Origin of the sequence: Galbibacter kalidii (assembly GCF_026241135.1) — a bacterium.
Taxonomy (GTDB): domain Bacteria; phylum Bacteroidota; class Bacteroidia; order Flavobacteriales; family Flavobacteriaceae; genus Galbibacter.
In genome coordinates this window covers 1-57,671 of sequence record NZ_JAPFGA010000005.1, presented here as the reverse complement: position 1 = coordinate 57,671, position 57,671 = coordinate 1, and the positions used below count along the sequence as shown (strand labels likewise).

At 38.8% G+C, this 57,671-nt stretch carries 52 protein-coding genes and 2 tRNA genes; 23 read left to right on the top strand and 31 right to left on the bottom strand.

Annotation, left to right across the window (positions count from 1 at the left end):
• The first annotated feature begins 138 nt into the window (after window positions 1-138).
• Window positions 139-267 (top strand): 30S ribosomal protein THX, encoded by a 129-nt coding sequence (locus OOZ15_RS20265; protein WP_265955329.1) that lies wholly within the window; start codon window positions 139-141, stop codon window positions 265-267.
• Between the two features lie 178 nt (window positions 268-445).
• Here the strand turns inward: OOZ15_RS20265 and yaaA are convergent, their stop codons facing one another.
• Both yaaA and OOZ15_RS07005 read right to left on the bottom strand, forming a co-directional pair.
• On the bottom strand, window positions 446-1,207 hold the full coding sequence (yaaA, locus tag OOZ15_RS07010; RefSeq protein ID WP_265955328.1) for a peroxide stress protein YaaA: 762 nt from the start codon (window positions 1,205-1,207) through the stop codon (window positions 446-448).
• Window positions 1,204-1,857: a VOC family protein gene (locus tag OOZ15_RS07005; RefSeq protein WP_265955327.1), complete on the bottom strand. Its 654-nt coding sequence runs from the start codon at window positions 1,855-1,857 to the stop codon at window positions 1,204-1,206. Before OOZ15_RS07005 ends, yaaA begins: the two co-directional genes overlap by 4 nt.
• A gap of 312 nt (window positions 1,858-2,169) precedes the next feature.
• On the opposite strand from OOZ15_RS07005, the gene OOZ15_RS07000 reads away from it, so the two are divergent.
• The gene (locus tag OOZ15_RS07000) at window positions 2,170-2,517 is read left to right on the top strand and encodes a hypothetical protein (protein WP_265955326.1); all 348 of its coding nucleotides are present in this window, start codon (window positions 2,170-2,172) and stop codon (window positions 2,515-2,517) included.
• A 7-nt stretch (window positions 2,518-2,524) separates the two neighbouring features.
• Here OOZ15_RS07000 and OOZ15_RS06995 read toward each other — a convergent pair whose 3' ends face one another.
• Together OOZ15_RS06995 and OOZ15_RS06990 are read right to left on the bottom strand one after the other, a co-directional pair.
• Window positions 2,525-3,562 (bottom strand): RluA family pseudouridine synthase, encoded by a 1,038-nt coding sequence (locus OOZ15_RS06995; protein ID WP_265955324.1) that lies wholly within the window; start codon window positions 3,560-3,562, stop codon window positions 2,525-2,527.
• Window positions 3,563-3,577: 15 nt separating this feature from the next.
• Window positions 3,578-4,180 (bottom strand): PASTA domain-containing protein, encoded by a 603-nt coding sequence (locus OOZ15_RS06990; RefSeq protein WP_265955323.1) that lies wholly within the window; start codon window positions 4,178-4,180, stop codon window positions 3,578-3,580.
• A 220-nt stretch (window positions 4,181-4,400) separates the two neighbouring features.
• Between OOZ15_RS06990 and OOZ15_RS06985 the strand changes: the two genes are divergently transcribed.
• The 5 genes from OOZ15_RS06985 (at window position 4,401) to OOZ15_RS06965 (ending at window position 10,684) form a co-directional block, all read left to right on the top strand.
• Window positions 4,401-5,375, top strand: coding sequence for a D-alanine--D-alanine ligase (locus OOZ15_RS06985; RefSeq protein ID WP_265955320.1), 975 nt, complete (start codon window positions 4,401-4,403; stop codon window positions 5,373-5,375).
• A 229-nt stretch (window positions 5,376-5,604) separates the two neighbouring features.
• Complete coding sequence (gene coaD / locus OOZ15_RS06980) at window positions 5,605-6,069, top strand: pantetheine-phosphate adenylyltransferase (protein WP_265955318.1); 465 nt, start codon at window positions 5,605-5,607, stop codon at window positions 6,067-6,069.
• A gap of 38 nt (window positions 6,070-6,107) precedes the next feature.
• A complete protein-coding gene (locus OOZ15_RS06975) occupies window positions 6,108-8,357 on the top strand; it encodes a PAS domain S-box protein (protein WP_265955316.1) in 2,250 nt (749 codons plus the stop codon).
• Window positions 8,344-8,739 (top strand): response regulator, encoded by a 396-nt coding sequence (locus OOZ15_RS06970; RefSeq protein WP_265955315.1) that lies wholly within the window; start codon window positions 8,344-8,346, stop codon window positions 8,737-8,739. The genes OOZ15_RS06975 and OOZ15_RS06970 overlap by 14 nt, the downstream gene beginning before the upstream one ends.
• 205 nt (window positions 8,740-8,944) lie before the next feature.
• A complete protein-coding gene (locus tag OOZ15_RS06965) occupies window positions 8,945-10,684 on the top strand; it encodes a M14 family metallopeptidase (protein ID WP_265955313.1) in 1,740 nt (579 codons plus the stop codon).
• On the opposite strand, the gene OOZ15_RS06960 is transcribed toward OOZ15_RS06965, so the two are convergent.
• Complete coding sequence (locus OOZ15_RS06960) at window positions 10,659-11,261, bottom strand: NUDIX hydrolase (RefSeq protein WP_265955312.1); 603 nt, start codon at window positions 11,259-11,261, stop codon at window positions 10,659-10,661. The two genes, OOZ15_RS06965 and OOZ15_RS06960, sit on opposite strands and share 26 nt — an antisense overlap.
• Before the next feature lie 7 nt (window positions 11,262-11,268).
• Between OOZ15_RS06960 and pyrE the strand changes: the two genes are divergently transcribed.
• Together pyrE and OOZ15_RS06950 are read left to right on the top strand one after the other, a co-directional pair.
• The gene (pyrE, locus tag OOZ15_RS06955) at window positions 11,269-11,907 is read left to right on the top strand and encodes an orotate phosphoribosyltransferase (protein ID WP_265955310.1); all 639 of its coding nucleotides are present in this window, start codon (window positions 11,269-11,271) and stop codon (window positions 11,905-11,907) included.
• Between the two features lie 8 nt (window positions 11,908-11,915).
• Window positions 11,916-12,311 carry an SRPBCC family protein gene (locus tag OOZ15_RS06950; protein ID WP_265955308.1) on the top strand — a complete coding sequence of 132 codons (396 nt, stop codon included), beginning with the start codon at window positions 11,916-11,918 and terminating at the stop codon, window positions 12,309-12,311.
• Window positions 12,312-12,647: 336 nt separating this feature from the next.
• Here the strand turns inward: OOZ15_RS06950 and OOZ15_RS06945 are convergent, their stop codons facing one another.
• From OOZ15_RS06945 to porV, 8 genes are all read right to left on the bottom strand, one after another.
• Entirely contained in the window at window positions 12,648-14,174 is a 1,527-nt protein-coding gene (locus tag OOZ15_RS06945) for a DUF389 domain-containing protein (RefSeq protein WP_265955307.1), read from the bottom strand.
• Between the two features lie 94 nt (window positions 14,175-14,268).
• Window positions 14,269-14,868 (bottom strand): SprT-like domain-containing protein, encoded by a 600-nt coding sequence (locus OOZ15_RS06940; RefSeq protein ID WP_265955306.1) that lies wholly within the window; start codon window positions 14,866-14,868, stop codon window positions 14,269-14,271.
• Between the two features lie 13 nt (window positions 14,869-14,881).
• Entirely contained in the window at window positions 14,882-15,565 is a 684-nt protein-coding gene (locus tag OOZ15_RS06935; protein ID WP_265955305.1) for an SDR family NAD(P)-dependent oxidoreductase, read from the bottom strand.
• An 8-nt stretch (window positions 15,566-15,573) separates the two neighbouring features.
• Window positions 15,574-16,578: a M28 family metallopeptidase gene (locus OOZ15_RS06930; RefSeq protein ID WP_265955303.1), complete on the bottom strand. Its 1,005-nt coding sequence runs from the start codon at window positions 16,576-16,578 to the stop codon at window positions 15,574-15,576.
• A gap of 224 nt (window positions 16,579-16,802) precedes the next feature.
• The gene (locus OOZ15_RS06925; RefSeq protein ID WP_265955301.1) at window positions 16,803-18,419 is read right to left on the bottom strand and encodes a dihydrolipoyl dehydrogenase family protein; all 1,617 of its coding nucleotides are present in this window, start codon (window positions 18,417-18,419) and stop codon (window positions 16,803-16,805) included.
• Between the two features lie 5 nt (window positions 18,420-18,424).
• A complete protein-coding gene (gene pdhA, locus OOZ15_RS06920) occupies window positions 18,425-19,423 on the bottom strand; it encodes a pyruvate dehydrogenase (acetyl-transferring) E1 component subunit alpha (RefSeq protein WP_265955299.1) in 999 nt (332 codons plus the stop codon).
• Between the two features lie 161 nt (window positions 19,424-19,584).
• The gene (locus tag OOZ15_RS06915) at window positions 19,585-20,076 is read right to left on the bottom strand and encodes a cytidine deaminase (protein ID WP_265955297.1); all 492 of its coding nucleotides are present in this window, start codon (window positions 20,074-20,076) and stop codon (window positions 19,585-19,587) included.
• A 174-nt stretch (window positions 20,077-20,250) separates the two neighbouring features.
• Window positions 20,251-21,405 carry a type IX secretion system outer membrane channel protein PorV gene (gene porV, locus OOZ15_RS06910; protein ID WP_265955295.1) on the bottom strand — a complete coding sequence of 385 codons (1,155 nt, stop codon included), beginning with the start codon at window positions 21,403-21,405 and terminating at the stop codon, window positions 20,251-20,253.
• A gap of 378 nt (window positions 21,406-21,783) precedes the next feature.
• Between porV and gldJ the strand changes: the two genes are divergently transcribed.
• The gene (gene gldJ / locus OOZ15_RS06905) at window positions 21,784-23,427 is read left to right on the top strand and encodes a gliding motility lipoprotein GldJ (RefSeq protein ID WP_265955293.1); all 1,644 of its coding nucleotides are present in this window, start codon (window positions 21,784-21,786) and stop codon (window positions 23,425-23,427) included.
• A 66-nt stretch (window positions 23,428-23,493) separates the two neighbouring features.
• Window positions 23,494-24,771 carry a UDP-N-acetylmuramoyl-tripeptide--D-alanyl-D-alanine ligase gene (locus tag OOZ15_RS06900; protein ID WP_265955291.1) on the top strand — a complete coding sequence of 426 codons (1,278 nt, stop codon included), beginning with the start codon at window positions 23,494-23,496 and terminating at the stop codon, window positions 24,769-24,771.
• A 36-nt stretch (window positions 24,772-24,807) separates the two neighbouring features.
• Here the strand turns inward: OOZ15_RS06900 and OOZ15_RS06895 are convergent, their stop codons facing one another.
• The 9 genes from OOZ15_RS06895 to OOZ15_RS06855 all read right to left on the bottom strand — a co-directional run bounded on the left by OOZ15_RS06895 (window position 24,808) and on the right by OOZ15_RS06855 (window position 33,548).
• Entirely contained in the window at window positions 24,808-25,890 is a 1,083-nt protein-coding gene (locus OOZ15_RS06895; protein ID WP_265955290.1) for an OmpA family protein, read from the bottom strand.
• Window positions 25,891-26,202: 312 nt separating this feature from the next.
• Window positions 26,203-26,280 (bottom strand) — tRNA-Val (locus tag OOZ15_RS06890).
• 71 nt (window positions 26,281-26,351) lie between these two features.
• Window positions 26,352-27,560, bottom strand: a complete 1,209-nt coding sequence (locus tag OOZ15_RS06885; RefSeq protein WP_265955288.1) for a bifunctional folylpolyglutamate synthase/dihydrofolate synthase — start codon at window positions 27,558-27,560, stop codon at window positions 26,352-26,354.
• 3 nt (window positions 27,561-27,563) lie between these two features.
• Window positions 27,564-28,454 (bottom strand): energy transducer TonB, encoded by an 891-nt coding sequence (locus OOZ15_RS06880; protein ID WP_265955286.1) that lies wholly within the window; start codon window positions 28,452-28,454, stop codon window positions 27,564-27,566.
• 1 nt (window position 28,455) lies between these two features.
• On the bottom strand, window positions 28,456-28,842 hold the full coding sequence (locus OOZ15_RS06875) for an ExbD/TolR family protein (protein WP_265955285.1): 387 nt from the start codon (window positions 28,840-28,842) through the stop codon (window positions 28,456-28,458).
• Window positions 28,843-29,047: 205 nt separating this feature from the next.
• Entirely contained in the window at window positions 29,048-29,737 is a 690-nt protein-coding gene (locus tag OOZ15_RS06870; RefSeq protein WP_265955284.1) for a MotA/TolQ/ExbB proton channel family protein, read from the bottom strand.
• A gap of 49 nt (window positions 29,738-29,786) precedes the next feature.
• On the bottom strand, window positions 29,787-31,154 hold the full coding sequence (nhaD, locus tag OOZ15_RS06865) for a sodium:proton antiporter NhaD (protein WP_265955282.1): 1,368 nt from the start codon (window positions 31,152-31,154) through the stop codon (window positions 29,787-29,789).
• Between the two features lie 43 nt (window positions 31,155-31,197).
• Window positions 31,198-32,424, bottom strand: coding sequence for a Glu/Leu/Phe/Val dehydrogenase dimerization domain-containing protein (locus OOZ15_RS06860; protein ID WP_265955280.1), 1,227 nt, complete (start codon window positions 32,422-32,424; stop codon window positions 31,198-31,200).
• Window positions 32,425-32,489: 65 nt separating this feature from the next.
• On the bottom strand, window positions 32,490-33,548 hold the full coding sequence (locus tag OOZ15_RS06855; RefSeq protein ID WP_265955279.1) for an anhydro-N-acetylmuramic acid kinase: 1,059 nt from the start codon (window positions 33,546-33,548) through the stop codon (window positions 32,490-32,492).
• 87 nt (window positions 33,549-33,635) lie between these two features.
• Between OOZ15_RS06855 and OOZ15_RS06850 the strand changes: the two genes are divergently transcribed.
• The 9 genes from OOZ15_RS06850 to OOZ15_RS06810 all read left to right on the top strand — a co-directional run bounded on the left by OOZ15_RS06850 (window position 33,636) and on the right by OOZ15_RS06810 (window position 45,807).
• Complete coding sequence (locus OOZ15_RS06850) at window positions 33,636-34,778, top strand: acyl-CoA dehydrogenase (RefSeq protein ID WP_265955278.1); 1,143 nt, start codon at window positions 33,636-33,638, stop codon at window positions 34,776-34,778.
• Window positions 34,779-35,126: 348 nt separating this feature from the next.
• On the top strand, window positions 35,127-39,638 hold the full coding sequence (gltB, locus tag OOZ15_RS06845) for a glutamate synthase large subunit (RefSeq protein ID WP_265955276.1): 4,512 nt from the start codon (window positions 35,127-35,129) through the stop codon (window positions 39,636-39,638).
• 1 nt (window position 39,639) lies between these two features.
• Entirely contained in the window at window positions 39,640-41,097 is a 1,458-nt protein-coding gene (locus OOZ15_RS06840) for a glutamate synthase subunit beta (RefSeq protein ID WP_265955275.1), read from the top strand.
• Window positions 41,098-41,259: 162 nt separating this feature from the next.
• Window positions 41,260-42,525: a DUF819 family protein gene (locus OOZ15_RS06835; RefSeq protein WP_265955273.1), complete on the top strand. Its 1,266-nt coding sequence runs from the start codon at window positions 41,260-41,262 to the stop codon at window positions 42,523-42,525.
• 90 nt (window positions 42,526-42,615) lie between these two features.
• Window positions 42,616-43,344 carry a DUF4369 domain-containing protein gene (locus OOZ15_RS06830; RefSeq protein ID WP_265955271.1) on the top strand — a complete coding sequence of 243 codons (729 nt, stop codon included), beginning with the start codon at window positions 42,616-42,618 and terminating at the stop codon, window positions 43,342-43,344.
• 189 nt (window positions 43,345-43,533) lie between these two features.
• Complete coding sequence (locus OOZ15_RS06825; RefSeq protein ID WP_265955269.1) at window positions 43,534-43,890, top strand: nuclear transport factor 2 family protein; 357 nt, start codon at window positions 43,534-43,536, stop codon at window positions 43,888-43,890.
• Window positions 43,891-43,892: 2 nt separating this feature from the next.
• A complete protein-coding gene (locus tag OOZ15_RS06820) occupies window positions 43,893-44,465 on the top strand; it encodes a uracil-DNA glycosylase family protein (RefSeq protein ID WP_265955268.1) in 573 nt (190 codons plus the stop codon).
• Between the two features lie 93 nt (window positions 44,466-44,558).
• On the top strand, window positions 44,559-45,347 hold the full coding sequence (locus OOZ15_RS06815) for an AraC family transcriptional regulator (RefSeq protein ID WP_265955267.1): 789 nt from the start codon (window positions 44,559-44,561) through the stop codon (window positions 45,345-45,347).
• Between the two features lie 106 nt (window positions 45,348-45,453).
• Window positions 45,454-45,807 (top strand): dimethylsulfonioproprionate lyase family protein, encoded by a 354-nt coding sequence (locus tag OOZ15_RS06810; protein WP_265955265.1) that lies wholly within the window; start codon window positions 45,454-45,456, stop codon window positions 45,805-45,807.
• 252 nt (window positions 45,808-46,059) lie between these two features.
• Here the strand turns inward: OOZ15_RS06810 and OOZ15_RS06805 are convergent.
• From OOZ15_RS06805 to idi, 5 genes are all read right to left on the bottom strand, one after another.
• Window positions 46,060-46,133: transfer RNA gene (locus OOZ15_RS06805), tRNA-Thr, on the bottom strand.
• 202 nt (window positions 46,134-46,335) lie between these two features.
• Window positions 46,336-46,617 carry a hypothetical protein gene (locus OOZ15_RS06800; protein WP_265955263.1) on the bottom strand — a complete coding sequence of 94 codons (282 nt, stop codon included), beginning with the start codon at window positions 46,615-46,617 and terminating at the stop codon, window positions 46,336-46,338.
• 88 nt (window positions 46,618-46,705) lie between these two features.
• The gene (locus OOZ15_RS06795; protein WP_265955261.1) at window positions 46,706-47,674 is read right to left on the bottom strand and encodes a type I phosphomannose isomerase catalytic subunit; all 969 of its coding nucleotides are present in this window, start codon (window positions 47,672-47,674) and stop codon (window positions 46,706-46,708) included.
• A 40-nt stretch (window positions 47,675-47,714) separates the two neighbouring features.
• The gene (locus OOZ15_RS06790; RefSeq protein ID WP_265955259.1) at window positions 47,715-48,122 is read right to left on the bottom strand and encodes a 6-pyruvoyl trahydropterin synthase family protein; all 408 of its coding nucleotides are present in this window, start codon (window positions 48,120-48,122) and stop codon (window positions 47,715-47,717) included.
• Window positions 48,119-48,646: an isopentenyl-diphosphate Delta-isomerase gene (idi, locus tag OOZ15_RS06785; protein WP_265955257.1), complete on the bottom strand. Its 528-nt coding sequence runs from the start codon at window positions 48,644-48,646 to the stop codon at window positions 48,119-48,121. The genes OOZ15_RS06790 and idi overlap by 4 nt, the downstream gene beginning before the upstream one ends.
• Before the next feature lie 145 nt (window positions 48,647-48,791).
• Between idi and OOZ15_RS06780 the strand changes: the two genes are divergently transcribed.
• Entirely contained in the window at window positions 48,792-50,381 is a 1,590-nt protein-coding gene (locus tag OOZ15_RS06780; RefSeq protein ID WP_265955255.1) for a peptide chain release factor 3, read from the top strand.
• 266 nt (window positions 50,382-50,647) lie between these two features.
• Here OOZ15_RS06780 and OOZ15_RS06775 read toward each other — a convergent pair whose 3' ends face one another.
• Window positions 50,648-51,058, bottom strand: a complete 411-nt coding sequence (locus OOZ15_RS06775) for a DUF4293 domain-containing protein (RefSeq protein WP_265955253.1) — start codon at window positions 51,056-51,058, stop codon at window positions 50,648-50,650.
• A gap of 263 nt (window positions 51,059-51,321) precedes the next feature.
• Between OOZ15_RS06775 and rho the strand changes: the two genes are divergently transcribed.
• Window positions 51,322-52,983 carry a transcription termination factor Rho gene (rho, locus tag OOZ15_RS06770; RefSeq protein WP_265955251.1) on the top strand — a complete coding sequence of 554 codons (1,662 nt, stop codon included), beginning with the start codon at window positions 51,322-51,324 and terminating at the stop codon, window positions 52,981-52,983.
• A gap of 154 nt (window positions 52,984-53,137) precedes the next feature.
• Window positions 53,138-54,073: a mechanosensitive ion channel family protein gene (locus OOZ15_RS06765; RefSeq protein WP_265955248.1), complete on the top strand. Its 936-nt coding sequence runs from the start codon at window positions 53,138-53,140 to the stop codon at window positions 54,071-54,073.
• A gap of 7 nt (window positions 54,074-54,080) precedes the next feature.
• Here the strand turns inward: OOZ15_RS06765 and OOZ15_RS06760 are convergent, their stop codons facing one another.
• The 3 genes from OOZ15_RS06760 to OOZ15_RS06750 all read right to left on the bottom strand — a co-directional run bounded on the left by OOZ15_RS06760 (window position 54,081) and on the right by OOZ15_RS06750 (window position 57,399).
• Window positions 54,081-54,971 carry a bifunctional 5,10-methylenetetrahydrofolate dehydrogenase/5,10-methenyltetrahydrofolate cyclohydrolase gene (locus OOZ15_RS06760; protein WP_265955247.1) on the bottom strand — a complete coding sequence of 297 codons (891 nt, stop codon included), beginning with the start codon at window positions 54,969-54,971 and terminating at the stop codon, window positions 54,081-54,083.
• Between the two features lie 96 nt (window positions 54,972-55,067).
• Complete coding sequence (gene ffh, locus OOZ15_RS06755; protein ID WP_265955245.1) at window positions 55,068-56,396, bottom strand: signal recognition particle protein; 1,329 nt, start codon at window positions 56,394-56,396, stop codon at window positions 55,068-55,070.
• 232 nt (window positions 56,397-56,628) lie between these two features.
• Window positions 56,629-57,399, bottom strand: coding sequence for a zinc metalloprotease (locus OOZ15_RS06750; RefSeq protein ID WP_265955243.1), 771 nt, complete (start codon window positions 57,397-57,399; stop codon window positions 56,629-56,631).
• Window positions 57,400-57,671: the final 272 nt, after the last annotated feature.

Sequence of the window (57,671 nt, the reverse complement as noted above, 5' to 3'; positions counted from 1 at the left end):
CAAGGCAATTGCCTCAACAAAAGGAGATGAATACATCAAAAGTTTTTAAGAGGTAGTGATTATTTGCTTAAATTATTTAATGTGGTTAAAATCAATTATTTAACTTAAATATATTCATGTAAAAAAATGAAATAGATTATGGGAAAAGGAGACAGAAAAACAAAACGGGGTAAAATCTATCGCGGTACATATGGAGCGAGAAGACCTCGAAAAATTAAAAAACGAAAACACGTTGAGGAAAAAGTAAGCGTTGATACCAAAAAATAAGTTATGATCCTTATGTCAGGTTGAGCGCAGTCGAAACCTATTATTTTCTAGTGATTATTTAGTTCTCGACAAGCTTCGCTTGGTATCTTCAAATCAAAATATATTTTGAATCTCGATAATGCTCGAACTGACAGTAAAGAATCTTTTTAGAAACCTTATTTTTTGTACTATACAAACACTACCGCACAAAAACGAGTTCGTTTTCCTTAACGCTATGCTCTTCACTAAACGCATATCCGTCGTAATTGAAGCCTTTGATATCTTCTACTGTGGTAGCATTGGTGTCGATAATGTAACGCACCATAGAACCTCTTGCCTTTTTAGCGAAAAAGCTGATCACTTTTAGTTTGTCGTTTTTCCAATCTTTAAAAACAGGGGTGATTACAGGTGTTTTCAATTTTTTCCCGTCTACGGCTCCAAAATACTCGTTACTGGCAAGGTTTAAGAACAATTCGCCTTCTTCCAGTTCATCATTCAATTTTGCGGTTACTTTCTTTTTCCAGAAATCATACAGGTTTTTTTTGTGGCCTATCCTTAGTTTGGTTCCCATTTCCAATCGATACGGCTGAATAAGGTCCAAAGGCTTCAACATTCCGTAAAGTCCGCTCAAAATTCGCAATTTCTCCTGAAGAGCCTCCAATTTTTCACTCGGAATGGTATAAGCGTCCAAGCCGTTATAGACATCTCCATTAAAAGCATATACTGCCGGTCTTGCATTTTCAGGCGTAAAAGGCGTCTTGAACTGCTGATTGCGCTCCCAATTCAGTTCGGCCAACTTGTTTGAAATACCCATCAAAGTTGAAAGCTTTTTTGGGGTTTTCTTTTGAAGGGCAGCATTCAACTTTTCAGCCTCGTTTAGAAATTCGGGCTCTGTATATTTTGTTGTAGGTAACTTACTTTCAAAATCCAACGATTTGGCGGGTGATATTACTATTTTCATAAGCTCTTAATTATTTTTCCGCTTTTATATTCAAAATTAAAGTCCCCAACGACTTTAAGGTCTGAGATAAAAATCTCATCGTCTGTTGGAAACCACTTTTTTTCATTTTTATTCACCAATATAAACAATCCTTCTTCATTTCCAGCAGCACAGAACTCTCTAAAAGACCCGTCATACACAGGTAATTTTTTCTGATTGTTTAAAGTGGAATAAATTGTTCCTATATCAGTTGAGGCAATACCCACTTCACTGATATTCATTAAACTTTTGGCTGAAAACTTCTTTCCTTTTTCATGTTTTAAGTCTCTTCTGGAAATAAATTCAACTATATTCTTGTCGGCATCGTAAAAATAGATGGCACGTGCATTCCAACTAGAAAAATCGATAATCTCATCCGTTTCAAAAGGCAACACTTTTACCCGTTTCTTTAACCATTTTAATGCTTCTTTTTCTTGATATGGCGGAATATTGAACGCAAAATGATAAACACCTGCTGGTTTTTCCGGAATAAACGACAACACACTGCTTCCTACCCGAAATGAAATTTTACTGTTTTCATACGCAATGATGTCTAAACCCAATACATCCACATAAAAATCTTTCTGAGATTCTAAAGAATTCGTATTTAGTATGAGCTCTGTTACCTTCATTTTTACCTATCAATTTATTGTAAAACTATTGCCCTAACATATTTTTGGGATTTTCTCCTCAATACACCAATCAAAAGTACGATATAGCCGGCAATCCATCAACTTTTTAGAAAAGGTGATATTGATAATCCTATTAAGAAAATCGATACCTAAAATCACCTTATATTATCCTGAATTACAAATAATTTAAATTACTGATTATCAACTATTTAATTTTTATTTTTAACATTTGGCACGCCGTTTGATATAATCAGTGTAATCAACCCAATTAAAATTAAACACTGTATAAGTATTAACTTTAAAATACATGTTATGTTTGGTTTTAAGAAAGTAGAATTAACGAAAGACGAGAAGCACATACAGGATATTGTTTCCAAGTATGCTGAAAATGATGCTGTCAAGAAAATGATTTCACCTATTTCTGATGAATATTATTTGATTGATAACGATAAAGAAATATCGCTGTGCATCGAGGATGGAAAAGTAACCCTTTCCAACCATAAATTCTTGTACGAAAAACATTTTAGGTTATCCTTTACGGAAAACCTAAAAAAACAGATGCGTCAAAGTATGGAAAACGAGATGCAAGAGCTGAAGAAATCATTATTCAAAAATGAAACAGATCTATTAAGTATGATTTTAGAAGTATCAAACGGATGATAAAAAACTACTCTTTTGTTTCCATATGTCTGGCATAGTTGCGCCATTTTTCAATGCACTGCTGCATGTCTTCAGGCATTTGGGAATCAAAACTCATAAGCTCTCCCGTAAGTGGATGCTCAAACCCCAGGGTTTTGGCATGTAAAGCTTGACGTGGAAGTACTTTAAAGCAATTTTCTACAAATTGTTTGTATTTAGAAAATGTGGTTCCTTTAAGGATTTTATTGCCGCCATACCGTTCATCATTGAACAAGGTATGGCCGGCATTTTTCATATGTACACGTATTTGGTGTGTGCGTCCGGTTTCCAATTTACAGGAAACCAAGGTTACATAACCAAAACGTTCGACTACTTTATAGTGTGTAACGGCTTCCTTTCCATGGTCTCCTTCAGGAAAAACGGTCATTTGTAGGCGGTTTTTGGGATGCCTGCCGATATGACCTTCAATCATTCCCTCATCATCAGCCACATCACCCCAAACCAAGGCTAAATATTCACGTTCACTGGTTTTATCAAAAAATTGTTTGGAAAGATGGCTAAGTGCATGTTCTGTTTTGGCTACGACCAAGAGTCCGCTGGTATCTTTATCAATACGATGTACCAATCCGGGGCGTTCATCACTGTTCATCGGAAGGTTCTCAAAATGATAAATCAATGCGTTGATCAAAGTTCCCGAATAGTTTCCATGTCCGGGATGCACCACCATACCGGCCGATTTATTGACCACCAAAAGCTGATCATCTTCAAAAACAATATCCAAAGGTATATTTTCGGGGGTTAGCAGATATTCATGTGGCGGGTGCTCAAACAATACCTTGACCTCATCATTCGCCTTTACTTTGTGACTGGACTTAACAACAGTCCCGTTGATATAAATATTTCCGTTTTTGGCGGCTTGTTGAATTTTATTCCGGGTAGCGTTTTCGATAAAATTCATCAGGAATTTATCCACCCGAAGGGGTTCCTGTCCCTTTCCCGCTTTAAAACTGTAGTGTTCATAAAGCTCATCTTCCTGATTGAATTCTTCGTGATTCCCTTCTACCATTCTTTCTTCTGTATATTATTCCACGACCACCGATGCACGATTACCGTTTCCACAAACAAGTTCTACCTCAGTCGTTTTAGGCAATTGATGACCCGGTAATATATTTTTACCTTCATACCTCACATAATAAACCATATCTTTTCCGATCTCGTTGATGTAAGACACCTTTCCTACACTCAATCCAACAGCCTTAAGCATGGATTCGGCATTTCTTTTGGTGACCTGTATCACATTGGGTACACTTACTTTTCTGTATCCCGACGGATTGATGGTAAGATATATCTTTCTTCCTTTTTTTACTTCTTTATTTGCCAATGGGTTTTGTTCTATCACAGAAAACCTAGGATAATCAGGGTTGTAGTTGGTAGAATCGAGTACGACATAATTCAAATCTGCCTTATCAATGATCTCTTCCACTTCCCGAAGCGATTTTTTGGAAAGATCGGGAACCAACACAAATTCTCCGTGGTTGGTCGTTACTTTCAACAATTTAAGAACCAAGATCGTCAGAACGATGGTAACAAGAACCGCTAAGCCTATATGCTTTAAAAAAGTCTTACTCGTTATAAATTTTATAAAACTATATTTACTTGAAATTGATTTAATGAAATTCTTCATGGACAATAATTATTCAGCAAATATATAAAAACTCGACACCTATTTTGTTTTCTGTATATATTTAGCTTTAAGTTTCTTTTACTTTTAATACTTTTGGTTAATGAACTTATTCAAACTTTCTCCAATTGGTTGCAAAAATGATCTTTTCACCCCATATTTTTCGCTTCAATGAATAAAGTTTGAATAAGTTCAACGTTAAAAACGGTTTTATAATATACAAATGAAGAAAAACATTGGCGTTGTTATGGGAGGATATTCATCTGAATATCAAATTTCCCTGAAAAGTGGAGATGTGGTTTGCAAACACCTGAATCCTGAAAAGTATAACATCTTCAGGCTCCACATATTAAAAGACAAATGGATTTACGTTTCCGAAGAAGGAAAAGAAACATTGATCAATAAAGGGGATTTCACGCTTTCTATTGATGAGGAAACTATTCATTTTGATTGTATTTTCAACGCTATTCACGGCACTCCGGGGGAGGATGGTTTCTTGCAAGGGTATTTGGAATTACTGAACATTCCGCACACCTCCTGCCCTATGTACCAGGCTGCATTGACCTTCAATAAACGTGATTGTTTGGCTGCACTGAAACCTTTTGGTATCAAATGTGCTACTTCCTATTATCTTAACAAAGGACAAAATATCGACACCAGTGATATCATTGCCAAGGTGGGACTTCCTTGTTTTGTAAAAGCCAACAAGGCGGGATCGAGCTTTGGGGTTTCCAAAGTGAATACAAAAGAAGACCTTCTTCCAGCTATTGAGGATTCTTTTAAGGAAGATGATGAACTGATCATCGAATCATTTTTGGATGGCACCGAGGTTTCCGTAGGGGTTATCACCTATAAAGGAGATATTAATGTTTTACCGATCACCGAAATTGTTACTGAAAACGACTTTTTTGATTATGAAGCCAAATATTTGGGGAAATCACAAGAAATAACTCCTGCCCGTATCAATGGGGAAATGGCGCAAAAAGTGAGTTCAGTAGCAAAAAAAGTGTATGAAATATTAAAAATGAAAGGCTTTAGTCGAAGTGAGTATATTTTTGTGGATAACGAACCTTACCTTTTGGAAGTAAACACTGTTCCCGGACTTACAACTGAAAGTATTTTACCACAACAAGCCACAAAAGCAGGCATTTCCCTGAACGAATTGTTTGAAAACGCAATTGAGGAAGCCTTGAGATAAAACCTTGGTTTTAATTATTTTTAACATCCTAATTCAATTTTGCTATATTTACAGCACTAATGTTAATTTTATGTAAATCACCTCGGGGAAGCTTGTCTGCCGACAAAGGTAGGCTCGTGAGACACCCGCCTGAATGATACAGTCGAGCTGGTTGGGCGGAAAATCTTAAAAGCATTTCGGCGCAAGATCGGAATATTCAAAATCCCACTTAGTGAGTAAAATATAGCGTATGCGTAGAGCCATTTTTCCAGGATCATTTGACCCCATTACACTGGGGCACTACGACATTATTGTCCGTGGCGTTACTCTATTCGATGAACTTGTGATCGCTATTGGCATCAATGCCGAAAAAAAATACATGTTCTCTCTCGAAGAGCGCAAGCGCTTTATTGAAGAAGCTTTTAAACACGAACCGAAAGTCAAGGTAATGATTTATGAAGGCTTGACTGTGGAATTTTGTAAAAAGATCGATGCGCAGTTCATTTTACGAGGTTTGCGCAATCCGGGCGACTTCGAGTTTGAAAAGGCCATCGCACATACCAACAGAAAACTTTCTGAAATAGAGACCGTGTTTTTGCTTACATCCTCGGGCAAAAGCTACATATCTTCCTCCATTGTCAGGGATGTTATCCGAAACAATGGGGATTATACAGGACTCGTGCCGGAAACCGTCCGTTTTAAAGAAAAAACCTAAATTAATACCTTAAACCAAATCCCTAAACTATTAATATTTTGACCTCTACTACTACAAGCCTACAATTCATTGAGCATTGCCCTGTTCCTGTGGCATTGTTTGACAACAATTTATGTTTGCTCATTGCTTCAAACAATTGGTTTAACCACTTTAAGCAAGACAAAGAGAACAGTAACGGAAAATTGTATGCCCAACTGCTTCCCAAGCATGCCACTTCACTCAAAAACATCATTGAAAAAAATCTCGGAACCCTTGAAATCAAAAAGGGACAGGATTATTTCTACAATGATAATGAGGAAATACAATGGCTGAAATATGAAACCCAACCCTGGATAGATGAAAACGGAATTGTAAATGGGATCCTTCTCTATCTCGAAGATATCACAAAACTAAAAGAATATGAAAAAATCCCTGTTTTTTTGGAAGAGACCAACAGGGTTACGCAAACAGGCACATGGTTTTTTGATATTGATAACGAAACTTTGGAATGGTCTGCCGACACCAAAAAGATCTATGAAGTCCCGAATGATTTTGTTCCAGACCCAACATCGGCGCTAAAACTTCTTAAAGAGGAAATGCATGTCAAAAAGTTGGTCAAGAACATCAATAACGCCGTTAGCAAAGGAAATCCTATAGATCAGGAGGTTCAGATCATTACTCCCAATAACAAAGAAAAGTGGATACGAATTACCGGCAAAACCGTAAAAGAAGGTGACCGCTCTGTCATTTATGGCATTTGCCAAGACATCAACGATAAAAAGACAACAGAATCGCGCCTTACCATCAGTGAGAGGGATAGAAAAAACTCAAAAAGGGCTCTTGACAAAAACAAACAGCTATTTACAAGCATCTTTAATTCCACTTTTCAATTTACCGGTTTTTTGAACATCAAAGGAAAGGTAATCGACATCAACGAACCTGCTTTGAATATAGGTGGTTTAAAGGTAGAAGACGTTATCAATAAATATTTTTGGGACACCTTTTGGTGGCAGGATTCGGAAAAAGAACAGAAAAAACTAAAAAACAACTTCAAAAAAGCCGTTAAAGGAGAGTTTATCAGGTATGAGGCCAAAATTTTGGATAAGAACAAAGAAACTATCTATATCGATTTCTCCTTAAAACCTGTCCTGGACAACAAAAACAGGGTCAATTTCCTTATTGCTGAAGGAAGGGTTATCCAAGAGATGGTTGAAGCCAGGAAAAAACTGAAGGAAAGTGAGAAACTCCACCGAACGCTTCTCGAACTCTCCCCCACAGGTTTGGTGCTCAACGATGCCATGTCAGGAGAATTTCTGGATATGAACGAATCGTTTAAAGCCGCCATTGGTTATTCAGATAGGGAACTTCTCAAAATGAATCACCTCGACACCGTTCCGCCGGAAGACAAGAAAAAAGAACTTAGGGCTTTAAAAGAGGTTCTTGACAACGGTCGATACGGACCCTATGAAGGACGATATGTAAGCAAAAACAACGAATTGGTTCCCGCTTTGATTACAAGAGTGCTTATCACCAATTCTGCCGGAAGAAAATTGATTTGGTCTGTAATACAAGATATCAGCCACATCAAGGAAAAAGAAGAAGAGCTTATGGAGGTAATCAATGTGGCCAGCGAGCAAAACAACCGATTATTGAATTTCGCTCATATTGTTTCCCACAACCTACGGTCACATGCTTCCAATTTTTCCATGCTTATCGAGCTTTTGGGTATAGAAGACGATATTTTCAAAAAGGTAGAGATCATAGAGATGCTCAATTCTGCTTCAAAAAAAATGCTGGAAACCATTGCCAACCTGAACGAGATCATTGCCATCAACACCAATTTGAACATCAAAACCCAAGTGGCCAATTTGAATGATGAGATTAATGAAGCTTTCACTAATATCAGTGAACTCATGAAAAACAATTTTGTGGAAGTGGAAAACAATATTCCGGATGACCTCAACATAAAAGTGGTAAAAGCTTATCTGGAAAGCATTTTGCTAAATATTTTTACCAATGCCATAAAATATAAAGCCCCCAACCGCTACCCTAAGATCAAGATCGATTATGAAAAAATAAAAGGGTATCTTGTATTAACCATTGAAGACAATGGCTTGGGTGTAGACCTTAAAAAACACGGACACAAACTATTCGGTATGTATAAAACCTTCCACGGAAACAGAGATGCGCGCGGAATAGGGCTTTTCATAACCAAAAACCAAATCGAGGCTATGAAAGGCAAAATTGAAGCCGAAAGTGAGCCCGGTAAAGGAACCAAATTTAAAATTTACTTTAATGAAAACTATTAACGCCATTTGTCTTATTGACGATGACCCGATTACCATTTTCAGTATCAAAAAGCTGATCGAGGTCACTCAGATCACAAAGAAAACTATGACCTTCAACAACGGTCAGGAAGCTTTGGAATATTATAAAAATGATGAGGAAAGTTTTTTTCCTGAATTGATCCTCTTGGATCTCAATATGCCCATCATTGACGGATGGGAGTTTATCGATGCTTTTAGTGAGCTTTCCGTAAGCAAAAAAACCACAATCTACATTCTCACTTCTTCGATCAACCCGGCTGATATTGATAAAGCAAAAGAGTATGACAAGAAATATCCGTTTTCTATAAAACACCTTATCAAACCGGTCACAAAAGAAAAACTCAATTCGCTATCGCTATCATAGGCCACTCCCTCCTTCTATAGATAACTTCAACTATCATATTGTGGATTTTTGATTAAGTTTCCTTTGTAAAAAACTAAAAATTTGGAATAAAATAAAATACAAATTTTAGTATCACCTCGGGAAAATCCATATTTTTTTCCATTGTGTTTGTGTGATTTACAACGAAAAAAATTATGTATTTTTGAACCTTAAAAATCATTCTGTAATGAAAAACTCTTTGCTCTTCCTAGTCTTATTTGTATTTCAACTAAGCCTCTACGCACAACAAAAAGACTTCACTACCGAATTTGAAAAATCCAAAGGAAAAGCAACCGCTACTTACGATCAAACCATTGCATATTATAAAAAACTCGAAGCCGAATATCCATCAATCAAGGTGGTTGAAAAAGGAATAACAGACAGCGGTAAGAACCTTCATCTCATACTGCTAAGTCCTGATCGGAAATTCGACATTGAAAAACTCCGCGACACCAAAAGAATCCTTTTTATCAACAACGGTATACATCCTGGAGAACCCGATGGTATTGATGCCACTATGATGTTGTACAGGGACATTGTTCAAGGAAAAATAGACACTCCTAAACATACTGTTTTAGCTACCATTCCCATTTACAACATCGGGGGTTCGCTTAACAGGAACAGTACTTCCAGAACCAATCAGAATGGTCCTTTGGAGTACGGTTTCAGGGGAAATGCAAAAAATTACGACCTGAACAGGGATTTTATTAAGAATGATACCAAAAACGCCCGCGCTTTTGCAGAAATTTACCACTTTTTAAAACCCGATGTTTTTATCGATAACCATGTGAGTAATGGTGCCGATTATCAATATGTGCTCACACATTTGTTCACCCAACACAACAAATTGGGTGGCGAAGCTGGTACATACCTGCACAATCGGTTAGTGCCTGATCTCATCACCTCATTGAACAAAAAAGATCTTGACATCACTCCCTATGTCAATGTATTTAATGCAGTTCCAGAAAAAGGGTTTTCACAGTTTTTTGACTCGCCCCGTTATTCCACTGGATACACTACTCTGTGGAACAGCTTGGGAATGATGGTAGAGACCCACATGCTCAAACCCTATGACAAACGTGTTCATGGCACTTATGAATTGATGAAAAGTATGATTGATATCATCGAAAAAGAGCATAGAAAGATCAAGGAAGTTAGAGAAGCTACCAACTCGACTTTTTTAAACGCCAAAACATATCCCATACAATGGGAAGTAGACAAAAGTAAATCCACTACCCTAGATTTTAAAGGCTATGAAGGTGAACAAATCACTAGTGAGGTAACAGGCTTATCCCGCCTTAAATACGACAGAAACAAACCTTTTACTAAAAAGGTGACCTACAGCAATTATTTTAAGCCAACAAAAAGGGTGAAAATCCCGGAGGCATACCTAATCCCAAAAGCCTGGAACAAGATTATTAAGTTGTTAAAACTGAATAAGGTAGCACTTTCATCCCCTGAGCGTGATCAAAAATATACTGTTGAAGTCTACCATATTGCAAATTTTGAAACAAGAGGAAATCCGTATGAGGGACATTACCTCCACAAAAACACTGAGATTACCACAAGTACAGAAGAAATAACCGTAAATCCTGATGATTTTTATTTAGTGAAAACACGACAGTCATCCATTCGTTATATATTGGAAACCCTGGAACCGGAAGCAGTGGATTCGTTCTTCAATTGGAATTTCTTCGACACCATACTACAACAAAAAGAAGGTTTCTCTCCCTATGTTTGGGAAGACAAAGCTTTGGAATTCCTAAATGAAAATCCATCGTTAAAAACTGAATTTGAAAATAAAAAGGATCAAGATTCTACTTTTGCCAAAAATTGGTATGCCCAACTGGATTGGATTCATAAAAGATCACCCAATTATGAAAAAGCACATCTCAGATATCCTATTTATCGAATACTGGAACTGTAAGGAGCGATTTGATATTCTCATAAGAGTTTTCCATGAGTTTTGGAAGCTCTTCCTCGTCTTTCCATTCTGCTTTTTCTATGTTTTCCTTATACTCCGGGACTAATTCCCCTTTGTATTTACTATTCATGGAAAACCAATAGGTTTCTTTAAGTTTATACGTCCCATTCCTTTTAAAAATGTGATAGGTTTTTTTCAGAAATGAGTCTATCTTGATTTTTTTCGCTCCGGTTTCTTCTTCCACTTCCCGGATGGCGGCATCTTCTATTTTTTCACCTTTATCCACTTTCCCTTTAGGCAAATCCCATTTTCCATTCCTGAAAATAAACAATAGCTGCCCTTTTTTGTTTCTCACCAATCCGCCCGCTGCGATAACCAAAGGAATCTTCTTCAGGAATTTTTTCATCAACACCTTTTCATCCTTATAATAAATATGTGCCTTTTTTATTTTTCCTTTATTCAGTTGATCAATAACATCATCAATATCAACCGTTTCCATAAGAAACAACTTAAAATCAGTTTCTTTTGATATCTGGTTAGTTAAAATAATGCGATGTTGATTTACAAAAACTTCATACATTTGCACCATGGTTTTAGATAAAGATACCGCTAAAAAAACAGCAGAACTCTTATTGCAAATTAATGCAATAAAGTTGAATCCAAAAAATCCTTTTACATGGGCATCCGGATGGAAGTCACCCATTTACTGTGATAACAGAATTGTTCTTTCCTTTCCACCTATCAGAAATTACATTCGTGAGCATATGGCCAAGCAATTAGAACAAACCTACGGAAAACCGGATGTTATCGCCGGTGTAGCAACAGGTGCCATTGGCATTGGTATGCTGGTAGCCGAGGTCATGAGCCTTCCTTTTGTTTACGTAAGACCTGAACCAAAAAAACACGGTCGGGGCAATCAAATTGAAGGTTTTTTGGACAGCGGACAAAGTGTTGTTGTTGTAGAAGACCTCATCAGCACTGGGAAAAGCAGTTTGAATGCTGTAAAAGCCTTAAAAGAAGAAGGGGCTACCGTAAAAGGTATGATCGCCATTTTCACTTATGGTTTTGACGTTGCGGAAAACAATTTTAAAGACAATAATGTTACCCTTCATACGCTAAGCAGTTATGAATACTTGCTGGAACAAGCTGTGGAGACCAATTATATTAGTGAAAAAGAATTAGAAACGCTCCAAGATTGGAGAAAAGATCCGGGAAACTGGAAATAAATTATAACATGAAGTTAGAAACACAAAAAAAAACTATAAATAAATCGGCTGAAGAATTGTTCGATTTCTTGGGAGATGTCAAGAATTTTGAAAAATTGATGCCCGAAAACACTAGTAGGTTTGAGGTTTTAGAAGAAGACAAATTTGTTTTTGCCTTAAAAGGAATGCCTGAAATCGAATTAAAAGTAAAAGAAAAGTACCCTCACGACAAACTTGTTTTGGGAGCCGCAAACGATAAATTACCCTTTACGCTAACAGCCAATATAGATAGTCTGGAAAGCGACAAAAGTGAAGTCAATTTGGTTTTTGAAGGCGAATTCAACGCCATGATGGGGATGATGATCAAAGGTCCGATCACCAATTTTATCAATACGCTGACTGAAAATATGGGCAAGGTCGTTTAAGGTTTAAAGGTTTAAGGTTTAAGGTTTAAGGTTTAAGGTTTAAGGTTTAAGGTTTAAGGTTTAAGGTTTAAGGTTTAAGGTTTAAGGTAATTTCAATAAAAAATAAAATAACAAAAGCCAGTCTGAAAATTAATTTGGACTGGCTTTTTTATTTATGTTAACGGGAAAGGCTGTCTGAAAAGTTGTGAATCCAGATGTCATGCTGAGCTTGTCGAAGCATAATTTATTGAAGTTCAATAGGTCTTCGACAGGCCTGCCTGACGGTAGGCAGGCTCAGACTGACAAATCATATTCACTAAGGGCTTTTTAGAAGCCTCTTAATTTTTTACCCCTGAGCTATTCGGTAAATTCCTTCACTTCAATCTTTTCATTATCTACTCGTACTTTAAGCCATTGGGTGAGTTTTTTTAACTCTTCTTGCTTCTTTGCATTGGCCATTTCTTTTTTCCACTTCACAATAAAAACAGGGACCGTATCGGTTGTTTTAAAATCGGTTTTTATCTCGTTCCCAAAGCCTAACTCTGTTACATCTTCATAATTGATCTTTACCTCTTTACTTATTTCCTCAAAAGGAACAGCATTATAGGCAAACTTCCTCAATCGGATGATTTCATCTTCCAACACCCTAATTTTCTGATCTTTTGTTGCTATTTCCTGTTTTTTGGCTTCATAAAGTTCGCTTACATATTGAAACTTCTCTTCAGAATCATTTCCCCCACCTTTGATCACAAGATTGGCTTCCTTCAACCGTGAATAGCTTTGCATTTGTGCTCTCCACGTTTGAACTACATTATCCGGAATCAATTCATCGCCCATAAAAACCAATTCGATAGATGGATTTTCCCCTTTATTATAATCAATAGATGAAAATTCATCCAACAGAAATCCCCCCTCTGCAAATTGATATATCTTTACATTTTCTTTGATAAATTTAGCAGCCTGATCTTTAAAGGTTGATTCTTTCCAGACATTATAAAAAGTATATCCGGCCGGGATCATAATCAGTATCGCTATAACGGAAGCAGCTTGGGCAATTCTTTTCCGCTTCTTGGAATTGGCATATTTTACCATTGGAAAACGAAGGAACTTTAACACCAAGAAAGTGGCCAAAGCAATAAAAATGGTGTTGATGGTAAACAAATACATCGCTCCAAAAGTATACTCCATATTCCAAATAGCCAAACCGAAACCAACGGTACACAAAGGCGGCATCAAAGCTGTAGCAATCGCTACTCCAAAAATAACAGTAGCTACGGTTCCTTTTTTGGCCCGTGCAATCACCAAGGCCAGACCACCGAAAAAGGCAATCAACACATCACGGATATCGGGTGCTGTTCTCGCCAATAACTCTGAAGATTCTTCTCTAATCGGAAAGAACTTAAAGAATAAAAAAGCCGTGAGAATACTTAAAAAAACCATGATCCCGAAGTTCTTCAAGGATCTGCGCAAAGTATCAATGTCATTAATGGCCAGCGACATTCCTATCCCGAGAATAGGTCCCATAAGCGGCGAAATTAACATGGCTCCAATAACAACCGCAGTTGAATTGGCATTCAATCCGACCGATGCAATAAAGATGGAACAAATCAATATCCACGAAGTGTGTCCCCTAAAGGGAATATCATTGATAATACTTTCTTTAGTCGTTTCTTGATCGGTATTACTCCGTATATCCAAGAGACCGGTAAAAAACACCCTGAAGCTCCTCATAAAACCGGAAAAATCCTTTTTGGCTTTTTCCTCTTTTTTCTTTTCTTCTTTTATTTCCTCCCTTATTTCTTCTTTTTTTATTTTTTCTTCTTGCTCCTTCTTTGCTGAAACATCGCCGTCCTGCCCCAAATTATTGTTTTTATTTTCTTCCATAGATATTATTTTTAAAACAACCACATCATATTGTCAGGAGAAGTTCTTTCTACATCGTGTTCTTTTCCTTGGGGTTGGGTTAAGAATTTTATAATCAATCTCTAAGTAATTCTACCTCGGCATTGGGTTGAAAAAGATATGTTTTTCCCGACTTCACTTCAACACACTCATATCTTTTCACACGTTTATTCCCTTTTTTGAACACCCTTCCGTTATAAATACGGAAAAGACTTCCATAAGGTAATTCAAAGATATAATTTTTATCATTCTGTGGATCAAATTCCTTTAAAGCCACCGAAAGATGTGCATCGGTATCACTACTCGCCCTCGGATTCCGGAAATGATTGGCCAAAACAGGTAATAAAGAAGAAGGAAAAATTTCTGGCCTGATAAAAGGAAGCATCATTTTCTGAAAGGTCTTTTTCCATTCTACCCCATGCGGTTTTATGGATCGACCATATTTTGTAAAAGCAACCAAATGTGCTATTTCATGTACCAAAGTGATCAAAAAACGGTATTTATTCAGATTGGCATTTACAGTGATCTGATGACTTCCATCGGGCATTGTCCTGTAATCGCCATGCCTTGTCACTCGCTCATTGACAATCTTTAGGTGCACGTGGTTGACTCTTATCAACTCAAAACAAGGTTCCACCGCTCTTTCCGGCAAGTATTTCCTTAAAACCTCCTGCATGGATTAATTTTTTTTACGGAGTGCTATTGCTTACCTGCAGTAACTTTCCGTTGTAAAATCGGTTTCCGTTCAATGAGAAATCAAAAATATAAGCAGCCATTTCTTTTGCTGTGTTCGGCGCTTTATATCCCGGGAAAGCTTCTTCCAGCATTTCGGTTTGTACGGCCCCTAATGCCAACACATTAAAAGAGGGCCCAGTTTCCTTATATTCCTCTGCCAACAATTCGGTTAAGGTAATCACAGCTCCTTTTGACGAACTGTATGCCGACAAACCGGCAAATTTCATACTTCCCTGTACGCCGCCCATACTGCTGATGTTGAGTACATGTCCGTCTTTTTTCATAAACGGCAACACCAGTTGTGTCAAGGCTGCTAAGCCAAATACATTTACTTTGTAAACCGCTTCAAAAGCATCCATAGGAGTTTTACTGAAGGGCTCATTATGCAATTGTCCGGCATTATTGATCAAAACATCAACGGTTTTCCATTCTTTTTCAATAAAAGTATTTACCTCATTAAGACAGTCCTGGTTGTTGATATCAAAATCGAAAGCGGTGACATTTTTGAGGTCAAGCGTATAAACGGGCTTACTATTTCGCGATAACGCCAAGACTTTATGGCCTGCTTCAGCAAACAGTTGCACCAATTCATAGCCTATCCCCCTGCTTGTTCCGGTGATGATGATGTTTTTCCCCATTAAACCAATTACTTTGCGTTCATTTTAATCTCTTTCTCCGGAGTGTTAGTCATTTTTTCGAGCACGGGAATCATTTCGTTAATAACCTTTGCCATATGGACAAAATCCAACTCCGAGCTTTCATCATCTACGTGGTGATAATACGGATAGTTTTCAAAATCAAAGGTACAAACCGTTTGCGATGGCACTTTGAACTCGTTGTAGAAAGGATAATTATCCGATCTTTTAAACAATTGATATTCAACTGCTTTAGGCAGAAATCCAACCACATCCTTTCCGGCATAGGCATTCATCTTCTCTGCCATATTACTTTCTTTAAAACCGGTGATATACGTCAAGGTTTCACGTTGCATCGGCACTCCGATCATTTCAAAATTGACCATCGTATAAAGGTTAAAATCCTCTTTTTTCAGTTTTGCCGCCAAATGTTTCGATCCTAAAAGTCCTTTTTCTTCCGCAGAGAACAATACGAACAGCAAACTTCTTTTATTGGTTTTGTTTTTTCCAAAATATTTAGCCATTTCAATCACAGCTGTGGTTCCTGAAGCATTGTCATTTGCCCCATTGGCAATCTCGTCTCCATCTTCAGGCTTTCCATTCCCAATATGGTCATAATGGGCTCCGACAACAATGTATTCGTTTTTCAATCCGGGATCATTCCCTTCCACCATTCCCACGATATTAAAAGCCGGTTGGTCGAAAGTAGAAAGTGTATCCCTATAAGTTTTGAAATACGGTTTGAGTCCGTTTTTCTTGAAAATTTCTTCAATATAGGTGGCAGCAGCATTAATACCTTCACTCCCGGCTTCCCTTCCGCTAAGTTCATCAGAAGACAAAAAAGTAATGATCTCACCTACTTTAGCGGCTCGGGTTACCTCTTTTACTTTTGACGATACGGTGGATTGAATTTCTGATGCAGTTGAAGTGCTTTCTGAAATTGTTCCTGCATCCGGGACAGAAGCGGATTTACACCCTATGACCAGCGCAGATAATACAAATAGATATTTTTTCATTGATAAATCAAGGTTAATTTTGGAAATCATTTTTAATGACACAATATTAGCTATCTTTTGAAAAATTCAAAAAACACCCCTAAAGTCCCCTCAAGGGGACAATATCTAGCTTTCTAAGATGACTATGGGGGTTTAAATTCACTTTATAAATAATTAGCTAATATTTAAATATAACAAAAATCCCGCATAAAGCGCGGGATTCTTTTTATAATCGTTAGTCTTATTTACGCCAACATAGTTACAGGGTTTTCCAAGTAAGCCTGTAAGGTTTGCAGGAACTGAGCTCCTGTAGCACCATCCACTGTTCTGTGGTCGCAAGCTAAAGTAACTTTCATCGTGTGTCCTACTACAATCTCTCCGTTTTTAACCACTGGTTTTTCAACGATGCTTCCTACGGAAAGAATAGCGGAATTGGGCTGATTTATAATCGAGGTAAATTCCTGAATACCGAACATTCCCAAGTTGGAAACCGTAAACGTACTGCCTTCCATTTCCTGAGGAGTGATCTTTTTATCCCTCGCTTTTCCAGCCAATTCACGAACTTTCCCTCCTATTTGTGTCAAACTCATTTGATCTGTGAATTTCAATACAGGTACTAAAAGACCTTCGTCAACAGCTACAGCTACTCCAATGTGAATATGGTGGTTGTACACCGTTACATCATCTTTCCAACTGGTGTTTACTTGCGGATGCTTTTTCAATGCCATTGCACATGCTTTCACAACCATATCGTTAAACGATACTTTGATATCCGGCAATTCATTGATCTGTACGCGGGATGCCATGGCATTGCTCATATCTGCCTCTATGGTCAAATAGTAATGTGGTGCCGAGAATTTAGATTCACCAAGTCTCTTGGCAATGGTTTTACGCATTTGAGAATTCTTCTTCTCTTCTACGCTTTCTTCCCCTGCAGGGACAAAAGGCATCACATTTGAAGCGGCGGCGGCGGCTTTATCTGTAGCCGGAGTCGCTGCACTTTCAGCAACAGGTATATAATTTTCAATATCTTTTTTAACGATTCGTCCGTTCTCTCCAGAACCTTGAACCTTAGTCAGGTCAATGCCTTTCTCCGCCGCCATTTTTTTCGCCAATGGAGAAACAAAAATCCTTCCGTTTGAAGTAGACGTTACCACTTCTTTTTTCTCTTCTTTAACTGCCTCTTTCTTTTCGGGGGCAGCAGGAGTACTTTCTTCTTTAGCGGCAGTACCTCCAGATTTTGCAGCAGCCAATACGGCGTCAACATCTGTTCCATCAGGTCCAATGATAGCCAAAACATCATCAACCGGAGCTGATTGTCCTTCTTCAATACCGATATACAGCAATTTTCCGGAGTAGAACGATTCAAACTCCATCGTCGCTTTATCGGTTTCGATTTCGGCTAAAATATCGCCTTCTTCAACATCGTCTCCTACTTTCTTGAGCCAAGAAGCTACGGTTCCTTCTTCCATGGTGTCGCTCAATCGCGGCATACTAACCACTTCCACTCCTGCAGGGATTTCTGTAGCAGCTTCAGTTTTCACTTCCTCAGTAGGTTTTTCTTCAGTAGTTTCTTCTTTAGCTTCGGCTGTATTTCCGTTTAGCAAACCGGAAATATCTTCTCCTTTTTCTCCAATAATTGCCAAAAGGGAATCTACTGGTGCACCATCGCCTTCTTCAATACCAATATGAAGCAACACCCCTTCGTGAAAGGATTCAAACTCCATTGTAGCTTTATCGGTTTCGATTTCGGCTAAGATATCGCCTTCTTCTACTTTATCTCCTACTTTTTTAAGCCACTTAGCAACTACACCTTCTTCCATGGTGTCGCTCAATCGCGGCATGTTAATGATTTCTGCCATTATTTTTAAAGTTTATGCGGTAAAAATGGATAATCTTCCTGGTCGTAAACAACGTCGTACATAACATTCTTCTCCGGATATGGTGATTCTTCAGCAAATTTCTCACATTCTTTCACCCTCTCCCTAACTTCTTTGCCTATTTTATCAAGGTCTGCCTCTTTTGCATATTTCTTTTTCAAAATAATATCCCTAACCTGAGTGATCGGATCTATTTTCTTGTACTCTTCTACTTCTTCTTTGGTTCTGTAGTGTTGTGCATCAGACATTGAGTGACCTCTGTATCGATATGTTTTCATTTCAAGGAAAGTAGGTCCGCCTCCAGAACGTGCTCTTTCTACTGCTTCATGAATGGCTTCTGCTACTTCTACCGGGTTCATTCCGTCCACCGGTCCACATGGCATATCATAACCAAGTCCCAGTTTCCAGATTTCTTGCTCCTTGGATGTTCTCGCTACTGAGGTTCCCATTGCATATCCGTTATTTTCACAGATAAATACAACCGGAAGGTTCCACAACATCGCCAAGTTAAACGATTCATGAAGTGATCCCTGGCGCACAGCACCATCACCCATATAACACAAAGTTACACCGTCTCTCTTGAAATATTTATCGGCAAACGCAAGTCCGGCCCCCAATGGAATCTGTCCGCCAACAATCCCGTGACCTCCATAAAAGTTGTATTCTTTGGAGAAGATATGCATCGAACCACCCAAACCTTGAGATGTTCCTGTTGCTTTTCCGTATAACTCTGCCATCACTCTTTTAGGGTCAACCCCCAATCCGATAGGTTGAACGTGGTTACGGTAAGCAGTAATCAATTTATCTTTTTTGGGATCGATAGCATGCAAGGTACCTGCCAACACAGCTTCCTGACCATTATAAAGGTGAAGAAATCCTCTCACCTTTTGTTGAATATAAACAGCCGCTAGCTTATCTTCAAACTTTCTCCAAAACAGCATGTCTTCATACCATTTCAAGTAAACTTGTTTTGTAACTTTCTTCATGTGTAATTTTCTTTTGAAAAAACATTCAGCATTTAACACCTTATGAATATTAAATGCAATAAACCTTCATCATTATAAAAAGGCTTTTTTTAACGCAATACAAAAGTAGCGTTTTCGTTAAAAGTGCAAAAATGAAAAACTGCTTTTATACAAGATTTTTGTTAAATATTGTTCAGGGATGCTTTTCCAAAAATCAAAGGAAGAAGATCTTTTAGTGAATCGGCTTTTACTACTTTTCCTGTTTCTCCCATAAAATAAAGGGCTATGGGGCGTTTTTGTCGTTCTTCATATTCGGCTATCGACTGCCGGCAAGCTCCACATGGCGGTGTTGGTGTTAACACGCTATATGTATCTGAGGCTGCCGAAATAGCCATTGTTTTCACGGCAACATCGGGAAATTGGGTTCCCGCTTGAAAAATCGCCACCCGTTCTGCACATAAACCTGATGGAAATGCTGCATTTTCCTGATTACTTCCTACAATCACTTCTTCGTTTTCCAATTCAAGTGCCGCTCCTACCCTGAATTTGGAATAAGGAGCATAGGCATTTTTCCTTACGCTAATCGCTTTGAGCATCAATTCCCTTGCATCATCGGATAATTCGTCTAAAGAATCAAAAACGGTAAGGCTTGCTTTTATTTCTAGTTTCTTCATATTATTACATACAAGATTTCGTCCATTACCTCTTCGGCTTAACCTGAGAAGCTTGCGACTCCCCGAAAATACAACAATTAAAAAATCTTAAGAAATTTTTTAATTTACCTCACCCAGAATTGCCAAACTAGCATACGTAGAATTTTAATATTAAGCGATCCCCTTTTCGGGTTTTTAATAATCGCTATACTCGTCTCCCAAATTGAAGGTAAGCGAAAAACGCAAGGTATTTTCCAGCGGATTCCGAACCCTGGAAGTAGAAAACAAATAAGAAAAGTCTATTGAAGTGGCTTTAAATCTGAACCCTGCTCCCAATGTAAAAAACTTTCGGGCTCCTTTTTCATCACTTTCATGAAAATAACCTGTTCGTAAAGCAAAAGCATCATTATACATATATTCTGCTCCCAAAGCCCAGGTAATCTCTTTCAATTCTTCGCTAAAACCATCGGGCGCATCGCCAAAAGATGAAAACATCCCTTTAAAGAAACTCTGCGTATAATAATCGTCTTCAGTGTTTATCTCTCCGTCTCCATTGGAGTCACTCGGCGTAGGCACCAACAATTTATTAAACTCTGCATCCAGGGACAGCTTATTTTGTATATCAAACAAAAAATCAAAGCCCCCACCCAATTTTAGATTCGTTGGCAGATAACTTTCCCTTCCTTCTGCATCATACTTTATTTTGGGACCAACATTGGAAATATTAAATCCCCCTTTCCAGCGTCCGTTGAAATTTTCATAAGCAATTTCGTTCGACTGAAAATATCCGGCCACATCCACAGCAAAAGAACTCGCCGCCGAAGCATCAATATTTTCGTCCCTGATTTTCAGGTCAGACCTTAAATATCTTACAACAACAGCCATGGAATAGTTTTGACTGAGCCTTAATGAATAAGAAACGTCCAAAGCCAATTCGTTAGGTCTTTCAATAATAGGTTGTAGGCCTTGCAGGGCTTCATTTTCGGTAATAAATTCAATATCCCCCAAGCTGAAATACCTAAAACTGGCTGCCCAGGCACTTCGTTCACTGACCCTATTGTAGTATGTGGCATTCAACAAGGCTATATCGTTTACCAACTTACTTAAATATGGTGTATAACTGATTCCTACCCCTATTTGTCGAGTAGCAAAAGTGTATTTTGCAGGATTCCATTGTTGTGAATAAACATCGGGGGTAGTTGTTGCTCCAAGTTCACCCATTCCTCCGGCTTTAGCATCAGACGCAATAGCAAGAAAAGGCACTGCGGTTGTTATCATCCGAGAGTCTTCCTGAGCCCTTAACAGATTTGAGAGAAACAGTATACCAAGGAGCAAATAGTTTATCTTCATGAGATTTGGTTATTTTAAACAAATATAATCGATTCTTGCAGTTCAACAAATCCACCAACAATCGTTAGTTTCCTATTAACGGATTCTTTGCAATATTCTTATACAATAGCCCTTGATTTCTTGTTAATCGGCAGAAAGTATCGATGAAATCATCTTTTTATATGATGAAATAACAATAATAAGAGAAAAGAAAATTGCCTATCCGTTAATCTAAGTAGAAATCCACAAAAACAGGTATAATAAAGTCAGGTTTTGTTCGTTATACAACAGCATAAGGGACTTTGGCAACATAATCCACACAATTTTCATGAAAAAAATTGAATTAAATCACTTAATTGCTATATTGCACACTTATTTAAGACAACTCAAATCTTAATTATGAAAAAGTATCTATTAAACGTATACGTGTTATGTTTGGTAGGGTTTGTGAGTTTTACAAGCTGTAAAAATTCTAAAAACACTTCCAGGGCTACCGGTTGGCAAATCAACTCAAAAGAAGGTGGCTTTCAATACAACACAGATTTTAAAGAACAGGAAACCGCTCCCGGATTGGTCTTTCTCGAAGGTGGAACATTCACCAGAGGAAAGGTTCAAGACGATGTAATGCACGACTGGAACAACACACCTACAAAACAACACGTTCAGTCTTTTTACATGGATGAGACTGAGGTAACCAACAAGATGTACATGGAATATCTTGATTACCTGAAAAGCGTTTATCCTCCGGATAATCCTGCCTACGCAAACATCTACAAAGGTGCATTGCCGGACACATTAGTGTGGAGAAACAGACTTGGTTATAACGAAGTGATGACCAACAATTACCTAAGACACCCTGCCTATGCGGAATATCCCGTAGTTGGAGTGAATTGGGTTCAAGCTGTTCAGTTTTCTGAATGGAGAACCGATCGTGTAAACGAATTGATGCTGGAACGCGAAGGTTATCTTGCCAAAAACAGTAAATATGCTGCTATAGACGGTCAAGTTGATGGCGGTTTTAGTTCAGAAACCTATTTGAACAGTCCTTCAAGTTCATATGGCGGACAAATAGATTCCCATCTAGGAAAAAAGGCCGGTAAGGATTCTACTACCAGCACTTATGCTGAAAGATCTACTGGGGTTATCATGCCGCAGTATAGACTTCCTACCGAAACGGAATGGGAATATGCTGCTCAGGCCATTATAGAAACCAGAGAATACAACAACTACAGAGGTAGAAAGAAATATCCTTGGCAAGGGGAATACACCCGCTCAGGAAAAAGAAGAAATCGTGGTGATCAGTTAGCCAATTTCAAACAAGGAAAAGGAGATTATGGTGGAATTGCCGGTTGGTCTGACGACGGTGCCGATATTACTGCTGAAGTAAAATCATACCCGCCAAACGACTGGGGATTATATGATATGGCTGGTAACGTTGCTGAATGGGTTGCTGACGTGTATCGCCCAATCGTAGACGATGAAGCAAACGATTTTAACTACTACCGTGGAAATGTGTACATGAAAACTTCCATCGGTGAAGACGGAAAAGTAAAAATCGTAGGAAAAGACTTTATCCGTTATGACACCTTGCCCAACGGTAGAATTGTTGCCCGTGACCTCCCCGGAGAGATCGCCATGGTTCCTGTTGATAAGAATGATACTTATTTGAGAACCAATTTCAGCAAGAGTGACAATAGAAACTACAGAGATGGAGATCCTGGTTCTACAAGATATTATGACTTGTTTAATCCGGAAGACAATGAAAATGCTGAAAAGATGTATAACTCTCCTGAACACAAAACCGAAAGAGATTCATTAGGGAACCTTATCAAAAAATTTGATGAATCCAATACCAGAACAACGCTCATCAGTGACGAGGTTCGCGTGTACAAAGGTGGTTCATGGAGAGACAGAGCATACTGGATCGATCCTGCACAGAGAAGGTATCTACCACAGTATATGGCGACCGACTATATCGGTTTCCGTTGTGCCATGTCAAGGGTAGGTTCTAAAGCAAAAGAGAAAAAGACACCGAGACATTAAAAAATATTCCACATTTTTTCATAAGAGGCCCTGAATATTTCAGGGCTTTTTTTATACTTTTAATCCATGAAAATTGAAGAGCTACACCGCATATTCCTAAACACAAACGGAGTTGTTACCGATACCCGGAAAATTGAAAAGAACACCATTTTTTTCGCTTTAAAGGGAGCAAATTTTAACGGAAATCAATTTGCTAAAGATGCCCTTGACAAAGGAGCTGATTATGCTGTTATAGACGAAAAGGAATTTCAAATTTCAGAAAAAACCATCTTGGTTGAAGATGTCTTGAAAAGCTTGCAGCAACTCGCTAACCACCACAGAAGTTTTTTGAAACTCCCTATCATATCGCTAACCGGAAGTAACGGGAAAACAACTACCAAAGAACTCATCAATGCTGTGTTGTCTAAGAAATTCAACACTGTTGCCACCAAAGGCAACTTAAACAATCACATTGGTGTACCGCTCACCCTACTCTCCATGGATAAATCGACCGAAATAGGAATTGTGGAAATGGGTGCCAATCACTTGAAAGAAATTGAATCCCTCTGCAAAATCACCCATCCTGATTTCGGCTATATCACCAATTTCGGAAAAGCACACCTTGAAGGTTTTGGAAATATTGAAGGTGTTATTCAAGGTAAAAGTGAACTCTATGATCACCTTATCTCCAATAACAAAACGATTTTTTATAATTCCGATGACCCTATTCAAACCGAAAAACTAAAAAACTACGAGAAAAAGTTCGGCTTTAGCACAACAAACAATGGCGATGTCGAAATTCACCTTGACAAAACAGCCCCATTTGTTTGTATAACCGCACAGGGAGCTTCTATAAACTCCAGGCTTATTGGCAGCTATAATTTCACAAACATTGCTGCAGCGGTTGCTATCGGACTTTATTTTAATATTCCGATGACAAAGATCAAAGAAGCGATAAGAGACTACACCCCTACAAACAATCGCTCCCAAATTCTGAACACTGAAAAGCACAAAATCGTCATGGATGCTTACAATGCCAATCCAAGTAGCATGAAAGTAGCTCTGGAGAATTTTAAAGCCATGAACGGCGATAACAAAGTGATTATTCTAGGTGATATGTTTGAATTGGGTAGCGAATCTGAAAAAGAACATCAAAACATAGCCGAACTCGCTATAGCAATGAATTTTGAAAAGGTGCTTTTGATAGGCGAAAATTTTTACCGCACAAAGACAAGTGCATCAAAATTCAACAGTTTTGAAGAGCTTAAAAATTACCTTGTTAAAAATCCGCTACCAAATGATAGCGCCATTTTGATAAAAGGATCCAGGGGTATGGCTTTGGAAAGGGTTTTGGATTGTTTGTAAAATTCAAAACCCCTAAAATGATTTTGTTGTTGACACTTAATCTTCAAGCAGCTCAAAAGAAGCCCTTCTGTTCAACCGATGTTCTTCTTCCGTGCATTTCACACCATCTGAGCAATGGTTGACCAAATTAGATTCACCATAACCCTTAGCATAAAACCGCTCACTGGACAATCCTTTTAAGTTTAAATAATCGGCTACTGCGGCAGCTCTACGTTCTGTTAGCCCAATATTGTATGTAGCCGGCCCTCTAGAATCGGCATGTGCCCCAAAGGAAACCACAACATCAGGATACATATCCATAAATGCAACAAGCACATCTAGCCTCTCTTTGCTTTCCGATGTTAAATGAGACGAATCGAATGCAAAATACACTTGTTTAACAGCTTCAAATTCATTTAAAATCTTTTGTCGTAACAATTCAGCTTCAGTAGGCCCTGCATCTATGATTTTTTCTTTTTCTATTTCAACAACACTTGTGGTATCTGCTACAGGTTCAGGCACTGATTCTACCTCTACAATATTTTCATTGGTCAAAAGTTCTTCTCCTTTGGAGTTCGTCAATTTAAACACAACACCAATTGAATACTGTGCATGATTGGTCGCTACCTCTCTATCTTTTACAGAAAACTTTCCGACAGCGTTCAAATTTATGCCTACTCTATCGCTCAACCATATATTAGAACCACCTCCAGCATTTAATGTAGGCCTTCCTATATCTCCAACCCATGTATAACCACCACCCGCAGCCAAATAAGGATCAAACCATCCCATATGTCCGAAAACCCTATTCAAGCTATAACTTATCTGAGTATCAATGCCTACATAATCTCTATCTCCCAAAAGCTCGGTTCCATCTACCATTCTCCCGCTTTTGTAATGATTATAAGTCCCTATAAGTTGAAAGCCTAAACCGTTATTAAGAAAATAACCAACCGAGGCCCTTGAAGGAAAAGGCACCATATGCCAATTATCATCCACATCAGCATATTGCCTGCTTTTAATTCCCATGTCGTCTACCACATTAAACCCAATGCCTAATAACCAAAAATTATCCCCTTCCTGTGCGTGTACTTCAGCTACAAAAAAGAATAAAATTGAGAGTAGTTTTAAAAGTTTCATATAATTATAGTAGTTGATTAGTTGGTAGAAGGTACCCCAAATAACCTCTTCGACAAAAAAACTACTATAAAGCCACCTAAAAAGTCGGCAGATAACAATCAATAGAGAGAAGTACTACACTCTGATAATCAATACTTTACCATTTTATAAATATAAACCTTACAACAAAACGACTAATTATCGTACAATTTTTATAATCCGAAATCGCATTTGGTTCACTTTAGGACTCTCATTCCCAAATCTTTAATATTCGTAAAGTTTGTATATAAAACAAAAAACCATTCAAGAAATTGAATGGTTTTTCTAAAAAGCTGGTGGGCGATGAGGGATTCGAACCCCCGACCTACTGGGTGTAAACCAGCCGCTCTGAACCAACTGAGCTAATCGCCCTTTTTATTTCCTTATTGCGGATGCAAATATAGAACAGTTTTTCAATCCCACAAAAGAAAAAATGAAAAAAATTAAACTATTTCTGCTACCACAAAATTGCTACCTCCAACAAATATAAAATCATCCTCTGATGCCCTATTTTTAGCAGCGTCCAAAGCTTCTGAAACTGAACCGTATACCTCACCTTTCAATGAAAAATATGCTGCTTTTTGCTGTAGAACTTTGGCATCCATAGCTCTTAAAATATCCGGGGAACAAAAATAAAAAATCGCATCTTTCGGAAACAAAGGGAGAATCTCATCCAACTTTTTGCCTTTTACAAAGCCTAACACAATATGTAGCTTGCCGAATGCCTGTTTTAAAATTTGATTGATCACAATGGAAAGCCCTTCCTTATTATGGGCAGTATCACAAATTACAGTGGGCTTTTCTGCCATTTTTTGCCACCTCCCCATAAGTCCGGTGTTCTTTACGGTATGTAGAAGTCCGTTTTTTATGTGTCCTTCTGAAATTTGAAAGCTTTTAAGCTGTTTTAACACAGTTACAACTGCCTTAATGTTCTTTTCCTGATAATCGCCCAGCAAATCACTTTTATAACTACAACTAGTCTCAGCAGCCAAAAAAAGAGGCGAATTGACTTCCTTGGCAACAGATTGAAATACCGGAAATGTCGATTCATCATATTCACTGATCACCACCGGCACATCAGGCTTGATAATTCCCGCTTTTTCCCAAGCAATCTTCTCCAGCGTATCGCCCAACATATCGGTATGATCATAACCGATATTGGTAATCAAAGACACTTCAGGAGTAATGATGTTTGTCGAATCAAATCGTCCTCCCAATCCAACTTCAACAACAGCGATATCTACTTTTTCATCAGCAAAATAGCGAAACGCCATACCGACGGTCATTTCAAAAAAAGACAGCTGATTATCCTCCAAAAAGGTTTTATTTTTAGCTATAAAATCAACTACAAAATCTTCAGTAACATCTTCCCCGTTAATTTTTATGCGTTCCCTAAAATCTTTAAGGTGCGGTGAGGTATACAAACCCACCTTATATCCCGCTTCTTGTAGAACAGAAGCCAACATATGACTTGTGGAACCTTTTCCGTTGGTTCCTGCCACGTGAATGGATCTAAAGCCCAATTCCGGGTTTCCAAGGTGTTTTGCAAAAGCAATGGTATTGGTAAGTTTAGGATTAAAAGCTGATTGCCCCTGTTTTTGATACATAGACAAGCGGCCAAACATCCAGTTTAGCGTTTGATCGTATGTCATTTGCTATCCTCTGAGTTTAAAATTAACGACTACAAATCCTATTTGACGTGAAGGAGCATTAGAATCTGCATTCCATTTGTAGGACCTCGCAGTTTTATCTGCTGCTTCTTTTAAACATTGTGCCGTATTGGTCGTTCCTTTAACTCCGGATGTTGTACTTACAACTTTCCCCGACCTGTCTACTTCGATCTTGACAACGACCGTTCCGGACTCGTTACAATCCTGCACAAACTTATCCCCTGACATCAAACTACGGCCGTTAAGTCCGTAACCTGTTCCTCCCGATCCGCTTCCGGCACCGCCATAATAACTGCTTGCATAAGGGTCGCCGTCAGGTTGTCCTTTATCCCCTGCTCTGTCATCATCACCTTCGCCTCCACTGGCTTCACCGTCGGAATTATTAAGTCCGCCCATTAGTGCGTCCAAGCTCTCTTTTTTGGCTTCCTGTTCTTTTCTGATGCGTTCTTCTTCCACTTTTCGCTCTCTCTCAAGGCGTTCGGCTTCAGCCTGTGCTTTACGCTTCGCTTCCTCCTCGGCTTTTTTCTTAGCCTCAGCTTCTTTTTTCTTTTTTATAACGATAGACTCCTCGTTATTTTGGGTTACCACTTCCTCGGACTTTTCAACAGACTCTTCAGGTGTTGTAGGCGTTGGTTTTGCTGTTTCAGAAGTTTTTTTCGGCTCAGGCTTTTCTACAGGAGTGCTTTTAATTTTTTCCTTTGGCTGTACATTTCCGCTACCGAAATTGGTAGTGCCAAAGTTTACAGATATACCACTCTCTATGGGTGGATCTAAATAAGACAACCCAATATAAAACATTAACAAGATGAGTGCACTGAGCAACACCGTTGTTATTGTAAACGATTTTTTCTTATGTCGGGTATCTAAAAAAGACATTTTATTTAGGTCTTACAGCCAGTATTACTTTATAATTGTTCTGATTGGCAATATCCATAATGTTTACTGCATTATCGATAGGTACGCTCTTTTCGGCTCTTAAGATAATTGTTGGTGTTTCAACATCCTTTAGCCTTCGTCTGAGCTCGGTTTCAACAAATTCCGGCTTTACTTTCTGATCATCTACATAAATATCGAGATTGTTATTGATACTTACAGAAACGTTCTGAACATTTGTTGATTTTCCTTTAGCTTTAGGCAAAAGCAGGTCTAATGCGTTTGGCGTATTTGAGGTAAGCATAAAGAACACCAAGAGCAAAAAAACAATATCAGTCATGGAACTCATACTGAATTCCGGCGACACTTTGTTTCTTCCTTTTAGTTTCATGAGTCTGTTTTATTTATTTTTCAAAGGTCACATGGAACACCCACATTCATCTCCATTTTGTATTAAAAAGAAACTTTACCATGGGTATTTCATAAATATATTTTTATATCACAAAAACATCCATAATCATCTTTATAATATAATGAATTTAAGCTGATTATAAATGTTTCATATTCTTAAATTTAATCTAATAACGAAGAAGAACCTATACAGGCTCATTCAACAAGTCTAGGAATTGAACCGCATTGGCTTCCATATTGTGGACTACCTTATCTGTACGAACTACAACATGATTATAACCAATATATGCTATAATCCCTACTATAAGTCCACCAACGGTAGTTGTCATCGCCGTATAAATACCTCCGGCCAATTGCCCCATTTCGGCTTGTCCGCCACTGGTCGCCATTTGATGGAAAGCAATGATCATACCGATCACAGTTCCCAAGAAACCTATCATTGGGGCAGCTCCCGCTACGGTTGCCAAAATACTCACATTCTTTTCCAATTTATAGACCTCTAAAGTACCGGCATTCTCTATCGCTTTATTGATATCGTCCAAAGGTTTTCCTATACGTGAAATTCCTTTTTCCGTGAGTCGTGCTACCGGTGAATCTGTTTGTGCACATAATATTTTGGCCGCTTCCAACTTGCCGTTGGAAACATGGTCCCGAATCTGGTTCATAAAGTTTTTATCGATCTTCGACGCAGCTTTAATCGCAAAAATCCGTTCAAAATAGATATACAGCGCTACAAACAACAAGACAAAAAGTATCGCTATTATGACTACACTTCCAGTTCCTCCGTTTGCAATCAAGTCTATAACCGATAATGTCTTTTCTTCAGAAAGTGCTTCTTCTGCCACTTCCTGGGTCGCTTCTTGAAATAATACCATATGTTATATTTATATAGGTTAGGTTAATAACGGTGATTTAGTCGTAAAATTATCCGTTCAGAATTAAATTTCTTATCAATATAAAAACTCCGGCACCGGCTATAAAACCGACAAATGCCAACCAAGCTATTTTTTTAAGATACCAGAAAAAATCAATTTTTTCCATTCCCATTGCTACAACTCCGGCAGCAGAACCAATAATAAGCATACTACCGCCCGTTCCGGCAGAATAGGCAATAAAATGCCAAACAGGATCGTCCATTCCTACAGAGAACATTCCCATACTGGCTGCCACCAACGGCACATTATCTATAATAGCTGAACCGACACCTAGTATGAGTATTACCAAATCCGAAACTTTTTCACCTACCCCTTCTGTCCCCAACATTGGCATACTTTCATCTAATGTTTCAGCAAAATGGAATAGCATTCCTAAGGATTCCAAAGCTGCTACAGCCATCAAAATACCTAAGAAGAACAAGATACTCGGCAATTCTATCCGTGAAAGGGATTGGTGTACCGGACTATGGTGTCCTTGAGCATCGGCTTCACTGTGCTCAATAGCTGCCGAAATGGTAAACTTCCTGTTACTATATATCTCAGCCAAAGTGGCCACAACAGCCAAAGAAAGCATCATTCCAACATAGGGAGGCAAGTGTGTTATCGTCTTAAAAATCGGAACAAAAACAATCATCCCCAATCCGAGGTACAACATGATCGTTCCGTATTTGGATTTTTTAGATCCGTTAGTGAATTCACCTTCTATTTTCCCTTGAAATACCTTCATTCGTGAAGCAATAAAGGTAGGTATGACCATACAAAAGATGGAAGGCACCAATACATGTTCTATCAATTGTGCAGTCGATACTTTATCACCGATCCACAACATGGTAGTTGTAACATCCCCTATCGGAGACCAAGCCCCTCCGGCATTTGCAGCAATAACGATAAGTCCTGCAAACCACAAACGCGTTTTTTTATCATCCAACACTTTTTGAAGAATAGTGATAAGTACGATAGTCGCAGTCAAGTTGTCTATAATCGCAGAAAGCACGAAAGCCAAAATTGAAAAAATCCAAAGCAGCTTCCGTTTACTTCTTGTCTTTATATATCCCTTTATAGTTGCAAAACCATCAAAATAATCAATGATTTCCACTATGGTCATCGCTCCCAGCAGGAATATCAATATCTCGGCTGTTTTCCCTAAATGATGTAGCAAAATCTCATCGATATGGGTGGCTTCAAGTTCTTTCAGCTCGGCATTGACCTCAAAAACATCCATATGGGTCAAGGCTATTATCGCCCATAACAGCGCCATCATTCCCAAAGCAGGAATCAGTTTATCTACTTTTAAATTGTGCTCTAAAGTAATAGCCAAATACCCAAGAACAAATACAATAATAATTATCATTTCCATAGGGATAGTTTAATTTTTTTGATTGTTAGTATAAAATCCGGGCCTAAATTAATTGTTTTAATGCGATTTCAAAAGCGGTGCTGCTAATATTTGTTTTATTAACACTTTGTTTGAAGGTATTTTGCAGGGCTTTTTTAATGGTATTTGATGTGTCTTCAAAAATCGCTTTGTCTGTCATTTCTGTTCGCCGTTCCATAAAATAAGCGAAAACACGAGCCATACCACAATTTGAAATAAAATCCGGTATCAAACTGATACGTTGGTCTGTATATTCCATAATCGGTCCAAAAAATATCTCTTTATCGGCAAAAGGCACATTGGCTCCGCATGTTACCACCTCCAAACCTGTATCGATCAATTTGGTTATTTGTTCTTTGGTGATCAATCGCGAAGCGGCACAGGGCATAAATATCTCTGCGGAAAGACTCCAGATTCTTTCATTCATTTCTTTAAACGGAATCATATTTTCCAGTGCCAAGGTACTTCCCTTTTTAGCCAAGAAAAATGATTTTATCTCTTCAAAAGCAAAACCTTCTTCATTGATCACACCTCCGTCAATATCGATAATCCCTACAATTTTCACTCCCATTTGGGAGAGATAATAGGCTGCGGCGGCTCCTACATTTCCAAATCCTTGTACGATTGCTTTTTTACCTTTTACAGCTCCTCTGTATATGTTGTAATAATGTTTTACCGATTCTGCCACCCCATACCCGGTGATCATATCTGCAACGGTGTACTTTCTTTTTACATCGGGAGAAAAGCGTTCGTTTTCCAAAACTTTGATCACCCCCTGTCTCAATTGTCCGATACGGTTAATCTTGTCCGCCTCCGTTGGTCTGAAATGTCCGTTGAACACCCCCTCCTGCGGATGCCACACCCCACAATCTTCCGTAATGGGGATTACTTCATGAATTTCATCAACATTCAGGTCGCCTCCGGTTCCGTAGTAACTTTTCAACAAGGGAGACACAGCTTTGTACCAACGCTCCAAAACCTCTTTTTTACGAGGATCTTTAGGATCAAAATTGATTCCGGATTTAGCACCTCCAATGGCCGGACCCGAAACAGTAAATTTCACTTCCATAGTCTTGGCAAGCGATAAAACCTCGTTTGCATCCAAGCCAACGCGCATTCTCGTACCGCCACCGGCAGCTCCTCCGCGAAGGGAATTGATCACTGTCCACCCTTCCGCTTCAGTTTCAGGGTCTTTCCAGTTAAATATAATTTCAGGGGATTTTTCTTCGTATTGTTTAAGCAGTTCTTTCATTCTGATTTTTAAACTTTATAAATATATTTAAACTATAAGGCCTCAGCTTCACGCCTTACAATATTTTATGGTTTGTATATTTTTCCACTACTATGATCTTTGCTACTTCCTGTAATGCTCTTCAGGCAATTCACTTCATTTCGCATTTTCAACACGCCTAAAAAGCCAAAAATAATCGCTTCCTTAAATTCGATTATCGCTTTTTCGGGTATCACAATATCCGCTTTACTCAAATCCTTTAATCGCTGCATCAAAAGATTGTTATACGCACCTCCTCCTGTCACCAAAACTTTAGCTGAAGGCTTTAAAACCGCCGCTATTTGAATTGCAATATGCTCCACATAGGTTCGTAAAACAGCTTCAACCGATGCTTGAGCTGCATCAATCATAGGGAGCACTTCCTGTTCTACCCATTCTATCCCCAACGATTTCGGATATGGCTTTTTATAAAACGGAAGATCATTTAGTTTATCCAACAAGGCATTATTCACTTCTCCCGTTGATGCTATTTTCCCACCATCATCATATTCAAAACCCAATGTGGCCACATAATGATTCAACACATTGTTTGCCGCACAGATATCAAAAGCCTTATATTCATCACCGATCTTAGTTGAAACATTGGCAAAGCCGCCAATATTCAAACAAAAATCATATTCAGCAAAAAGCAGCTTGTCACCCACAGGCACCAAGGGCGCTCCTTGTCCGCCCAATTTCACATCGTCTACCCGAAAATCACAAACCACCGTCTTTCCTGTCTTTTCTGAAATACATGGAAGATTCCCTATTTGATATGTGATTCCTTTTTCGGGTTCATGAAAAACCGTATGCCCATGTGAAGCCACAAAGTCTATATCAGACAAGTTATTTTTTGAAATAAAGTCCGATATAACATCAGCTAAATAAATAGTGTATTCTTTGTCCAGTTTTTCTAAGGCTTCTTGGGATAGATGAATCGCATTTTTCAAGCGATTCCTCCACTGGTCATTATACGGAATTGTCTCACAACAAATTACATCAAAACTCCAAGAGGCTTTATTTTCAAATCGGACGTTCACCAAATCGATTCCGTCCAGCGATGTACCCGACATCACTCCTACAACGTTATAGTAATTCTTTTTCATATTCGGTAAAAATAAATAAGAATCATTGAAAATGTTACATTTTAAAATTATATTTGGGCAATCTATTAAAAATATCACAAAAATAGCATGGATTTCAGACTTTCCGAAGAACAATTAATGATTCAACAAGCGGCCAGGGATTTTGCAAAAACAGAACTGCTTCCCGGAGTTATCGAAAGAGATGAAAAACAAGAGTTTCCAAAAGAACAAGTAAAGAAAATGGGGGAGCTTGGTTTTTTAGGAATGATGACATCACCTGAATATGGTGGAAGTGGGATGGATACCATTTCTTATGTCTTGGTCATGAAGGAACTGTCAAAAATAGACGCTTCCTCATCAGTTATTGTAAGCGTAAACAATTCTTTGGTTTGCTGGGGATTGGAAAAATACGGCACCGAACAACAAAAGAAAAAATATTTAACCCGATTGGCTTCGGGAGACATCATAGGCGCTTTTTGCCTGTCTGAGCCTGAAGCGGGCAGTGATGCGACTTCACAAAAAACCACGGCTATAGACAAAGGTGATCACTATATCGTAAACGGTACCAAGAACTGGATCACCAACGGGAACTCTGCCGATGTTTATCTGGTTATTGCACAAACATATCCTGAAAAAAAACATAAGGGCATCAACGCACTTATACTCGAAAAAGGCATGCCCGGTTTTGAAATAGGTCCAAAGGAACAAAAACTCGGAATCCGCGGAAGCGACACCCATTCCCTTATTTTCAACGATGTAAAAGTCCCAAAAGAAAATCTCATTGGAGAAGATGGCTTCGGATTTAAATTCGCCATGAAAACCCTTTCCGGTGGAAGAATAGGAATTGCCGCCCAAGCCCTTGGAATAGCATGGGGAGCTTATGAACTTGCCAAAGAATACTCAAAAGTGAGAAAAGCTTTTGGTACTGAAATTTGCAACCATCAGGCTATTGCCTTCAAACTGGCCGATATGCATACCCAAATTAAAGCAGCAGAACATCTTGTGCTTAAAGCAGCTTGGGACAAAGACATAGATGAAGATTATGATATTTCAGGCTCCATGGCCAAGTTGTATGCTTCGGAAGTTGCTATGAATACCACTATTGAAGCCGTACAGATACATGGAGGAAACGGCTACGTAAAAGAATATCATGTAGAACGACTCATGCGGGACGCTAAGATCACCCAGATCTATGAAGGTACTTCAGAAATTCAAAAAATTGTAATTTCGCGAAGTCTTTTATCAGAATAGCCCCTGGTAAAACAAAAGTTTTTTAAATAAAAAGTATGGTTTTTAAAACAACCCCCTAAAAAATAAGGGGTTTTCTGAAAATAATTAGTTTTATACCCAAACACTCTCCTGTTTACACGGTATAGTGATCAAATTATCAATAAAAAATGAAATAACCCCTCAAAATTATAGGGGTTAGCAATATTTTGATCTTAAATTAACAATTTGATAATTTGCCATACCCCAAAATTTTGATATTGAATTTTTGACAACAATTAATTCCTAACGATTGATTTATTTCATCTTTTGATTCAAAATCTTGAAAAATTGACATCTTTCTGACTATTTTTGTGGAAACCACGTAAATTTATGAAGCCACAAGAACAAGGACTATACTCTCCGGAGTTTGAACATGACAATTGCGGTGCAGGCTTTATCTGTAACCTAAATGGAGTACGCACAAACGATATCATTCACAAAGCACTTGATATCTTAATCCGCTTGGAACACCGCGGTGCCGTAAGTGCCGACGGAAAAACCGGGGATGGTGCGGGAATCCTTATTGAAATCCCTCACGATTTCTTTAAAAAAGCATGTGATTTTGATATCCCTGAAGCTAAAGAATATGCCGCAGGAATGCTTTTCTTGCCTAAATCTGAAAATCAATCCAAAATGTGTATTGATATTTTTGAGGAGAACATCAAAAAGCAAGGGCTCAATATCATTGGCTGGCGTGATGTTCCTGTTGATCATAACTGTATCGGAGAAATTGCTGCTGAAACAGAACCCGGGATCAAGCAGGTTTTTATTGGTAAAAACGGACAAGGTCTTTCAGATGAAGAATTCAACGCAAAACTTTTTGCGGGAAGAAAGATTGCTGAGCATCAAATTTTAGCTTCCAACCTTTCCGAAGCTGAATATTTTTACTTTTCGAGTCTATCAACAACAACTATTATATATAAAGGACTTTTAATGCCTCAGGATATCAGCAGGTATTACAAAGACCTGATGCAACCTGAAGTGGTGACCAAACTTGCCTTGGTACACCAACGTTTCTCGACCAACACCTTCCCTACCTGGGATTTGGCTCAGCCATTCCGCTATATGTGCCACAATGGAGAGATCAATACCCTAAGAGGGAACCTGAGTAGAATGAAAGCTCGTGAAGAACTTTTCAAAAGTGATCTTTTTGGAGACACCCTAAAAGATATTCCTCCTGTGGTTTTGGAAGGGAAATCAGATTCTGCCTCTATGGATATGGTCCTAGAGCTTCTGCTACAAACAGGACGTTCGCTACCGGAAATCATGATGATGATGGTACCCGAAGCATGGGAAAAACACCAATCGATGTCCGATACCAAAAAAGCGTTCTATGAGTACAATTCGTGTATCATGGAACCATGGGACGGACCGGCTTCTATTCCTTTTACCGACGGAAATTATATCGGTGCCCTGCTGGACAGAAACGGTTTGAGACCTTCCCGATATACCGTTACCAAAGACGGTTATGTAATCATGTCTTCTGAAACCGGGGTGATCGACGTAAAACCTGAAAATGTAGAACTACACGGAAGGTTGGAGCCAGGACGTATGTTCTTGGTAGATATGATCGAAGGAAAAATTGTGGGTGACGAGGAGGTAAAAGAAAGTATTGTTACCAAAAGGCCATATAGAAAATGGTTGGATGAAAACCTATTACCATTGGCTGACGTTCCTTATACCGGAAACAAAACTCCTGTAGAAAAAGAAGATTTCGTAAAAAGACAAAAATTATTCGGATATACTATAGAAGATCTCAAAACCATTATTGCCCCTATGGCAGGATTGGGGAAAGAAGCCATTGGATCTATGGGAACAGATACGCCTTTGGCGGTATTGTCTGATAAACCTCAATTGCTTTTTAACTACTTCAAGCAGTTGTTTGCCCAGGTGACCAATCCACCTTTAGATGGTATCCGTGAAGAGATCGTCACAGACATCAGTCTATCGATTGGTGGCGACCGAAACATCTTTGATATTGTTCCGGAACAAGCCAAAAAACTGAAAATTCAGAATCCGGTAATATCCAACGAAGACCTTGACAAAATCAAATATATTAACCACCCGGACTTTAAGGCCGTTTCAATTTCAATCCTTTATGATATCAATAAAGGATTGAATGGCCTTGAAGCTCGTTTAGATGAAATCGTAGAAGAGATTTCATCTGCTATTGACGAAGGTCACAACATTATTATCCTATCTGATAGAAATGTTTCTTCCAAGATGGCACCTATTCCTTCTGCTTTAGCGTGTTCTTATGTACACCACTCGCTGAAGAAAAAAGGAAAAAGGTCGTCTATTGGAATCATTATAGAATCTGCCGAACCAAGGGAACCACATCATTTCGCGCTCTTGTTCGGTTATGGTGCCAGTGCCATCAACCCGTATATGGTTAATGAGATTATTGCCAAAATGGTTACCGATGGCGAAGTAAACTCCAGCTTTGAAGAAGCTATTAACAACTTCAACATAGCCATAGGAAAAGGTATCGTGAAAATCATGAACAAAATCGGTATTTCCACTTTGCATTCCTATAGAGGGGCTCAAATATTTGAAGCTTTAGGGCTCAACAAGAAGTTTGTCGATAAATATTTCCGCGGTACTGCAACCCGAATTGAAGGAATCGGTATTTATGAAATAGAAAGAGAAATTCAAGAGCGATTTACTAAAGCTTTTACCGAAAGTGAAGCAGCCCTTGACCTGGAAATTGGCGGTGATTACCGTTGGCGCAGGAATGGAGAACGCCATATGTTCAACCCAACTACCGTAGCAAAACTTCAACAGGCCGTAAGAAGCAATAAATTTGACAGCTACAAGGAATACTCAAACATGATCAACGAGCAAAGTGAACGCTTGATGACATTAAGAGGTATGTTCAAATTTAAAGAACTCAATCCTATTTCTATTGATGAAGTAGAACCGTGGACAGATATCGTAAAACGCTTTAAGACCGGAGCTATGTCGTTTGGATCGATTAGTAAGGAAGCGCATGAGAACCTTGCTATCGCGATGAACAGGATACAAGGAAAAAGTAATTCGGGTGAAGGTGGAGAAAATCCGGATCGTTTCCATAAAGACCTTAATGGAAACTGGAGAAACAGTGCAATCAAACAGGTTGCCTCCGGACGTTTTGGTGTATCGATCAACTACTTGAGCAATGCCAAGGAGATCCAAATAAAAATGGCACAAGGGGCTAAGCCCGGTGAAGGAGGACAATTGCCAGGACCAAAAGTAAATCCGGCGATTGCAAAAACAAGAAATTCCACACCTTATGTAGGTTTAATCTCGCCACCCCCACACCACGATATTTATTCTATTGAGGATTTGGCACAGCTCATCTTCGACCTGAAAAATGCCAATCGCGAAGCGCGAGTAAATGTAAAACTCGTTTCTGAAGTGGGTGTTGGAACCATTGCTGCCGGAGTTGCCAAAGCAAAAGCCGACGTAGTTCTTATTTCCGGTTTTGATGGAGGTACGGGAGCTTCTCCCCTCACCTCGTTGAGACATGCCGGATTGCCGTGGGAATTGGGAATTGCCGAAGCACAACAAACATTGGTTTTGAATGACCTCCGCAGCAGGATTGTTGTAGAATGTGACGGACAGTTAAAAACCGGACGTGATGTTGCTATTGCCTGTTTGTTGGGTGCTGAAGAATTTGGTTTTGCCACCGCTCCCTTAGTAGCTTCAGGATGCATCATGATGCGTGCCTGCCACCTAAACACTTGTCCGGTAGGTATTGCCACACAGGATCCTGAATTGCGTAAAAACTTTAAAGGAACCCCTGAGCATGTGATCAACTTCATGTATTTCATCGCTCAGGAATTGAGACAGATCATGGCCGATCTCGGCTTTAGGTCCATTGATGAAATGGTGGGGCAAAGTCAGAAAATTGACATGAATAAAGCCATTGAACATTATAAAGCTCAAGGAATCGACCTTTCAAACATCTTGTACAAACCAAGAGTTCCTGAGCATGTAAAACTATACAACACAGAAAAACAAGACCATCAACTGGACAATGTGCTCGACTTTGAGATTCTGCGTCTAGCACACCCAGCTGTGTATCGAAAAGAAAAAATGAGTTTGGATTTCCCAATCACAAACATCAACCGAACCACTGGAGCGATCTTGAGTAATGAAATCTCAAAAATTCATGGAGAAAATGGACTTCCGGAAGATACGCTTACCCTTAATTTCACAGGATCGGCCGGACAGAGTTTTGGTGCTTTTTCAACCAAAGGATTGACCTTAAAAGTAAACGGAAATACCAACGATTACTTCGGAAAAGGACTTTCAGGCGCTAAACTGGTTGTAAAAGTTCCTGAAGGCGCAACCTTCAAACCGGAAGAAAATGTCATCATCGGAAATGTTGCCATGTATGGAGCCATCAACGGGGAAGCCTACATCAACGGAATTGCCGGTGAGCGTTTCTTGGTTAGAAATTCCGGAGTGAAAGCTGTAGTTGAAGGTATCGGAGACCACGGTTGTGAGTATATGACCGGAGGTATTGCGGTAATCCTTGGTAAGATAGGACGAAATTTCGCTGCCGGTATGAGCGGTGGTATTGCTTATATCTACAATCCTGACAATTCTTTAGACACCAATAATATCAATATGGAAATGGTCGAATTGGAAGAACTGACGGATAAAGATGAAAAAGAACTGAGCCGTTTGATCAATAAGCATATTGAATATACCGACAGTCCACTTGCAAAACGAATTGTGGCCGATTGGGAGAAAAACAGTAAAAAGTTCGTCAAAGTTATGCCAACAGAATATAAAAAGGCATTGGAGATGCTAGAAAAACAAGAAAACAAAGTAGAACAATTAACAACAGCATAATATGGGAAAGCTAAGAGGATTTTTAGAATACGACAGACAAGATGAAGATACTGTTGTTGTTGACGAACGTGTAAAAAATTATAACGAGTACACCAAAGAGCTCGATACCGAAGAACTGAATAAAGAAGGCGGTCGGTGTATGGATTGTGGCATTCCCTTTTGCCATAGTGGGTGCCCGCTTGGAAACCTTATTCCTGATTTTAACGATGCCGTATACAAGAACGACTGGAGTAAAGCCCTGCGCATTCTTCATTCAACCAATAATTTTCCTGAGTTCACCGGAAGATTGTGTCCCGCACCTTGTGAATCATCTTGTGTTTTGGGAATCATTCAACCTCCGGTATCTATCGAACTTATAGAAAAATATATTGTAGAGCGAGGCTTTAAAGAAGGATGGATAAAGCCAAATCCACCTGAAAATCGCACTGGAAAAACTGTAGCCGTTGTTGGTTCCGGACCGGCAGGACTTGCGGCAGCACAACAACTCAACCGAGCCGGACACACAGTAACCGTTTTTGAACGAGACAAAAAAATTGGCGGATTACTGCGCTACGGAATTCCTGATTTTAAATTAGAGAAAAAGGTGATAGACCGCCGTCTTGATATTATGAAAGAAGAAGGCATCGAATTCAAAACCAATGTTCACGTAGGTAAGAATTACGACGTGGAAAAACTAAACGATTTTGATGCAGTGGTATTGTGCGGTGGAGCTACACAACGAAGAAAGCTCCCTATTCCCGGTGCCGACGCAAAGGGTGTTGTTCAAGCCATGGAATTCCTAAAGCGTAACAACGAAGTTGTAGACGGACTCGAAGAACCTACTGAAGCATTGCATGCCAAAGGAAAGAATGTCATCGTCATTGGTGGTGGAGATACCGGTTCTGACTGTGTTGGGACATCCAACAGACATGGAGCAAAATCAGTGACCAATTTTGAAATTATGCCTATGCCTTCAAGCATGCGTACAGAGGACAACCCATGGCCATTTTGGCCTTTCACGTTAAAAACAACCTCTTCACACGAAGAGGGTTGTGATAGAAACTGGAGTATACTTACCAAAGAGTTTGTAAAAGACGGAAAAGGGAACCTGAAAGGTATTAAGACTGTTGATGTAAAATGGAAAAAAATTCCAGGGGAGCGACCTCAACTACAAGAAGTTGAAGGAACTGAAAAAGAATGGCCTTGCGAATTAGCATTATTGGCTTTAGGATTTACAGGTCCGGAAGCTACTTTGAGTGAGCAATTAGGACTTCACACAGACGACAGAAGCAACATCGAAGGTAATGATTATCAAACCAATATCCCTCATATATTTACTGCAGGAGATATGCGCAGAGGTCAGTCATTGATCGTTTGGGCGATTTCTGAAGGTAGGGAAGCTGCACATCATGTAGATAAATTTCTGATGGGCACTTCTGCCCTCCCTCTAAAAGGGAACGGAGATCTTCCTTCTGCTTAGAGCATGTTTAAACTGGTTTGATTGAAGCGAAAAATGCTCTTAGGTTAAATATTTATTTTTGATTAGTTATGAGTAAGACAGCCGGCTTAATTAAGTCGGCTGTTTTTTTGTAGGATTGTTCGGTTTTGTTTCCATTTTTGTATTTTGCCCAAAATTTTTTTCATGCAAGAAACACCCATCTTTACAGACGACACTATTGTATTTGGTATTATCATGTTGTGTTTAGGCTTTGTTTTCTATACTTCAGCCATAAAAACAGGATTTTGGAACAAGTTCTATAAAATAGTGCCTTCGGTACTGATGTGCTATTTACTCCCTTCCCTTTTCAGTTCTTTTGGGGTGATTTCAGACGAAACATCAAACCTCTATTTTATTGCCAGCAGGTATTTACTTCCTGCCTCACTGGTGTTAATGACCCTGAGTATCGACCTAAAAGCTGTTTTCAATCTCGGACCAAAAGCGCTTATCATGTTTTTTACAGGAACGATCGGGATTATTATAGGCGGACCATTGGCTATCTTGCTTATTTCTGCCGTATCGCCGGAAACCGTGGGTGGTATTGGTCCTGATGCTGTATGGAGAGGCTTGGCCACCTTGGCCGGAAGTTGGATTGGCGGAGGCGCCAACCAAGCTGCCATGCTCGAAATTTTCCAATATAACCCTGAAAAATACGGTGGTATGGTGCTTGTAGACATTGTTATGGCTAACCTATGGATGGCCATCGTACTATTGGGAATCGGAAAAAGCAAACGAATAGACCGCTGGTTCAAAGCAGACAACACTGCCATAGAAACCCTAAAAAACAAGGTAATAACGTTTACTGAAAAAGTAACCCGTGTTCCTTCTCTTGGAGATCTGGTTATGATCCTCGCCATTGCATTCGTTGCTGTAGGATTTGCACATTGGGGAGCCAACAATATTTCTACTTTTCTCACCAATAATTTTGAATCCATCAGCGATTCTAAAAACGCACTTTCTTCTTTTGGTTCGCAGTTCTTTTGGATGATCACTATCGCGACTGTTATCGGAATTGTACTTTCATTCACAAAGTTTAAAAATTATGAAGGTGCCGGTGCAGGTAAAATAGGATCAATCTGTATTTATATTCTGGTAGCCACCATTGGTATGAAAATGAATGTCTTTAGGATTTTTGAAAACCCCGGGCTTATTGCTATCGGTTTTGTTTGGATGGCCTTCCATGCCGGTTTGTTGATCTTAGTAGCCAAACTCATCAAAGCTCCGTACTTCTTCCTGGCCGTTGGTAGTCAGGCAAATGTTGGTGGGGCAGCTTCAGCTCCTGTAGTTGCAGCAGCTTTCCACCCTTCTTTGGCAACCGTCGGGGTGTTGTTGGCCGTTTTTGGATATGCTGTTGGAACCTATGGCGCCATTTTATGTGCTTATTTGATGGAAATCGCATCCAAAGTGTAGCAATTTATATAAGAATTACGCATATTTGCCCTTCAAATTAATTACCCAGAGGATAGCATACAGAACTTTTCAAAGGGAAAAAAACAAAATATGTACCGAATACTAATAACCGGACTTCTGGCCCTCTTTCTTTTTTCATGTGGAAAAGAAAAAGCCAATATGATTGTAAAAGGAAATGTCGAAGGACTGAAAAAAGGAACCTTGTATTTCCAAAAAAATGGGGATAGTAGTATCGTATCCATCGATTCATTGACGATTGATGGCAATGCCGATTTTACCTTCTCCACCAATGTTGAAAATCCGGAGATTTTCTACCTGTACCTTGACAAAAACGATGGGAATCCACTGAACGACCGATTCGAGTTTTTTGGGGAAGAAGGTACGATCACTATCAACACCACTAGGGATTATTTTGCGCCTGAAGCTCAAGTGGAAGGCTCTAAAAGCCATGAAAAATTGGCTGAATACAAAAAAATGATCTCTAAATTCAGTAATAAAAATCTCGATTTGATAAAAGAGACACTCGACGCTACTAAAAGTGGGGACACCATCTTGGCAGATTCCCTTCAAAAAGTTTCTGATAATAATATGAGACGTAGTTATTTGTACACCTTGAATTTTGCCATAAACAACAAGGAATCATATGCAGCACCATATATCATCTTGAGCAATGCCGACAACATCAATGTCAAGTTTTTAGATTCCATCAACAAGACCTTGAGTTCAGAAATAAGCAATTCTAAGTACGGAAAAATGCTTGCTGAATATATCGACAAGCGAAAAGAACTACAAGAAGCTGTAAAGGACTCTATTCAGTAAACAGCTAACTTTTTAAAAATACAATTCACCCTGTTTGACTATCTAAAATAGACCGACAGGGTGTTTTGTTATGCCCCCATCCAACTTTCCCTGACTTTAAAAAAATAGTATCTTTGAGAGGATGTGGATATTATTTTACCTACAATAACAACCATCATAAAAAAACAAATTCACCAATAAATTTGCAATATGAACTCTGAAATCTTAGTTAAAGAGTGGTTTGACAAATGGGAAAAAGGAAATTATTTCGACTTGCCGATTTCAGAGAATTTCCGACATATAAGTCCGTTTGGTACAATCAACGGAAAGCAAGCCTATCTCGATTTGGTGAAGAAAAATGAAGATAAATTCCTGAATCAAACTTTTGAAATACACGATGGAATTTACGAAGACGACCGTGCCTGTGTCCGCTACACGACAAAACAAGGAAATGATTTCACTCTGGATGTAAGTGAATGGTATTATTTTAAAGATCATCTGATTAAAAAGGTTATAGCCTATTACCATATTGGTAAAATACGTGATGAAAGAAAGTTACAGGAATAAGTATGGAAAATCTAATCAAGGAAATCAGAAATTGCACAATATGCGAAGATTATCTCCCAAACGAACCAAGGCCAATTCTGCAGGCGAGTTCATCTTCCAAAATAATCATCATTGGTCAGGCTCCCGGGCAAAAAGTGCAAAATAGCGGTATCCCATGGGATGATGCCAGCGGAAACAATTTAAGGAAATGGTTGGCTGTGGATAAACAACAATTTTATGACGAGAAACTATTCGCATTGATCCCTATGGGTTTTTGTTTTCCCGGTACAGGAAAATCGGGTGATTTACCCCCGAGAAAAGAATGTGCCCCAAAGTGGCATCAGCAGGTTTTTACCCATATGAAAGAGGCTGAACTGATTATTCTCATTGGACTCTATGCACAGAAATACTATTTGGCAAATGACGCAAAAAGAACTTTGACAGAAACCGTTAAAAACTACGATTCCTATTTACCAAAATATCTGCCTTTACCACATCCATCCCCTAGAAATAATATTTGGTTAAGGAAAAATAGTTGGTTTGAAACCGATGTCATTCCGGTATTACAGGAAAGAGTAAGCCGACTTGTTAAATAATGATCAAACAGAATAGTTAAAAAAGGTTTGTTCTTTTGATAAATCAATTTTATAAAAAACAACTAACTTTTATCTTATTAAGAAAAATTATTTATGATTAACTTTAAAACTATAAGCACTCTCAATGAAGAACTAAACCCGAGAAGGATTTTAAAATACGTACTTCTACACTGCAAGGATGGAAGCACCACTCTAATGATCGATGATAAAGAATACCGTCTTTATAAAGATCAAGTCATTACCATTACTTCCGGTCAAATACATTTTATTAAAGAATTAAATGGGGCATTGTCTATTTTGGAATTTACATTGGATTTCTTTTGTAAAGACGATAATGATATCGAGCTCATTTTTCACAATGGCCTCTTTTGTCATTTCGGTATGAATGAAATCATCACTTTAAAAGACCCGAAAATGTTTTCTGAACTATGTCGTAAAATAAATAATGAGCTGATTGAAAAACCATACCAATACTTAATCTCTATTCGTTCTTATATAGAACTTCTTTTGGTGGAGATCAACAGAACAAAGATTGAAAATGGAGATGAAATTTGGAAGCCGGATGCATTGTTTTTAAATTTTTTAGAACATGTCAGAAAGCATTTTAAGGACAACTACAATGTGAGCCAATTTGCCGATAAACTTCATACCACGGAATTAAAATTAAATGAACTATCAAAACTACACACTGATAAAACAGCACAGAATGTGATATACAGTCTTGTTGTTTCAGAAGCAAAACGAATGCTGATCTACCAAAAAATATCAATCAAAGAAATAGCTTTCGAACTTGGTTTCAATGACCCATATTATTTTTCAAACTTTTTCAAAAAATATACCAACACCTCTCCAAAATCCTACAGAAAAACCCATTCTTTATAAGATTTTACATCCCTTTCTTAAAATCGTCTATTTTTTACCTTTCCCTAATACACCAAATTTGTGTTTATAAACATAGCATTATTTTTTTAACCAAAAATCAAAAAAAATGAACACAAACATTCAAGATTACATCGTTAAAACACCCAACATGGACTGGCAACCGTTAGTTGAAAAAGGAACTCATTACAAAGGGATGTATGTTAAATCATTACGATATGACAAAACATCCCAGCGTTCTACCAGCATAATACTCAAATTTGAACCAAATGCGAGTTATCCCTACCACAACCATCCATCAGGAGAAGAGTTGTACGTATTGGAAGGATCGGCCATCATTGAAGGAGCAACTTTACATGCTGGTGACTACTTATATACCCCACCAAATTTTAAGCATTCGGTAAAAACAGAAACAGGTTGTGTTATCCTGTTTATAGTACCGGAAGAAGTCGAAATCCTGTAAACAAAAAGAGGTTGTCTAAAAAGCCCTTAGTGAATTTGATTTGTCAGTCTGAGCCTGTCGAAAACATATTGAACTTCAATAAATTATGCTTCGACAAGCTCAGCATGACATCTGAATTTACAGCTTTTTTGAGCCGATGGAGGGACTCCCTTCGTCTACGCTCAGGACAGGCTTCTCGCCCCTCTAATTTTATTTTCATCAACGACGTCACAAACAAAAAAGGCCTCTCAATTTTTGAGAGGCTTTCTTTTGAGCCGATGGAGGGACTCGAACCCACGACCTGCTGATTACAAATCAGCTGCTCTAGCCAGCTGAGCTACATCGGCCTTTACTCACTAAGTGAGATTTTAAATATCTCGAAGCTTACACTTAAATATTTTTTAGGTTGTCCCTAGTGCCTTTTGGGCCTGCCTTTGTCGGCAGGCAGGCTTACCCCGAAGTATTTTACATTAAAAATGTCCGCAAATATAATCCTGAAAATTATTTTTGCAAACTTTTTATTTTGAAAAAAATGTATCTGATTTACAATCAGGAAGTCGGAAGTTTATTCAATTTTTCAACTAACTTTTTAGCCTTGTCGTCCAGCTCTTTCCTGATGGCTTTGAAATGCGTTTTTTTATCCTCTTTTTTCACATCCTTATCGTTTACCTTAACGATCAGGTCATCAAAAATTTCAATGGCTTCATCTATTATTTTGTCGCCTTTTTTTGAGTTCGGATTATTGGTGCTGATCTCCCAAACATATACCGCTTCAATGATTTCACCCAACTCATAGTTGATATCCTTCTTTAAGTCTCTTATACTAGCCATAATTATCAAGATTTAAATATAAAAATACATTATTTTTCATGAACTCGTTTAAACTTTTTTGATGGAAGCGAAAAAGCTTAAATGAGTTTTATATATGGACTTCCAAAATCTTTGCGTTTTGGGCACTAATACTAATTTCGTTGACCGATGCCGGAATTAAAATTGTCTCCCCTTGGTTCAGGCTTTCTTTATATTCTCCTGAGCTCACCTGTGCTTTTCCATCCACACAGATATAAATACTGAACGAATCACGGTTCACCAGCTGCTTTACAAAAGTCCCCACCACATTGATGTAATTGGTGGTAAAATATGGACAACGCACCATGTTGTTTGACGAATTGTACTCCTTATCATACAAAACCAAATAATCATCTTTCTTTTCGTAGTCGATGGCATCAACGGCCAATTCTGTATGCAGCTCCCTTGTGTTACCGTCTTTATCCTTACGTTCGTAATCATAAATACGGTAAGTCACGTCTGAAGTTTGTTGGATTTCAGCCAATAAAATCCCTGCACCAATGGCGTGTACTTTTCCGGTATTGATAAAGAAGGTATCTCCAGCCTTTACCTTTTCGGCATTTAAAATCTCGAGTAATTTCCCCTCTTTAAGATGCTTTAGGTATTCTTCTTTGGTCAAGGTTTCTTTAAACCCGAGTATCAATTCTGATCCTTCATCGGCTTGCATCACATGCCACATTTCTGTTTTTCCGAAGGAATTATGCCTTTCTTTTGCCAAGGCATCGTTAGGGTGCAATTGTACCGAAAGGTCGAGTTTGGCGTCGATAAACTTGATTAGAATCGGAAATTTGCTACCAAAACGCTCATAAACGCTTCTTCCCAACAACTCCGCTTTATAGCTGTCGATAAGCTCTTGAAGTGTTTTTCCTTCCAAAGCACCGCTTTTGACTACCGAAACATTGTTTTCCACTGCTGATATTTCCCAACTTTCTGCGGCAGTTTCAGTTTTTACGTTTTTTCCTAATACTTCTTTTAGTTTAGTTCCTCCCCATAGATATTCTTTAAAAATAGGGGAAAATTTCAATGGATATAAATTCATTTGTAATGATGGTGACTACTGTCTTTTAATTAGTAATAATTTATGCACCGTTGTAGGTCACAAAATTTCTTGGTGTTTCATAAAGCTTGATTTCGAGCTCATACTGCTCTAAAAATGGTTTCAAGCGATTGTAGATCACCACAGCTATATTTTCCACCGTCGGATTGAGCGATTTGAACTCAGGCACTTCGATATTCAGGTTTTTATGATCAAAGTGTTCTTCAACTTCCCTGACGATAAGATCTTTCAATATCTTCAAGTCGATTACAAATCCGGTTTCGGGATCTACTTCCCCGATAACACTAACTGTAAGATCGTAATTGTGCCCGTGGTAATTCGGATTACTGCATTTGCCAAAGACCTCCCTGTTCTTTTCATCACTCCAATCCTTACGATACAACCGATGTCCGGCATTAAAATGTGCTTTTCTGCTTACTTTCAACCTCATATCGTTGATGGGTCTATATGTTCATAAAATTTATCAAAAATGATCTTGAACCAAGCCGTGTATATCTCCGGATTCACTTCCATATCTTTTTTGATGTCTTGTAGCGACACCCATTTCCATGCAACAACCTCATCAGAATTAATATTAGGTTCGCCGTTGAACTTCCCTATCATGATATGGTCGTATTCGTGTTCGGTAAGACCGTTATCAAACGGCACCTTGTAGATAAAAGACAATACATTTTCCAAATCGGTTGTAAAGCCCATCTCTTCCATAAGGCGTCTTTTTCCGGCTTCAATATTGCTCTCGCCCTCTCGCTGGTGACTGCAACAGGTGTTGGTCCACAATCCCGGAGAATGATATTTATGTAAGGCGCGTTGCTGGATCATGGTCTCACCTTTGTCATTAAAAACAAAGACAGAAAAAGCCCTGTGCAACAATGCTTTTTCATGTGCTTCGATCTTCTCCATCAAGCCTATTTGCTCATCCTGTTCGTTAACAAGAATTACTTTTTCTTTTCCCATTCAGCTCTTTTTCATTCAAATTAAGCTCTAAAAGTACACAACAAAGCTACAAAATTGGTTAAGCATATCATAAAACAATAAAATCATCCTAAATAATGGTTCTTCTTATAGATTCAATTATTTTTGCAGACCTTAACTGTGAAGCATGCGTTTAGAAGAAGAGATCAAAAAAAGAAGAACATTCGGGATTATTTCCCACCCCGATGCGGGTAAAACCACTTTAACTGAAAAGCTACTGCTTTTTGGTGGTGCCATACAAGAAGCTGGCGCCGTAAAAAGCAATAAGATCAAAAAGGGAGCAACCAGTGATTTTATGGAGATCGAACGCCAAAGGGGGATCTCGGTAGCTACTTCGGTTTTGGCATTCAACTATAAAAACAAAAAGATAAACATTCTCGATACACCGGGCCATAAGGATTTTGCTGAAGATACCTTTAGAACCCTTACTGCCGTGGATAGTGTTATCGTAGTGATCGACGTTGCCAAAGGAGTGGAGGAACAAACCGAAAAACTGGTCGAGGTTTGCCGCATGCGTAACATCCCTATGATCGTTTTCATCAACAAACTGGACCGCGAAGGAAAAGACGCTTTCGATCTTTTGGACGAGGTGGAGCAAAAATTGAACCTGAAAGTAACTCCGCTGAGTTTCCCTATCGGAATGGGATATGATTTTAAAGGAATTTATAATGTTTGGGAGAAAAACATCAATCTTTTTAGCGGTGACAGCAAAAAGAATATCGAAGAAACCATCGCTTTCGACAATGTAGAAAGTCCGGAACTCGAAAAGATCATCGGGGAAGATGCAGCTGATGAACTCCGGGAAAACCTTGAATTGGTGTATGAGGTCTATCCTGATTTTGATCGGGAAGAATACATAAAAGGAGAGCTCCAACCTGTTTTCTTTGGTTCGGCATTAAACAATTTTGGAGTGAGGGAACTGTTGGATTGTTTTGTGGAGATCGCCCCTCCCCCGCTGCCCAAAAAAGCTGAAGAGCGCCTGGTAAAACCTAACGAAAACGATTTTTCAGGTTTTGTATTTAAAATCCACGCCAATATGGATCCAAAACATCGCGACCGACTCGCTTTCATTAAAATAGTTTCAGGAACTTTTGAAAGAAACACCCCCTATTTACACGTTCGAAATAACAAAAAACTCAAGTTTTCGAGTCCGAATGCTTTTTTTGCTGAAAAAAAAGAGATCGTAGACGTTTCCTATGCAGGTGATATTGTCGGTTTACATGATACCGGAAATTTTAAGATCGGTGATACCCTAACACAAGGTGAAGTTCTGAATTTTAAAGGGATTCCGAGTTTCTCTCCCGAGCACTTTAGGTATATCAACAATGCCGATCCTATGAAAGCCAAACAATTGAACAAAGGGATCAACCAGTTGATGGATGAAGGTGTGGCACAGCTTTTCACCTTGGAAATGAACAACCGAAAAATAATAGGAACGGTTGGAGCACTTCAATACGAAGTAATCCAATACCGTCTGGAACACGAATACGGAGCAAAATGCACCTACGAGAACCTTCCTGTTCACAAAGCCTGTTGGGTAGAACCTGAAGATCTGAACAGTGAAGAGTTTGCCGAGTTCAAACGTGTAAAACAAAAATTCCTCGCTAAAGACAAACAGGGACAATTGGTGTTTTTAGCCGACTCTGCTTTTTCTATCCAAATGACACAACAAAAATACCCGAATGTAAAACTACATTTTGTCTCGGAGTATAAATAATTACGAAATACCAGAATAGAAATACGAAATACTTCCAACTTCGTATTTCTATTTTCTAAACTTATAAAGTCCTCCCCCAACGCCTCCTAAGGAGGGGAGCATATTTCTCTGCTTTTATTAGAGAATCCCGTTAATATCGTCTTAAACTTAGTGCTTGAAAATTATGAAATCTCCCCCCTTCGGGCCTTCGGGGGGATTAAGGGGGGAACAAAAAAAGCCCGGATCTCCACCCGGGCTTCACGCACTAATATACTAAGATGTTAGGTTTATCGTAACCGATCAACAGATTTTACGAGATCTTCGTCCTTTTTAATGGCCTTATTGGCCAACACTAAAAAAACGATAGAAACAATAGGTAGAAGCATCCCAATACCCTTCTCAGAAATATTACTTTCTCCGGATAAGATTAGCGACCGATAAACGAAAAATCCTAGTAAAAAAAGATTCAATATCATGTTCAATCTGTTCAAGACAAATTGATTTTTTCTGTTTTTAAATAGGAATATAGCAACAAAAGCAAGTGCAGCAATCCCGATAAACAATCCTAAATACAACATATTATCGGTTGCATACACTTTTTGTCCATCATTGTTTGTCCACAAATTTACCAAAAATGGTAAAGCGCTACTCACAATAACAACAATCAGTAAATATATGCTTTGTATGCGTTGTATCACTTTTTTGCTTTTTATTGAACTCGCTTAAATATTTTTAATCGGCTTAAAAGAGTGATTTTCGCTTCAATCAAAATATTTTAATGAGTTCATTGGGCAAAAATAACGTTCTTTTTGAAAAAATGTGCTTGTTTGTTAAAATAAATTTGTATTATTGCGTAGTCAATTCGGAACAAGTACTTTACTACGATTGTATTTGCACTTCTATTAATTTTTTCGAGAGAAAATATCATTTTACCTCAAACTCATAATTATTTATTTTATCAATGTTTGAAATTTCAGATTTAAAAGCAAAAAAACTTGCTGAGCTACAGGAAATTGCCAAAGTAGCGGGAATTCCTAAATACAAATCCCTTAAAAAAGACGATTTAATATACCAAATCCTAGATATACAGGCAGCTAGCCCGGAAGCGGTGGCAAAAGAAAAAGAAGAAAGGGAAAAGAAAACCCCTGCACGGAAACCTGTTCAAAGGAAAAGAACAGCCAGAACAACAAAAAAGACAACAAGCCCTGCAACTAGCTCGGCTTCAAAAAACACTCCTCAAAAAACAGCGGAAAAACCCCAAAAAGAGGTGGAAAACACAAAAAAGGAGAGCAAAACCGCTGCTGTTCCCAAAAAAGAACAACAAAAAAGCGTGGATCAAAAACAACATAAAACGGCGAGCAAAGACCATAAAAGTGGTCAACAACGCAAAGACAGTAGCTCAAGCCGTAATCAATCTCAATCACATCAACACAAAAAAAGTTCGCCAAAAGACAGGGATAACTATGACAAGGAAAAGAAAAACCGATATAGAGAACCCGATTTTGAGTTTGATGGCATCGTAGAAAGTGAAGGTGTTCTTGATATCATGCAAGATGGTTACGGATTTTTAAGAAGTAGTGACTACAACTATCTGTCTTCTCCTGATGACATTTATGTATCACAATCACAAATACGTTTGTTTGGTCTAAAAACGGGAGATACTGTAAAAGGTACCGTAAGACCTCCAAAAGAAGGTGAGAAATATTTTCCGCTTATCAAGGTAAATCAAATCAACGGACTCGACCCACAAGTGGTAAGAGATCGTGTTTCTTTTGAGCATCTCACACCTCTTTTTCCGGATGAAAAATTCAGATTGGCAGAAAAACAAAGTACGATCTCTACAAGGATTGTCGATTTGTTTTCTCCTATAGGAAAAGGACAGCGTGGTATGATCGTTTCTCAGCCAAAAACTGGTAAAACCATGTTGCTGAAAGACATTGCAAATGCTATTGCTGCCAACCACCCTGAAGTATTTCAGCTTATCCTTTTGATCGATGAGCGTCCTGAAGAGGTAACCGATATGCAGCGTAACGTTAGAGGTGAAGTGATCGCTTCTACTTTTGATGAACCTGCCGATAGACACGTAAAAGTGGCTAACATTGTTTTGGAAAAAGCAAAACGTTTGGTAGAATGTGGTCATGATGTAGTGGTGCTTCTAGACTCCATTACGCGTTTAGCAAGAGCCTATAACACTGTTCAACCTGCCAGTGGTAAAGTATTAAGTGGGGGTGTTGATGCCAATGCGCTACACAAACCAAAACGTTTCTTTGGTGCTGCGAGAAATATTGAAGGTGGTGGATCGCTAACGATTATTGCAACCGCACTTACCGATACAGGCTCTAAAATGGACGAAGTGATCTTTGAAGAATTTAAAGGAACCGGTAACATGGAACTACAACTCGACAGGCGAATTGCCAACAGACGTATCTTCCCTGCTATCGACCTTATCTCCTCTTCCACACGTCGCGACGACTTGTTATTGGACGAAAACTCCATCCAACGTATGTGGATCATGCGCAAATATCTGTCAGATATGAATCCACTGGAAGCGATGGAATTCATGGAACAACGCATAAAAGTAACCAAGAATAACGAAGAATTTTTAATGACGATGAATCAGTAAATAATTCTTCCAAGTATAATATTCAAAAATCCTGTCTTTCATGAGGCAGGATTTTTTTTATTTAATACTTTCCATATATCGATATAGGTTATAAGACTGTTAATGAATTCGCTATATCCGTATTTTTTTATAATTTACTGAAAAATAACAGTTTATGATTCCTTTAAAGAAATTCACCACCCCTATCATTCTATTCTTGGTCGCCATTTTTTTTAAATGGGGCAATCAAAGCTTCTTCGATTTCAACAGAGACACCACATTTCTTATTGAGAAGCTTAGTTCTATATTATTGATCATTAGTATTACTTGGGCATTAATTATTCTTCTGAAAGTTTTTAAAAAGCGATATCTGAAGCGTTATAACCTTGAGCAAGAAAACAACCTTGACGCTCGAAAACTCTACACGCAGTTTAATATCCTCGAGAGAATCAGCATCTTTATTATTGTCCTTATTGCCATTGCATCCATATTATTGCTTTTTGAAGGAGTTCGTAAAGTAGGCATTAGCCTATTTGCTTCTGCCGGAGTTGCCGGGATCATATTAGGTTTGGCCGCACAAAAGGTCATAGGATCCATTTTAGCGGGTTTACAAATTGCCATTTCGCAACCTATAAGGCTAGATGATGTTTTAGTAGTTGAAGGTGAATGGGGCTGGGTTGAAGAAATAACCTTAACCTTTGTCGTAGTGAGAATATGGGACAAGCGTCGCCTTATATTACCCACCACCTATTTTATTGAAAAACCCTTTCAAAACTGGACACGCACCAATGCCGATATTTTAGGAACTGTTTTTATTTATACCGACTACAACATTCCCTTTGATGTCCTTCGGAAAGAACTCAACCGGTTACTTGAAGGTAATCCGCTATGGGACGGAAAAGCCAATGTAATTCAAGTAACCGATTGTAAAGAAAATTATGTGGAGATAAGGGCATTGATGAGCGCTAAAAACTCTCCACAAGCATGGGATCTTCGTGTGTATATTCGTGAAAAACTAATCGAATTTGTCCAAAGGGAATATCCGGACAGCCTTCCAAAAACAAGGATACTTGTTAAAAATTCAGAAGAAAAATTTACTGATAAGCCTTAATATCTACTTATAATTCTGTTTTGTTTCTATGACGTTCTCTTGCCAAAAGGGTGTTTTTTAACAACATAGCGATGGTCATAGGACCTACTCCCCCGGGAACCGGAGTGATAAAGCTGGCTTTTTTGCTCACATTCTCAAAATCCACATCACCTGTGATTCTGTATCCTTTAGGTCTGTCTTCATCCGGAACGCGTGTAATCCCCACATCGATAATTACAGCATCATCTTTTACCATCTCTGCTTTTAAGAAATTAGGAGATCCCAAGGCTGTAATGATAATATCTGCTTGAGAAGTGATCTGCGTAATGTTTTTGGTGTGACTGTGGGTAAGTGTCACCGTTGAATTTCCTGGGAAACCTTTTCTCCCCATCAAAATACTCATAGGGCGCCCCACAATATGCGAACGACCAATAACAACTGTATGTTTTCCTTTGGTTTCTACTCCATAACGTTCCAATAACTCCAAAATCCCGAAAGGTGTAGCCGGAATAAACGTACTCATATCCAAGGCCATTTTCCCAAAATTCATCGGATGAAAACCATCCACATCCTTATCAGGATCTACAGCCATCAATACCTTTTGTTCGTCAATCTGATCCGGTAACGGAAGTTGCACTATAAATCCGTCGATATCCTCGTCATTGTTCAACTCTTCTATTTTATTGAGTAGCTCCAGCTCGCTGGTGGTATTCGGAAGTTTTACCAAAGTAGATTCAAAACCAACACGCTCACAGGATTTCACTTTACTACCCACGTAGGTCAAACTCGCTCCGTCGTTTCCTACGAGAACAGCGGCTAAGTGAGGTACCTTTTCTCCGCGTTCCCTCATTTTATCAACTTCAGCAGTAATTTCGTCTTTTATCTGGTTGGATATTTTTTTACCGTCTAAGATTGTCATTTTTTATGTTTTAGATTCAAAGTTCAAGATTTAAAATTTAAAGTTCAAGATTTAAGGTTTAATGCCCTTTTTGGTGTTATTTGAACTTTGAATAGCCTACTTCAATCCGCTCATCATCTGCATCATTTTTCGTCCGCCGCCACCTTGCATCATCTTCATCATTTTGCTCATTTGGTTGAATTGTTTCAACAGCTGATTCACTTCCTGAACAGAAGTTCCGCTTCCTTTAGCAATTCGCTTTTTCCTACTCCCATTCATCAACTTCGGATCAGAACGTTCCTCTGGGGTCATCGAATGAATAATAGCCTCTATTCCTTTAAAAGCATCGTCGTCGATATCCATTCCTTTAAGCGCTTTTCCTGCTCCGGGAATCATTCCCATCAGGTCTTTCATGCTTCCCATTTTCTTAATCTGCTGAATCTGATTCAGAAAATCATCAAAACCAAACTGGTTTTTAGCGATCTTTTTGTGAAGTTTCCTCGCTTCCTCTTCGTCATATTGTTCCTGGGCTCTTTCCACTAAGGAAACTACATCTCCCATTCCCAAAATACGATCGGCCATACGTGCCGGATAGAACACATCAACAGCATCCATTTTTTCTCCGGTACCGATGAATTTGATCGGCTTGTTCACAACCGATTTAATAGAAAGCGCAGCACCCCCTCGTGTATCACCGTCCAATTTGGTCAGGATCACTCCGTTGAAGTCCAAAACATCGTTAAATGCCTTGGCCGTGTTTACCGCATCTTGACCAGTCATGGAATCCACAACAAACAAGGTCTCATTCGGTTGGATCGCCTTATGGATATTGGAAATCTCCTTCATCATCTGTTCATCCACAGCTAAACGACCTGCTGTATCGACAATCACCACGTTATGTCCGTTGGACTTTGCATGGGAAATGGCTGCTTTTGCGATGGCAACAGGATCAGAATTTCCCTTATCAGAATAGACCTCAACACCAACCTGTTCCCCCACTACGTGAAGCTGATTGATCGCTGCCGGACGGTAAACATCACAGGCCACCAATAAAGGTTTCTTTGTTTTTTTGTTTTTTAGGAAATTAGCCAGCTTACCGGAAAAAGTCGTTTTACCAGAACCTTGCAGACCCGCCATCAAAATCACAGACGGATCACCTGAAAGGTCAACTCCGGCTGCCTCACCGCCCATCAATTCTGAAAGCTCATCCTTAACAAGCTTAACCATAAGCTGCCCGGGCTTCAATGTCGTTAATACATTTTGCCCCAGCGCTTTTTCTTTTACTGTATTGGTAAATTCTTTAGCCGTTTTAAAATTCACATCGGCATCGAGCAACGCACGGCGCACTTCCTTAAGTGTTTCCGCAACGTTCACCTCGGTGATTTGTCCGTGTCCTTTTAAAACGTGAAACGCCTTATCTAACTTTTCGCTTAAACTATCAAACATATTGTATTTCTTCTTTTACTCACTAAGTGAGATTTTAAATGCCCCGACACTTGCCTGCCCATTCCGTTCAGGCGGGCGTCGACAATGTCTTTTAGATTTTCCATCTAATGCCTCGCATCCCGAGGTAATTTAATCCTGTTTTTACAGGAAGTGCAAATTTAAGCATTTGTAAGTGAAGTTGGAAAGTAATTTTGGACTTCTTCAGCCCTTAATTTTTAAATCTTACCCAAGACTATTTCCCACCGTTGGCTTGTAGATCGGCTATACACTGACTATCGAGTTGTGGTACATCACCTCCGGATATATTCCCGATACTGATTCCCGCTTCCACACGGTAGTTCATCAAACAGTCTTCAACATCACAATGATGACCGTTTTCGGTATCCAGATGATCGCTTTGCATATCAGTCCCCAAATCTACCAGCCCTAACAAATGTCCAAATTCGTGATTAAACACCGTAGTCTCCATCACAACACGATCGGGTTCGGTGGCTTGATCGCTAAATCTTTGTAAAGTTTCTTCAAAAATCACGAAGGATGTATTTCTATATGCAACCCCTAAAACAACAGAATTATCTGTGTCTTCATGCCACTTCCCATTTATAAACATGGCAAATAACGCCAGCCTGTTTTCGGTGTTAAACTGACTTCTGATATCTTGCTCAATATCATCAATCTCTTGGATATCGTAATCTCCATCTCCGGGTTCTGCAATAGAACGCATATTGAGTTCCACACCCCCCGATTTATGACATCTGGTATTGATAAAACTCACTAAATTATCCAATGATTGCTGAGAAGGTTGATAACCTTCCACATAAACTACCTCTATCACTAAACTTGAAAAAAGCTCATCAGAAAGAAAGTCGGCGGCAGAATCACCTGTGCTTAATCTGTTGCTTGGAATGGGATTTGGAGTATTCTGTGGATCATCATCTTTTGAACATCCCACCAAAAAAATGAACGTCAGCAACAAAAACGTCCTAAGAAACTGTTTTATCATCACTATTTTTTTTGCAATATATTAAAAGAACTCATTTAAACTTTCTCTAATTGGCTACAAAATAATCTTTTCACCCCATATTTTGTCTTTTTTTGCTCCATAGCCTTAGCTATGCAGCGCAAAAAAGCCTTCATCTGGGGCAAAAATCTCTATTTTTCGCTTCAATCAAAAAAGTTTTATAGAGGTCAGTAGTTAGTTACTTATCAATTTCGATTGATATACAACATCACTATTGACCATTTTGGTAATAAGGTTATTAAATATTGTTTCCT

What these genes read in the sequence shown, in the direction of transcription:
- OOZ15_RS06830 (WP_265955271.1), top strand. Translation starts at nt 42,616, where the DNA reads ATGTACCGAATACTAATAACCGGACTTCTGGCCCTCTTTCTTTTTTCA.
- OOZ15_RS06940 (WP_265955306.1), bottom strand. Translation starts at nt 14,868, where the DNA reads ATGCAGGAGGTTTTAAGGAAATACTTGCCGGAAAGAGCGGTGGAACCT.
- OOZ15_RS07000 (WP_265955326.1), top strand. Translation starts at nt 2,170, where the DNA reads ATGTTTGGTTTTAAGAAAGTAGAATTAACGAAAGACGAGAAGCACATA.
- gltB (WP_265955276.1), top strand. Translation starts at nt 35,127, where the DNA reads ATGAAGCCACAAGAACAAGGACTATACTCTCCGGAGTTTGAACATGAC.
- ffh (WP_265955245.1), bottom strand. Translation starts at nt 56,396, where the DNA reads ATGTTTGATAGTTTAAGCGAAAAGTTAGATAAGGCGTTTCACGTTTTA.
- OOZ15_RS06810 (WP_265955265.1), top strand. Translation starts at nt 45,454, where the DNA reads ATGAACACAAACATTCAAGATTACATCGTTAAAACACCCAACATGGAC.
- OOZ15_RS06795 (WP_265955261.1), bottom strand. Translation starts at nt 47,674, where the DNA reads ATGAATTTATATCCATTGAAATTTTCCCCTATTTTTAAAGAATATCTA.
- OOZ15_RS06925 (WP_265955301.1), bottom strand. Translation starts at nt 18,419, where the DNA reads ATGGCAGAAATCATTAACATGCCGCGATTGAGCGACACCATGGAAGAA.
- OOZ15_RS06800 (WP_265955263.1), bottom strand. Translation starts at nt 46,617, where the DNA reads ATGGCTAGTATAAGAGACTTAAAGAAGGATATCAACTATGAGTTGGGT.
- OOZ15_RS06985 (WP_265955320.1), top strand. Translation starts at nt 4,401, where the DNA reads ATGAAGAAAAACATTGGCGTTGTTATGGGAGGATATTCATCTGAATAT.
- porV (WP_265955295.1), bottom strand. Translation starts at nt 21,405, where the DNA reads ATGAAGATAAACTATTTGCTCCTTGGTATACTGTTTCTCTCAAATCTG.
- OOZ15_RS20265 (WP_265955329.1), top strand. Translation starts at nt 139, where the DNA reads ATGGGAAAAGGAGACAGAAAAACAAAACGGGGTAAAATCTATCGCGGT.
- OOZ15_RS06885 (WP_265955288.1), bottom strand. Translation starts at nt 27,560, where the DNA reads ATGACATACGATCAAACGCTAAACTGGATGTTTGGCCGCTTGTCTATG.
- pyrE (WP_265955310.1), top strand. Translation starts at nt 11,269, where the DNA reads ATGGTTTTAGATAAAGATACCGCTAAAAAAACAGCAGAACTCTTATTG.
- gldJ (WP_265955293.1), top strand. Translation starts at nt 21,784, where the DNA reads ATGAAAAAGTATCTATTAAACGTATACGTGTTATGTTTGGTAGGGTTT.
- OOZ15_RS06760 (WP_265955247.1), bottom strand. Translation starts at nt 54,971, where the DNA reads ATGACAATCTTAGACGGTAAAAAAATATCCAACCAGATAAAAGACGAA.
- OOZ15_RS06950 (WP_265955308.1), top strand. Translation starts at nt 11,916, where the DNA reads ATGAAGTTAGAAACACAAAAAAAAACTATAAATAAATCGGCTGAAGAA.
- OOZ15_RS06930 (WP_265955303.1), bottom strand. Translation starts at nt 16,578, where the DNA reads ATGAAAAAATATCTATTTGTATTATCTGCGCTGGTCATAGGGTGTAAA.
- OOZ15_RS06825 (WP_265955269.1), top strand. Translation starts at nt 43,534, where the DNA reads ATGAACTCTGAAATCTTAGTTAAAGAGTGGTTTGACAAATGGGAAAAA.
- OOZ15_RS06880 (WP_265955286.1), bottom strand. Translation starts at nt 28,454, where the DNA reads ATGTCTTTTTTAGATACCCGACATAAGAAAAAATCGTTTACAATAACA.
- OOZ15_RS06820 (WP_265955268.1), top strand. Translation starts at nt 43,893, where the DNA reads ATGGAAAATCTAATCAAGGAAATCAGAAATTGCACAATATGCGAAGAT.
- OOZ15_RS06855 (WP_265955279.1), bottom strand. Translation starts at nt 33,548, where the DNA reads ATGAAAAAGAATTACTATAACGTTGTAGGAGTGATGTCGGGTACATCG.
- OOZ15_RS06780 (WP_265955255.1), top strand. Translation starts at nt 48,792, where the DNA reads ATGCGTTTAGAAGAAGAGATCAAAAAAAGAAGAACATTCGGGATTATT.
- nhaD (WP_265955282.1), bottom strand. Translation starts at nt 31,154, where the DNA reads ATGGAAATGATAATTATTATTGTATTTGTTCTTGGGTATTTGGCTATT.
- OOZ15_RS06960 (WP_265955312.1), bottom strand. Translation starts at nt 11,261, where the DNA reads ATGTATGAAGTTTTTGTAAATCAACATCGCATTATTTTAACTAACCAG.
- OOZ15_RS06965 (WP_265955313.1), top strand. Translation starts at nt 8,945, where the DNA reads ATGAAAAACTCTTTGCTCTTCCTAGTCTTATTTGTATTTCAACTAAGC.
- OOZ15_RS06995 (WP_265955324.1), bottom strand. Translation starts at nt 3,562, where the DNA reads ATGGTAGAAGGGAATCACGAAGAATTCAATCAGGAAGATGAGCTTTAT.
- OOZ15_RS07005 (WP_265955327.1), bottom strand. Translation starts at nt 1,857, where the DNA reads ATGAAGGTAACAGAGCTCATACTAAATACGAATTCTTTAGAATCTCAG.
- OOZ15_RS06970 (WP_265955315.1), top strand. Translation starts at nt 8,344, where the DNA reads ATGAAAACTATTAACGCCATTTGTCTTATTGACGATGACCCGATTACC.
- OOZ15_RS06945 (WP_265955307.1), bottom strand. Translation starts at nt 14,174, where the DNA reads ATGGAAGAAAATAAAAACAATAATTTGGGGCAGGACGGCGATGTTTCA.
- coaD (WP_265955318.1), top strand. Translation starts at nt 5,605, where the DNA reads ATGCGTAGAGCCATTTTTCCAGGATCATTTGACCCCATTACACTGGGG.
- OOZ15_RS06990 (WP_265955323.1), bottom strand. Translation starts at nt 4,180, where the DNA reads ATGAAGAATTTCATTAAATCAATTTCAAGTAAATATAGTTTTATAAAA.
- pdhA (WP_265955299.1), bottom strand. Translation starts at nt 19,423, where the DNA reads ATGAAGAAAGTTACAAAACAAGTTTACTTGAAATGGTATGAAGACATG.
- OOZ15_RS06835 (WP_265955273.1), top strand. Translation starts at nt 41,260, where the DNA reads ATGCAAGAAACACCCATCTTTACAGACGACACTATTGTATTTGGTATT.
- yaaA (WP_265955328.1), bottom strand. Translation starts at nt 1,207, where the DNA reads ATGAAAATAGTAATATCACCCGCCAAATCGTTGGATTTTGAAAGTAAG.
- OOZ15_RS06815 (WP_265955267.1), top strand. Translation starts at nt 44,559, where the DNA reads ATGATTAACTTTAAAACTATAAGCACTCTCAATGAAGAACTAAACCCG.
- OOZ15_RS06790 (WP_265955259.1), bottom strand. Translation starts at nt 48,122, where the DNA reads ATGAGGTTGAAAGTAAGCAGAAAAGCACATTTTAATGCCGGACATCGG.
- OOZ15_RS06915 (WP_265955297.1), bottom strand. Translation starts at nt 20,076, where the DNA reads ATGAAGAAACTAGAAATAAAAGCAAGCCTTACCGTTTTTGATTCTTTA.
- OOZ15_RS06895 (WP_265955290.1), bottom strand. Translation starts at nt 25,890, where the DNA reads ATGAAACTTTTAAAACTACTCTCAATTTTATTCTTTTTTGTAGCTGAA.
- OOZ15_RS06850 (WP_265955278.1), top strand. Translation starts at nt 33,636, where the DNA reads ATGGATTTCAGACTTTCCGAAGAACAATTAATGATTCAACAAGCGGCC.
- OOZ15_RS06900 (WP_265955291.1), top strand. Translation starts at nt 23,494, where the DNA reads ATGAAAATTGAAGAGCTACACCGCATATTCCTAAACACAAACGGAGTT.
- OOZ15_RS06840 (WP_265955275.1), top strand. Translation starts at nt 39,640, where the DNA reads ATGGGAAAGCTAAGAGGATTTTTAGAATACGACAGACAAGATGAAGAT.
- OOZ15_RS06875 (WP_265955285.1), bottom strand. Translation starts at nt 28,842, where the DNA reads ATGAAACTAAAAGGAAGAAACAAAGTGTCGCCGGAATTCAGTATGAGT.
- OOZ15_RS06870 (WP_265955284.1), bottom strand. Translation starts at nt 29,737, where the DNA reads ATGGTATTATTTCAAGAAGCGACCCAGGAAGTGGCAGAAGAAGCACTT.
- OOZ15_RS06860 (WP_265955280.1), bottom strand. Translation starts at nt 32,424, where the DNA reads ATGAAAGAACTGCTTAAACAATACGAAGAAAAATCCCCTGAAATTATA.
- OOZ15_RS06750 (WP_265955243.1), bottom strand. Translation starts at nt 57,399, where the DNA reads ATGATAAAACAGTTTCTTAGGACGTTTTTGTTGCTGACGTTCATTTTT.
- idi (WP_265955257.1), bottom strand. Translation starts at nt 48,646, where the DNA reads ATGGGAAAAGAAAAAGTAATTCTTGTTAACGAACAGGATGAGCAAATA.
- rho (WP_265955251.1), top strand. Translation starts at nt 51,322, where the DNA reads ATGTTTGAAATTTCAGATTTAAAAGCAAAAAAACTTGCTGAGCTACAG.
- OOZ15_RS06935 (WP_265955305.1), bottom strand. Translation starts at nt 15,565, where the DNA reads ATGGGGAAAAACATCATCATCACCGGAACAAGCAGGGGGATAGGCTAT.
- OOZ15_RS06765 (WP_265955248.1), top strand. Translation starts at nt 53,138, where the DNA reads ATGATTCCTTTAAAGAAATTCACCACCCCTATCATTCTATTCTTGGTC.